Source organism: Citrobacter sp. Cpo069 (assembly GCF_030332785.1).
GTDB lineage: Bacteria > Pseudomonadota > Gammaproteobacteria > Enterobacterales > Enterobacteriaceae > Citrobacter > Citrobacter portucalensis.
The window spans coordinates 1-57,671 of sequence record NZ_JAOWHD010000051.1; the positions used below are offsets into that span (position 1 = coordinate 1).

Genomic DNA, 57,671 nt, shown 5'->3' on the forward strand with positions numbered 1-57,671 from the left:
TCTTCCGGCGCACCACCCCATATCTTCCGCCACCTGCCTCCCTCTTCATCCGCGTATTCCGACCGCGTTTCTCCCCACGTCTCCACATCCTGACGCCAGTGCAGTTTCCCGTCCTCATCCGTCAGCGCCTGCGGCATACCGTTATGGCTGCAGCGGTAGTAGTCCACACGCTGTTTGTCGCCGGTGCCGTAAACCCTCGCCAGCGGCGTGTAACTCCCCGCCCCTTCGTACACGTACACCAGCGACTGTCCGTTGCGGGTCTCCGCCAGTAGCCGGAACCCTTCCCACACAAAGGTCGTCACCTCCTGCGTCCCGGTGACACGCCCGTCATCCGGCGCAGATACCGTCACCTCGCTGCGCTTTTCTGTTCGCCGCCCAAACGGGTCGTGGGTAAAAATCACCCGGTGTCGCGTATTTCCGGCCCCGGTTGCGTCCGGCATGTCCAGCACCGCTTCCGTCATCCGGTGTTCACTGTCATAACCGTAGCGCCACAGGCCACCCGGGCCCGGTTTCTGCACCATCCGGCCGTAAACATCATACCTGCACGCACCATTACCGCACTGCGTCTGCCGGTTATGTGTCAGCGACTGCCCTGCCTGCGGGGCAGTCAGCAGGTTACCTGCCGCATCGTACGTATGATGCGTCACCCCACGAAAACTGGTGTCGTGGCGACAGACGTGGTCACCGTCATCGTAATGGTAGCCCTGATAGCGGTAGTCGCTGATTTGCGTTTCACTCAGCAGGTTGTGGCGGCTGTCGTACTGCCAGTGCCACGCCTCCACCGGCCGCATCCCGTTCTCTTTGCGGTAGATTTCCCGGCGCGCCTGCCGCCCCAGTCGGTCATAACGCGTGCGTGTCGTCAGGCCGCCCTGCGTTCGACTGATTTCCCGGTGCAGGTTGTCACGGGTAAATTCCGTAATCAGCCGCTCATCCAGACTGATACTCAGCGCATGACCGCTGCCGTAATACAGCGTCTTCAGGCTGCGACCATCCGGCAGCTGAACGGATGTCCGGTTACCCAGTTCATCCAGGCTGTAGCTCACCCGGCCAGAGTCGTTCTCCTCCGCCGTCAGCCGGCCGAGCCGGTCATGCTCCAGCAGCACGCGCTGTGCAGGACTCTCTGCTCCCGGCGGATAAAACAGCGCCGCCTGCAGAGTCCCTCCCGTCGTGTACCGGTAGACCGTGTGCCCGTCCGGCGTTTGCTTATCGGTCACTTCCCCGGCTGCGTTATACTGCCAGCGGTGCGTCAGCGCATCCGGCGTGCCGGCCGCCCAGGTTTTACTGACCACCCGGTCACAGACATCGTATTCGTAGCGGGTGATAACACCATCCAGACCCCGCTCTTCCGTCAGATGCCCATTTATGCCGTGGATAAACCGGTACAGCTCACCACTTTCGTTATACAAACGCGTCAGCCGGTTGCGCGCGTCATATTCACGCCGCACGGTATGGCCCAGCGGGTCAGTCACCACGCTCACCCGCCCACAGGCATCATACTGCCAGCGCACCGGATTATTGTGTCCCACCCGGTAGCTTTCCGGCAGCCCCTGTGCCGTCCAGGACAGGCTGGCCGTCCAGTCCTCCGCACCGGAAACCATTTTTAGCCTGCCTGCCGGGCTGTAAACATAGCGGGTACTCTCCCCGGCCGCATCCACCTCCTCGGCCAGCCTGTAAGCCGCATCGTACCGGTACTGCGTTGTTTTCCCGGAACAGTCCTGAACGCTGATAAGCTGCCCACGCTCATTACAGCTAAAGCGTTGTACGCCGCCCTTTTCATCTGTGAATTCGACGACCTGGCCCCATTCATCACGACGGTAATAACAGCACAGCCCGAGTGCATTGATTTCTGCACGCAGACCAAAGTTCGCATCATAAAAATACTGGTGTACGCTTCCCTCCGGCCCGCAGGCCTGAACAGGCAGCGCCCGGTCTTCAAGCCAGCGTGTACAAACGGCCCGGCCCAGCGGGTCGGTCTCCAGAATCATGTTTCCCGCATTATCATAGTGATATGCTCTGCTGGCACCCAACGGGTCGACGGTACGCGAAAGCTGCCCGTCCTCGTTCCACTCATAGCCCCATACCTGCCCGGATTCATCGGTGTACTTCTCCACCAGATAGCGACGATCCCATTCATGCCGGTGCGTTTCGCCACCGCCATGGGTGACGATGGTCACGCCCTGTGTCAGGTCATAACCAATCGTGGCGCTGTCACCTCCGCTGGACTCATAGGCCACCACCCGCCAGCCGTCGCTGAACTTTTTCCACTGATAGCGGTGACGGGCCCCGCCGGGCATCCGGTGCCCTGCCATCAGGGCGTCCGGGGTGTAATCAAATTCACGCAGGCAGACATCATCCGCATCGGTCACACGGTACAGTTCCCCCTGCGGGGTGTAGTCGTAGGACATCAGTAGCCGATGAACCGGCTCGCCACCGGGGGGGGCCGGGGTGAGCATGTGCTCAGTGATCCGGGTCGGACGCTGCGGGGAGTGTAAGTCCTGATAATGCAGCACCACCCGCAGGCTTTCCTGGGTATCGGTAATCGCCTGCAGGCGATCCTGTTCGTCATAATGGAGCCGCAAGCCATTGCCATAATTATCCGACAGCAGGTGCAGGCGCAGTTGCGAGGGCGCTGACGGGTGCGGAAGATAGAGCCGCCAGGTGGCGCCGTCCAGATCACCAATCACCACCATGCCCTGTTCGCTCTGCGCAAATAACAGTCCTTCATCGGGACTGAATCCTGCCTCACCCGGCGGGGGACAGACAAAACGGAGTTCGCGTCCCCCTTCATCATGGAAGCAGGCGTATTCCTCCTCCCTGACCACGCGGGTTTCAAATGCGGTGCGCCAGCCGCGACCAAAGAGCCCTTCATGCGGGTTACGGCTGTTGTAGATGCGCTGCCAGATGAGAGGGAAACGGGCCGGGAGCTCAAAATCACAGTCCTCTTCCCCGCTCAGAACCTTCGCGCCCGTCGCGGCATGTACCGGATTCCACAGTGCCCGCACAGATTCGCCAATCTTACTGGCAAGCATTGCCGCCGCCATCCCCATTATCATGCAGGGAAGCTGTTTCAGTAGCTTAGTGGGGCGGCACGTCAGGACGGAAAGCGCGAGCAGCGCGGTTTCCACGCCGGGTGATTTGCCGCTATGAATAGGGCGAACCACAACCGGTTTACCCCCGATGATGACGTTGGGAGAGACCACCGTGGAAACGGTGCCGCCGCAGGTTGTCCGGTCTCCGGTGCGGACGGCAGGCAGACCATTGATACTGACCTGAGAGGAGCCTTCGGCCATAAACTGTATCGGGTTCGGTGGGTGTTTTTCGCATAGCACCACATCATGCTCAGCTTCCACCACCCCGCCTGACGGCCCGGCCACGACAGGGTTAATCAACTCACCCAGCAGTTCGCTGCCATAGCTGAACAGTGCAGACACCCCGTTCAGCACTTTCATCCCTGTGGACATCCGGGCGTCCTCTTCTTCCCGCCGCGTCTTCTCTTCCGCCTCCATTTTTTCCCGCGTGGCGTTTTCGGCGGCGGTCATCAGACGCCCCGCAGCTCTGGCGGCAGGCAGACCATTGGTCTGCACATTTAAAGAACCTGTCGCAATTTTCCCCTGCGGTGACGGGGGGGAGATAAAGTTTGCCGCGCCCTGAGCAATATCGCCGACAACCTCAGAAGCACCCGATAACGAAACTGTCAGCCCTCCGACAATGCCCGCGGCTGTACAGGTTGTTGCGGCGACTGACGCTGCCGCAACCGTCGCAGCTGACACGCCTGCAGCAGTTGCCGCCGCGGCGGCAAGAGGGGCTGCAGCAGCAACCACGACGACCCCAACAGCAACGCAAATAGCCGCTTCAAAAGCTCCCTCCAGTATATCGGCCAGAATACTGGTATGAATGATGTCGTCGCCCAGACGGGCGGCGTTCGGATTGCTCATGGCAAAACGTCCTCTGTCTGATCTCAGTCCCTGTCCAGCGTATTTTTAACCTGCAGCCAGAACCGTTCGTCCTCTTCGCTAAAGGTATTCAGTGCGGTGCAGGTCAGCATCAGCAGCCGCCGTTCTGGCATCAGTACGGCCAGCTGGCGCTGGCAACAAAAATAAGGTTCACGAAGATATGTAGCCGTCGTTTCCCGGGCGGGACAGTCAGGCAATAAAGGCAACGTTAATGTGACGGGTGGCGTCTGTTGATAGTTATCGATCTGTGCAGCCACCTGTGCCCACTGGAATACCAGTTCGTCATCAAACGACCTGTCCCCGGCAATAACTGCGCGGGTGATCACCAGTGAGGTGTGGGTGCGGGTATTGCGAATAACCTGCATCGTGCAGTCAAGCCAGTCTTCTCCGGTCAGCGCCAGATGGCCTTCATTCATGCGGTAAATGGCGTTCATTTTCCGCCCCCCGTCTCTTCGGGGAATAATCCCTGTATAATGCTGGTTAAGTCTTTTTTATGGTTTTTACCGACAACGCCAATAGCCGGGGCGGGCTCTTCCGGATTCAGGCCCAGCATAGCTGTGCCTGTCGTAATGAGACTGTTACCCTCAGCCACGATGTTAAACGCCTTGCCCTTAAGGTTAATCACGCCCCCGGCATGCAACTCCAGTGCACTCTCCCCACATTCCAGCCGGATCATGGAACCTGAGCCGATGACCACATTTCCCGCGCTTTGCATTATCCTGTCGCCGCCGTTAAAACAGGTCACATCGGTTTTGACATTCACTTCCTGAAACTGCCGAATATTGAGCAGCTGGTGCCCGTCAATTTTGACATCTTCGTTGGCGGTCACGACTTTCAGCCGGTTATTGCCCACTACCAGACTCTGGTTACGAATGATCGCCGTACCCTGATCGTTGAGTACCGTCGTCTTCATGTCCTTCTGCGCATGCATCGACAACAGTTCCTGACCTGTTTTATCCTCGAACATCAGCTCGTTATACCCGCTACCTTTATAGGTTTTCGAGCGGATGGTCATCTGCGTCTTCGTCCCCGGCAGACCGCCCGGCGGCGGGTTATCCGCATGGTACGTCCGCCCCATGATGATTGGCTGGTCAGGGTCCCCGTTCAGGAAGTCCACTATCACCTCCTGTCCCACCCGCGGTATCGCCAGGTTGCCGAACCCCGGTCCCGCCCACGCCTGCACCACCCGTATCCAGCACGAGCTGTCCTGGTTCGCCGGGTTATACCGGTCCCAGTTAAACTTCACCCGCACCCGGCCATGTTCGTCACAGAAGATTTCCTCCCCCTCCGGGCCGGTAACAGTGGCTGACTGCGGGCCGTCCACTGACGGCTTTTCCATTGGCCGGGGCCGCCACGTCCTGTCCGCCGGTATCACCGTAAAATCATTCTCAAGGGTGGTCCCTGAACCGGAACGCCCCGCCACCGCCTGCGGCTGTTTCCCCTGCAAATCGCTGCTCACCACCTGCCATTCACGGTTCAGGCCCGCCTGCGGATGTTCCGTCAGCTGAATACGCCGCCCCGGCCATATTGCCGGAGAACGACTTTTTCCCTGCGCCTCTTCGGCATTATTGCGCCAGCCCTCCACCTGCCAGCGGGCGAAGTTCTGCCCGTGGTCGTCCTTGAAGCGCCCCGGATAATCAAACACTTCATACTGTGTACGCTGATAATCCTGGTTCTGCCCCTGCTGCTCAAAGCGGCCCGCCCAGCCGGGGCGTTTAAAGGTGTAGTCCTTGCCAATGACAGAAGAGGGGCGTATCTGTGCGCTGTGGCGGAACTGGCTGATGCACGGCGTGCTCACTTCGGTCCGGGTATTCGGGTTCCACGGGATGTCAAACACCTCCGGCAGAAAGCGCACCGTGTCACACAGCACCAGACTCTGGTCGTCGCTGTCAGGCGAGTGCTCTTCGTAGAAGAACAGTCCTTCCTCCGCCGCCATCCGCGCCAGAAAGTCATAATCCGTTTCACCGTACTGCACGCAGAATTCCCGCGCCGGATGCGCCTCACTGAACAGCGGACTCCAGTCCGTCACCCCGTTTTCCTGCAATATCGTCCCCAGAATGCTTTTAATGTCCTCATTCTGAAAAATACGGGAGTTCTGCCGCAGGGAGGCACGCCACACCGGTGGCCGGACAATCATGCTGTACAGCATCTGGTGTCCGTCGTTTTCACCCTGCTCAAACCAGGTCACAATACCGTTCACCCGGCGCTGTATCTCCGTGCCCTGCCAGATTTTAAGATGGGCTGTTTTTTCCAGAACCTGAGAGAAATCAATGCTGAGAAACTGCTGGCTGACCAGCGAAATATTGAGGGTGAACAACGAGGAAAGGGACTGCTCCAGGTGAAAGGATGTCACGGCCAGCGCATCCGGTGGCAGGCCGTCCACCTCCAGTGTGAAACGTAATCCTGTTGACATGAATAATCTCCTGAATTAACAGGGAAAAGAAACCACCAGCCGGACTGCGGCGAATGACAGTACAGTGTTACGCTTGCATTATTCAGGCACGCTACCGCCGAAGTTTCCGGCGTCCGCCATCTCCCGTAAAAAACGTAACCCCTTACTGACACTGCTTTTTTGTTTACGATCCCCAACAAAAACAGCACCCTGCCCGTAAGGGTGGGGTGCTGTGGATTCAGCCTTACGCTTCCAGCGGCGCGCGCCAGTCATCAGCACCAGAGGTGCCGGACTTGACGTGCTCCCACTCGATTTTGCGGTAGGCCAGTGAGACTTCGAGCAATTGCGTGAACTCGCGCTTCGCCGGGTCCTGGCAGTGCGGCATATGCAACTTCATATCCACAATCGTCGAGTCCGTCAGGCGGGTGGTGAAATAGTGCTCCTGTTTGCCTTCAACAGAGGTACGCCACCAGTGCAGTTCAGTTTTCGGCAGCATTTCGCCGGAGGCCAGCGCGTTGTACAGCAGTGGTACGGCTTTGTTCAGCGCTACAGTAAAAATGAACGGCTTGTGCGAACGCTGACCACTCGGCTGCCCGGACTGCGGATCGGTGGGTACAGTCACGTTGTGCTGGAATTCCTGTACCAGCATTTCATCCTCGTGCCCCTGCACGTAGATATTGCCGACAGAATCTGCGGTAAATGCACCAGCGGTAATATTCCCCTGGGTTTGCCCCGTAATTGAGATGTAACACGGTGTTGGCATTAATAAACTCCTTGTTAACGATTAACGACACTTACATACATCTGCCAAAAGATATCCGGCAGATAAAAACATGCTTAACACATAAAAAACTCTGTAGTTTAAACTCTCTTCACATGGCAGATTGAACCGTAAACCCAGAGGCTAAAAAGCATATTCCTGATGACTGAATTAAATATTCACACATCCATTATGGTGATACATCAATATTCATTTCTATAAAATAATGACAATATCATATTCATGAATAAATATTATATTCATCATTGCTCCATTACTTCAATCGGTAAAACCCATTCACCAACCAACCCGTAACATAAAGATAATTGCGGTATATGGATTCATGAAAAATATATTAACAACATATAAAACAAAATAAAAACTACATATAAATCATATAATTACATAAAAATAAAAATCACTGAAATTTCTTTTAATTTATTCTTAACGAAACCAATACAACCTGAACAATAACCACAACAGAAGGATACTCCTGTATTTCATTTAGAAAAAGTGCTTCTCAAAAAATTTTCTTCGCGTAATAATGATTGCCAGTTGTTTTTTATTGCACGGTATTTCATGGTCTGTACGGAGATGCAGAAAACATAACATAACCTGATGGATGATCTCTATGAGCAAAGATTATAACGGCAGTGTAGCCCCCAAAGAACGCATTAATATTTCTTACGTTCCAAAAACTGACGGCGAGCCTTCTGAGGTGGAATTACCCCTCAATATGTTGATAGTGGGAGATACGGGCAACGGCTGCAACAGCTTCCCGACACCTCGCCGCTGCAACTGCTGGAAACAGGTATGCAGATGATGCAAACCGCAGACAGTCGCTGGCCGGAGAGTTTGCAACAGCAGCAGGCAACAGCGCAGTGGAATGAAATCCTGAAAACCCGCGCGCAAAGCAGCCCGCAAATGCGTGGCTTGCAGCAGGCGCGGCAAAATCTGCGTGACTTTGCCGACCTGATGATGCAACGGGAGACAGAGAAACAGGGCTTTACCCTCTCCTATATCAAAACCGTCACCTGGCAGGCGGAACGACTGCTGAATCAGGAAACGCCGCTGGAATCCCTGCTGACACAGTACCAGGACGCCAGGGCACAGGGACGGAATACAGAAGCGCTGGAAAAACAAGTTAATGAACAGATGAATGGCGTATTAAGCCGCTGGCTGCTGCTGAAAAGCAATGTAGTGCCAGAGTCGGCAACTAATGCAAAATCAGGAAAATAATAGTTAACGCGAGGAGAACAACATGGCAAATTTAATTTATTTAACACTGAACGGTGAAAAGCAAGGATTGATTTCAGCAGGTTGCTGTTCACTTGATTCTATCGGTAATAAAGCTCAGTTACTGCATCTTGATCATATTATGGTATATGAACTGACGCATGGATTAAGTCGGGATCAAAATGTCAATCATCATTCAGTTACGATAAAAAAACCTGTCGATAAATCATCCCCTTTGCTGGGAAAAGCAATTAACGATAATGAAATATTGACTTGTACTTTTGATTTTTATCGGACAAATCGATTTGGCATTAATGAAAAATATTACAAACTGGAATTAAAAAAAGCCCGAATTAGTGATATTAATTTCTCGATTGCACATGTAATCATTGACAGCGAAGTACAACCTCAGGAAAGTATTTCTTTTATATATGAATCAATCAACTGGGAGCACTGCATTGCCGGGACCAGTGCATACAGTTTATGGGATGAGAGGGTGTTTTAGTAAAGATTTTACAAATGAATGGAGGGTTTCACATGGTAAAGCGCACTGCAGCGGCACACAAAGGCATCCCAAAAACAGAAAATCCGAGGAAAATTCCCCAGGTAAAAACCCGGACAACAGGAAAGGGTTCTGGACAACCCCCCAAAAAACTCAGCTCTCTTGATGAATGGAAGACTGGTCGGGAAAAAGCAATTGGGAATCCTGACTGGTATATTTATGATAATACAATCAGGAAACTTGTATCTGAGATTAATCAGCATTTATCAACATCTAAAAATATCGAAAAATATAAGCCACTGGACTGGAAATTGATTAAGGCAATGATATGGACTGAAACAGGTGCGACGGTAGCGGCGTGGAAAACAAGACCAATACAGATAGGAAACACAGGAGATGAGGGGATCAAAGAAGTGGCCATTCCTGCTCGCCCTAGAAAGTACAATATCATAATCCCGAAAACATGGAGTACTTATTTAATCAATAAGACAGATCTTATAAGGAGCAATCCAGAATATAATATCCGGGCTGGCATTGCTCTTTTAATGATAAAAATGTCAGAAACAGAAAAAGATAAAACTGTATATGATGATGAAAATGAATATACTTATGAAGTCGTTACTGGCGATCGTGGTTATAGCTCCATAGCCAAGAAAATAGGCACAACACAGGGTGTGCTTACTACAATGAATGGAGTTAAAGTCATTCACCCAAGGAATAAACTTAAATATAAAAAAGCGCATCTAGAACAGTATATACCAGGATGGTTTTTATTTACACCTGAAAACATTCAAAAACAATATAATATAGACCCAGCAAAAGCACAACCTGGTCATAGAGGGGATCACACCTATGCGGATAAAATCAGATTCACATACGATCTCATTGTTGCAGATGAGATAAAATAACGCTTCCAAGGAATAACCAATGAACATAAAAAAAAATCTATTTCTTTTTTTTATATGTGGTGCAGCCAATGCGCATAACATCGATCCTGCTAAATGTAATAATGAAATACAACAGGGTGACGTCTACTGGTGCCTTATGGACAAATACCAGCAAAGTGTTATCGCTTTAAAAAAAGAAGAAATTAATGCACAAAAAAGGCTGGAAAAATCCGATAATAATGAAGGAAAGAAAAGAGGCCTTAATGAAGATGGGACCCTTGCATACGATTCTAACATTCACCTTGCAAGAATAACCTTCCCCGAATTTCATCGTTATTTTATCCTTTACAGGGAAAAACAATGCGGCTATTCATCACTTAGTATTGGAGCTCTTTCCGGTTATAGGGTTCCAATATCTTCATTATATTGCAAAACTGCGATGAATATTTCACAAATAAAATGGCTTAACGATTATATATAGAGATCATTATGCGCAAGGGATTCCTTATTATAATTAATTTCATTATGGTGCTTTTTCACTGCAACTATTTATTTGCAGAAAATGTTAACCATATCGTTATTTATGATATGCCGCAAGACTTGCGGGATTTTTTTGAAACCGCTGATTCCTGTGAAGGATGGATAAGAGATTTTGATGTTCGCCAAGAAAAATTGACTTATCAGTTTGTAGAGGATTCGATTAAAAGAGACTGCTCAAACATTGAAAATAAATTACTCTCGATGAAAATAAAATACAAAAATAATAAAGATTATTCCGCAAGACTAACGGTCTATGATGACACCATCATAATATATGACGAAAATAAAAAGTCGCGGATAAAAAATAAAAATAATGAGTGATTTTATGATTAGCACTTTAGCATTTACACAATAATTTAGTGAGAGAAGTAGTAACCAAACTCACATCATCTGGTTGTGTTTAAACCAGCAGGTTAACCCTGCAATTCGATAAGGGTTCGTTTTGTGGTGGTCTGTCCGGTGGTCTTGGCAAACTAAAAAATAGCATTCTTATTGAAAACAGTTCATTAGCCCAAAGAACTACACCGAGTCCGGCACCACTATTTAAAGAACCCGCCCGAAAGGCGGGTTCTTGCTTTCGAGTATTTCGAAAATTATTCCCATCAAATAACCCCGTGATGGCAACATCACCATCACAGGGGTTGCGCGGTTATTCCTTCACCACAATCAGCGGTTCAATATCGCTCTCTTTTTTAATCACCAGCGACTCGTCACCACGCAGGCAGGTACCGCCATAGTTACCACCTACGGTAAAGGTACAAACCTGGATATATTTACCGGCAACTTTTGGCAGACACCAAAGCTGCTGATAAATGTTCTTCTGCTCGGCAAACTTACCGCTGGTTTTATCCAGTAGCTCTTCCTGATGACTCACCAGATCGATGTTGCTGCCACAACGTCCTGCAATAGGTTTCACCGCATAACCGGTTTGCGCCAGCTCTTCATTAACAGTGAAATCCGTATCAAGCAGATAACGGTGGTGCGGGAACAGTTGCCAGAGGATCGGCAGAATCGCTTTGTTGCCAGGGATCACCGTCCACAGAGGTTCGAAGACCAGCACTTCCGGGCGCAGCAACACATCGATTAAGCGCACTTCCTGATTCGTATGCCCGGTACGAATTGGCACCGCGGCGTACTCCGTTTCGCTGACCTCGCGCACCTGCTCAATTGCGGTTTCCCACGCCCAGGTCTTCCAGACGCAGTTCACCAGACGGCCGTCCCCGTCAATCAATTGACCGGCGTCATCCCAGCGCAGTTCATCCAGACCTCGCAGAATTTTGCTGTCAAACCCGGCCTGACGCAGCGCCTGCTGCATAAACTGCGCGTGATAGTTTTCCTCGATATCCTTATCCTGCATGATGTGGACAAACGGACGTGCGCGGCTGTGCTTCCAGGCCCCTGCCAGTTCGTTGATCAACCCTTCAGCCGGGTTGTGTCCCTGCCCTATGTAGCCCCGTTCGGCCCATCTTTCGAGGATCAAACCGGCTTCGGTATGGCACGATGCGGAATCGGCGTTGTACTCATACACCTTCAGTCCACGTTCATCCATACAGAAATCCATACGCCCCGTAATCATATGATGCCGACGACGCTGCCAGGAAAGGCGCAGGCGCGGCCAGAGGATTTTCGGGATATCAAACAGCGCCAGCAGGTTGTCGTCTTTCAGCACCTTATCGGTCGCATGCAGATACATCAGGTGCAGCTCGTTGGTGGCTTTAATCAGCTCCTGCTCGGCGCTCTCGGTAATGGTGAAATATTGATGCGGGTCCTGATTAATCACATGGCCGTTCGCCAGCACGTAGGCTTTTTGCAGCGGGTCCTGCTCATTCAGCCATTTATCATCAAATTGCCCGTTATCTTCCAGTCGCGCGCCGCCAATTTTCAGCGAGTCATTGGCGATCTCCGGCTGCGGTAGGCTGAAACGGGTATCATCGGTCTGGATCATCCAACCAAGAATAGTCGTATCGTCAAAGGTATCACGCAGGGTGTAACAACCGTTCTCAACCACCATCTCCAGTTCGCGAGTCCACTGCTGTCCGGGAGGCAGCGGCGTATGGAGCACGTTCTGTTCGGCAATACGGATTTTGTTTTCCAGCAACTGGGTGACGACCGCCACATGCCCGGTATCTTTAAATTCACCGCCTTTTTGCCAGATAAGCAGAGCCCCTGCTACCGGCGCGCGGGGCGAACCATTCGGAAATGCCTGTAACGGTAGGATGTTGTCATTCACTACTTCGCGCAGGAAGCGTAAGGAGAAGATCTCCCAGGCCATACCCACATCGGTGAAGACCATGCCATAGTTAAGGAAGAGAAAGCGGCGTGCGAACTCTACGCACTGCCATTTGTGGCCCATGTATTCATCGTCGATATAGCTGCGAAATGCTGCATCATCGTCGTAGTCCCGTGGGTCGAGGGAGCTGTAATCTGAAGAGTAGATTGCTACGCCACCTGGGGCATAGCCCAATAATGTCCCGAATGGGGCATCCTGACTGGTCGTTCCTTTGCTCATGCACCTTACCTCAAAACAATACAGCCTGAGCAGGTTGGCGTGAATTTTTCGCTCTGATTGCCTGCTCTGCGACACTAACCGGACAGAGGTCGACATCATCATACACCTCAACGCAGCGGCTGGCGCTCAGAGGCGAAAAATTCACAGCAGGAACTACGCTTTGGTCAGGGTGACCGGTACGCTTTTATACGCCGGAGTCAAACTTTGTGTATCTACTGCATCCAGCGAAAGCAGGACATTCGCTTCAGGCAGATAAGCGCCAATTGAGCCAGCCGCCATGTTGTAAATCACCACCGTTAAGCCGTACATGATGCGATCCGCGCAGGGCTGACCGTTGTCGTCCAGCGCCTGAACGTTGACCACATCACCCTGGCTCAGACCGCGGCTCGTCGCTTCTTCGGCGCTTAAAAACACCACATCCCGACGGCCAGTAATGCCACGATAGCGATCGTTCATCCCATAAATCGTGGTGTTGTACTGATCGTGGCTACGCAGCGTTGCCAGAACCAGTGCATCAGCAGGCTGATGTTCCCGCTCTACCGCCCGCTGATGGCTGACGATAAAGTTGGCTTTGCCATTCTCCGTTCGCCATTCACGGCGCGAAGCAGGTGTATCCATACGAAATCCGCCCGGCTCGGCAATACGTGCGTTGTAATCGTGGAACGCCGGGATCACGGCTTCAATGGCGTCACGGATCAGCGCGTAGTCCCCGGTAAATGCTTCCCAGTTGATCGGAGAATGCGGCAGCGTGGCACGCGCCATGCCCGCCACAATCGCGGGTTCCGATTTTAGCCAGCGGGAAGCCGGCTTCAGCGCGCCACAGGAAGCGTGAACCATCGACATAGAATCTTCGACGGTCACTGACTGGATCCCCGTCGCCTGCATGTCGCGCTCCGTTCGGCCTAATGCAGGTAGCAGGTAGTTATGCTTTGCCATCAGCAGATGCGATCTGTTCAGTTTGGTCGCCACATGGACCTGCAGATCCAGATTTTTCATCGCCGCAAAGGTACGCTGCGGCTGGGGCATCGCTACCGCCAGATTGCCGCCCATGCAGATGAGCGCTTTTGCGTCTCCCCGCTCGATGGCCCGAATGCTTTCCACGCTGGAGCGTCCATGTTTGCGCGGAACATGGATAGAAAAATGCTTCTCAAGTCGTTGCAGGAAGTCTTCGGACGCCGCTTCGTTGATCCCTACAGAACGATCGCCCTGCACATTAGAATGGCCGCGTAACGGGCAGATCCCCGCCCCCGGCTTACCCATATTGCCTTTCAGCAGCAACAGATTTACCAGTTGCTGAACGTTCTCGGTGCCGTTTTTATGCTGAGTTATGCCCAGACCATAACAAACAATCGTGGCGCTGGATTTACTGTAGCTGTGCGCCAGATCTTCCATCTGACTACGCGTCAGACCCGAGTCCTGTTCCAGCTCCGCCCAGTTATGCTGACGTAAGTCGTCATACAGCGCTGCATATCCCGCGGTATGTTGGTCGATAAACGCATGATCGAGCGTCGGCTGCTGATCCAGTAGGATCCGCGCTTCGTCCATTTCGATCAGCGCCTTCATTATGCCTTTGAGCAACGAGGCGTCTCCGCCCATTTTTACCTGGTAGTAGTCGTTGCTCAGCTCCGTAGCCTGACCGGTGAACATCTCTTTCGCGCTTTGCGGGAAGCTAAAGCGCTCAAGCCCCCTTTCGTTCAGCGGGTTGATGGAGATAATTTTGGCTCCACGTTTGGCAACGTCGCGTAAGGTGGTCAGCATGCGTGGATGGTTAGTACCAGGGTTATGCCCGATACAAATCACCAGATCGCAGTGGTCAAAATCATCAAGTTCAACGGTCCCTTTCCCAAGGCCAATGGCCGGCGTTAGCCCTACGCTGGTAGGTCCGTGGCACATGTTTGAGCAATCAGGAAAGTTGCTGCTACCATATTCGCGGGCAAACAGCTGATACAGGAACGCCGCCTCATTTGACGTTCTGCCGGAGGTATAAAACTCAACCTGTTGTGCTGAGTCATAGCTGCGCAGACGCTCGCCGATCTCCCGAAAGGCGATATCCCAATCCACCGCCTGCCAGGTGTCAGACACTGCATCGTATTTCATTGGATGCGTCAAACGACCAATGTTTTCCAGTTCATAATCGCTGTAGTGCCAGAGTGTGGAAACCGGGTGACGGCTGAAAAATTCCGGTGACGCTTTCTTACTGGTTGTCTCCCAGGAGACCGCCTTAACGCCATTTTCGCACAGCTCCATTGGCGCACGATGCCCGGGGTCCGGCCACGCACAGCCCGGACAGTCGAACCCTTTCACCTGGTTCATTTTGAACATCGCGATAATGTCGCGCGCGACAGCCTTTTGCGAAAACACCGAAGCAGTGACGGCTTTTACCGCACCCCACCCACCCGCAGGGCCCTGATAACCGCTTACTCCTGGAACACCATTTTTCATTATTACTGCTTATTCACCGCCAATTTTTGATGGTGAATACGGTAGCAATTTCCGTCCAACATTGATTTCCTCTTCATGGAGTACGGGCCAGGTACAATGAACGGGTTAGATTTATCTTCCCCTTTCAGCACAAAGCGACATAAAGTCCCAATCTGTTAAATTGAGTTCTACCTAACTGCTACACTGCATCAACACAACCACTCAGAAGGCAGGTCAATATGTCAGACAATACCTATCAGCCCGCGAAAGTCTGGACGTGGGAAAAATCGAACGGCGGCGCTTTCGCCAATATCAACCGTCCTGTTTCCGGTGCCACCCACGAAAAAACGCTGCCGGTTGGCAAGCATCCGCTGCAGCTCTATTCGTTGGGTACACCAAACGGGCAGAAAGTGACGATTATGTTGGAGGAGTTACTGGCGCAGGGCGTGAAGGGCGCGGAATACGATGCCTGGATTATTCGCATTGGCGATGGCGATCAGTTTTCCAGCGGCTTTGTTGAGGTGAATCCGAACTCGAAGATCCCGGCACTGCGCGACCACTCGCAAAACCCACCGGTTCGCGTATTCGAATCTGGCGCAATTCTGCTCTATCTGGCGGAAAAATATGGTTATTTCCTGCCGCAGGATTTGGCAAAACGTACTGAAACGCTGAACTGGTTGTTCTGGTTACAGGGTGCGGCGCCGTTCCTCGGCGGTGGTTTTGGTCACTTCTATAACTATGCGCCGGTAAAAATCGAGTACGCTATTAACCGCTTCACGATGGAAGCCAAACGCTTACTCGACGTACTGGACAAGCAGTTAGCACAGAATCAGTTTGTGGCAGGAGATGAATACACCATTGCCGATATGGCGGTTTGGCCGTGGTTTGGCAATGTGGTGCTGGGCAACGTGTACGACGCGGCAGAGTTCCTCGATGCAGGAAGTTACAAGCACGTGCAGCGCTGGGCAAAAGAGGTTGCCGTGCGTCCGGCAGTTAAGCGAGGTCGTATTGTAAACCGCACTAACGGGCCGCTGAACGAGCAGCTTCATGAACGTCATGACGCCAGCGACTTCGACACCAATACCGAAGATAAGCGCCAGGGTTAACGCAAGATGCCGGATGGCGGCATAAATGCCTTATCCGGCCTACATAGAAGGCGTAGGCCTGATAAGCGTAACGCCATCAGGCACTAACCGATTGTCACGCGCTGGTGACGTCGTACTCCATGCGGCGAAGTGCGTCTAACGTGGCTTTAGCTTCATCTTCATCAATGATGCTCATGGCGAACCCTACGTGCACCAGCACCCATTGCCCGACCAGCTCAGCGGTATCACCTTCACAAATCAGGGCAATATTGACATCACGTTTGATGCCGCACACTTCAACCTGCGCAAGCTGGTGAATATCTTCACCAACGGCCAGAACCTGACCAGGGACTCCAATACACATATCTGACTCCGCCCCATAGCAACCTATGGGTTATTCGACTTCAATACTTTTCACTTTCAGTGAATCGCCTGCATCAACCCGCAGACGATCGCCCTGACATAGTGGACACTGCTCATCATGCTGGGTGATTTCCACAACCTGACTGCAATCCCAGCACCATGCCTGGGCTGGTTTGTAATCAATATGCAGCTCACACCCTTGCGCCAGCGTGCCCTGACAGACGATGTCGAAACTGAAACGGACGGCGCTCTCTTCAACGCACGAGAGCGCTCCGATTTCCAGCCAAACGCCGGTTACACGTTTGACACCGTGCTGCTCTGCCTGCTGTTGAACAATCTCAACCGCGCTCTGACAAAGGGACAGCTCATGCATTTTCGCAGTTCCGACGACCCAGCAGCAGCGCGCGGCGATTTAGCTGCGGCGCATTCGGATCGCTCACCGGCAGCGATAACAGCATGCGCGCGCAATCGTCAGTCAGACGCACACCTTCTTGCGCCGACATACTGTGCGAAAGCGGCGACATCAGTGAACAGGAAAGGTATTGCGATACGCCCTCCAGTTCACCAACGGTAAAGGTCATCTCGCCATACGGCAGACGCAGCCCGATTTTTTCGCTGACTTTACGCACCGGCCAGATCTGGTCCGGTCCGGGGAAAATCAGTGCGCTGAGCATCCAGGGTGTGATAACACACCCCGTCCACTGTCCTTCAAACAGCGTAAAATCAGAAACATATACCGGCATGTTCGGATGCAAGAAAGAGAGATCGTGCATCGAACGCCGGGCAACCTCTTCAAACGCTGCCTGAATCTGCGTCTTCGGGGCCGTCTGAAAACCGACAAACTCCTCAGACATGAGCCGCCTCCCGAGGGATCGCTTCAACGCCTGATTCGCGAAGCGCGGCAAGAACCTGCTCCAGCGCAGGTTCAATCATCGCTTCAACCGTTGGCGTTAGCCCGATATGCGGTTCCAACGATTCCGGAATAACGCCGACTAAGGTCAGCTTTTTCGGAAACTCGCCGGTAAAACGCAGGGCCGACAATACGTCGGCCAGGCCAAGCTGGTGCGGTGAGATTTTGTTGGTAAACAGCGCTGGGATCTCTTCATCCCGCAGGACCATCATCGTTCCTGGCGTGTTTTTCTTCGACACAATGGCGTCAGCAATGATCAGATGATCTCTGTTCGCCATATCGCCGAGAAGCTCCATCCCAGCCGTACCACCGTCCAGAACATCAACAAAGTCTGGCAGGATGTACCGTTGCTCTAATGCCTCAACGATACGTACCCCGATGGCTTCGTCGGTCAGCAAAATATTGCCGACCCCTAAGACTAATATCCGCATTACAGAACCTTAACTGAGACCACTTCGTTCCCGTCAACGTCCACCACATGCACCGCACATGACATACAAGGGTCGAAGGAGTGAATGGTACGAACCACTTCCAGCGGTTTGTTTGGATCGGCAATCGGCGTACCTACCAGCGAGCGCTCATACGGTCCCACTTCATCATTAAAGTTACGTGGGCCAGAGTTCCAGGTTGACGGTACAACCGCCTGGTAGTTGCTGATAATGCCGTCTTTAATCACCATCCAGTGAGACAGCATACCGCGTGGCGCTTCGAGGAAACCAACACCTTTGAATTCGCCTGTTGCCGGAATATCCGGTTTCACGAAGGTGGTGTGGTCGCCTTTACCGATGTTCACAATCAGCGCGTTGTACTGATCCTGCAGAACGTTCTGCAGTTCACAGCAGTGAACAGTACGGCCAATAATACGGCCCAGCGTAGAGTGCAACTGCGACACTTCGATAGTTTTACCGGTCAGCTTGGTGTAAATCGCGATGATTTCATTCAGCTTGGCATGGGTAGACTCGCGTTTGGCCGCCAGTTTACACAGCATGTTAGCCAGCGGACCCACTTCAACCGTTTTGCCGTAGAAGGTCGGCGCTTTAACCCAGGAGTATTTGCCGTCGTCTGACCAACCGGTGTAGTCAGGAACCGTTGTGCCTTCCCACGGAGCCTGCGGCGCTTCGTCTTTGTACCACGCGTGTTTCGCACTCTCCTGAATCCCTTTGATCAGGTACTCATCGGAGTGAGAGGTGATCGGACGATAGGTCGACAGATCGGCATCGGTGATGTAACCGCCCGGGAACAGGAAGCTGCCGTTTTTACCGTCTGTCGGGAATTCCGGCGCACTCAGGTAGTTAACCGCACCCTGACCACGTTCCAGCCACTCAGGATAGAACGCAGCAATAACCGCGGTATCAACCTTGTACACCTGCTCAACGAAGTCGCTCAGCTTATCGATGAAGGACTTGATGTACATCAGGCGTTCAAGGTTCAGCACACCGAGGCCGTCAAGGTTAATTGGGTTAGCAACCCCACCTACCGCCAGGTTCTGGATGTGCGGCGTTTTACCGCCCAACAGTGCCACAACGCGGTTGGCATCACGCTGGCATTCCAGCGCCTGCAGGTAGTGTGCGACCGCAATCAGGTTCACTTCCGGCGGCAACTGCATTGCCGGATGACCCCAGCAACCGTTAGCAAAAATGCCTAACTGACCGCTGGCAACAAGGTCTTTGATCTTGTTCTGAACCTTGGTGAACTCTTCTGCGCTGTTCAGGTGCCAGGAGGACACGCCGTTCAGCATGGCAGACGCTTTCGCTGGGTCAGCTTTCAGGGCAGAGGTGATATCCACCCAGTCCAGCGCAGACAGCTGATAGAAGTGAACAATGTGGTCATGCGTGGTGTGCGCGGCCAGAATGATGTTACGGATATACTGTGCGTTCACCGGAACATCAATATTCAGCGCACTTTCTGCTGCACGAACGGAAGAGATAGCGTGAGTGGTCGTACAAACACCACAGATACGCTGCACAATCATCCAGGCATCGCGCGGATCGCGGTTTTTCACGATCTCTTCCATGCCGCGCCACATGGTACCGGAAGCCCATGCTTTAGATACCACGCCATTTTCGATTTCGCAGTCGATGCGTAAATGACCCTCAATACGGGTTACCGGATCAATAGTAATTCTCTGGCTCATGCTTTGCTCGCCTCATGACGATTTTGATCGTTTTGTTTTAAAGGAGGAAGTATCGGCAGTAGACGAATGAGTACGATGTATGCACAAATCTCAATAGCCACAAAACCAATAGAAATCAACAGCTCTTCCCAGGTCGGGAAGTAGTGGTAGCCACCACCAGGATTGAACGCCACCAGCGAATAGGACAGACGCCATGTTGCACAACCCAGCAACGCGCTCAGCGCAGACAGATACAGCATGCGCGAGTCATTACGCAGCTTAGTGACGCGCAGCACCACCAGTGGGATGACCATCAGCACGACTTCAAGCCAGAACATCAGGGAGTAAAGATCGCCTGAGAACGCATAGGACAGCTTGTCGCGATAGATCAGTTCGCCAAAGCGCAGGACGACGAAAATCGCCAGCAGCACGCTGATGGTATTCGTCAGCTTGATGAACAAACTTTTCTCGTCCGGACCGTTACCTTTCAGACCGGCTTGTACCAACGAGCCTTCAAAGATGACGATCGAGAAGCCCATAATAAAGGCGGTTAATACCGAGAAAAGCGGCAGCATTTCATAAGCTTGCCATAGCGGATGCACCTTATAACCCGCAGAAATCATCAATGAACCCATTGAAGACTGGTGCATGGTTGGCAGCAGCGCGCCGAGGGCAATAATAAAGAACATCACTTTATTCAAACGTTTGAGGGAAACTTTCCACCCCAAGCGTTCAAACAGAGCCGGAGCAAATTCCAGCGCCATGATGCCGATATAGATGGTCATACAGACCGCCGTTTCGAACAGTACCGAGTTCACGTTGAAGTGGCCCGGAATGTAGAAATACGGCAGGTTCCAGTAACGACCGACGTCAATGGTGATCGACAGACCACCCAACGAGTAGCCAAACAGACTCGCCAGCAGCGCCGGACGAACCAACGGATGGTATTGCCCTCTGTTGAAAACGTACACCGCCCACGCCAGCGCCCAACCACCGCACGCGAAGCCAGTACCAATCAACAGGTCAAACGCGATCCATACACCCCATGGGAAACCGCCGTTCAGATCGGAGACTGAGCCCAGTCCGAAGACCAGACGTTTCACGATCAGGAGCATACACAGGACGATAAGCGGCCCAAAAATAATGACCGGTTTGCTGATTATTTTTCCGCCCAGCGGTTTAGGATCATGACTCATGATCGTCTCCTCCATCGTGATGGTCGTTTTTCGTGTTACGACGAACCAGCACGGTTAAGCCCGCCAGCGCAGCCAGGGGTAATATCATGCCCTTGTACAGGGAATGTTGAACATGTTCGGAACGCGCACCAGTTGAAAGATCATCCAGCTTCGGCAGATCCAAATCCTCGTAAGGAACACCCGTCAGTACCATAACCTGCGTACCACCGCCTTCTTTCTCACCGTACAGGTGCGGGTAGTACTTCGGTACCGTATGCAGATAGGTATCGCCTGCTTTCACCGTCTGACGCGGATAGTGGTATTCGCTACCTGGCTTCAGCGCGAGACGTTTTTTCGCCTCAGCCATCAGCTCTTCACGCGTACCAAAAATCACCGCACCGGCTGGGCACACTTCAACACAACCCGGTAAACCACCTTTGTCCAGACGCTCAACGCCTTTCTGGTTACACAGTTCACATTTGTGAAGTGCACCAAACGGGTTGTTGTAGTCGTACTTAGGCACGTTGTACGGGCAGGCGACCATGCAGTAACGACAGCCCGTGCAGACATCTTTGTCATAATGGACGATGCCGGTTTTCGGATCTTTCTTCAGCGCGGAGACCGGGCAAACGGAAACGCAGTTCGGATCAACACAGTGCATGCACTGTTTCTTGATGTATGCGTAACCATTTTCTTCCTGGTCTTTGTTAACGCCTGTTCCGCTACGCCACACCTGAATGATGTTATTGGTATACGGCGACAGTTTGTCGTTGTTCGACCAGGTTTGCTCGCCTTCCGGGTTACGCGCCGGGAAGTTGATATCCTGACACTTGGTGACACAGGCCTGGCAGCCTACGCACAGCGTCGAGTCATAGAGCATCCCAAGAGAACCAGGGATCGGCGGACGGTTTTCTGCAGCCGCATGGCTGATGGACGGCGCTGCGCCCAACAGCAATGCCCCGCTGGAGGCTGCTTTAATAAAGTTACGTCTGTTCACGGTTATTCTCCCCGTGAGTCAGCGTTATCTTTCTTCTGCTGACGCCCCAGTTCACGAACCGCCATCACGCTGACACCGGCAACCAGTCCTACTACGCCACCCAGCAGTCCAATCGCTCCGGCAGAAACATTGCCGCCTTCTTTCATGTTGACGTCAGGTTTCTCGGAACGCGGCGTTTGGTTTTCCACATGAGCAAGCTGGTGAATACCTTTATGGAAGCCGACGCCTTCTTCGTTACAGCCGTAGCAAGGGTGACCGATAGCCACCGGCCACACGCCGCCCACATCGCAGAATTGCAGCGTTGAGCAGTTGCCGTAGGTTTCTGGTCCTTTACAGCCCAGATGGTAGAGGCACCAACCTTCACGGTGGCCTTCATCACCAAACTCTTTAGCAAAACGACCAGCATCGAAGTGCGGGCGACGTTCGCAGTGTTCGTGAATCAAACGGCCATAGGCGAATGTCGGACGGTTTTTGGTATCCAGCTTCGGCGGCTTACCATAAGTGATGATATGCGCGACCGTTGCGAGGAAGTTATGCGGGTTCGGCGGACAGCCGGGGATGTTGATGATGGTTTTGCCTGGCAGAACTTCTTGCAGGCCGACGGCACCCGTTGGGTTAACGCCAGCGGCAGCAACACCACCCCACGCGGCGCAAGAGCCGATGGCAATGATAGCGGCTGCGCCTTCTGCGGCCCGGCGGATGTGATCCACGATCGGCTCGCCGGCAACCATGCAGTAAATACCATTATCTTTCAGTGGGATAGAACCATCTACTACCAGAACATATTGCCCTTTGTACTTCTCCAGAGCGTTATGTTTGTTCTCTTCGACCTGATGGCCGAAGGCGGCAGAGAGCACCTCATGGTATTCCAGAGAGATTGTCTCCAGAACGAGGTTTTCCACTGTAGGGTGTGTCGCGCGAAGCAGCGATTCAGTACAACCCGTACACTCCTGAGCACCAATCCAGATAACCGGTGGGCGCTGAGGACGAGAAACTGATTCGGCCATTTCTGCGGCGGCTTTGCTACTGAGCCCCATGGTAGCGGCCAGTGCTGCACAAAGCTTCATGAAATCACGGCGATTAATGCCGCTCGAATTGATGAGAGAGTTATCTCCAGTCATTTTATAGTTATTCCGTTGCGAAGACCTGGCTTTTATTTTGCACCATTCGCATGTTGCATATTGCGATCGGCGCGCCATTACCACACTTTTTATATGGTTATGTGCATTATAATACTTCGGCGGAGCAACAAAACGAAGGCGTAGGTCAATAGTGTAATTAATTAAAGCAAGATAATACCCCTTTCGGATCAAGCTTCGAGTCGATAGCCGGCCATGAAAAACCGAATTGTTGTACTGGACTGGTTCTCTTTAAAGAAATCCATCACCATCTCTTTATCCAGCCCATAACGGCGCGTCAGGATCCCTGCTTCCCACGCGCTGAGCTGTCGATCGCCCGTTTTTTCAAACATTCGATGTGAAAATCCCAGCACAAAACCACGCTTATAATCCGCACAAAAATTCGCCACTGAGCGTGCACTGTCCGCACTTGAGGCGTTTAATCCGGCCATCAGACCTTTACCAAAATGGTTGTCCATGCATAACCTCCAATCGCTATATAATAAATTATATAGCGATTTTTTAAGCAAAAACCAGAGGTATCACGAACTTTTTATAACGGCTTAAAAGGACACCCACTCATCCGTTTTAGCGGCCGCAGACGTTTTGCTGTCTGCTGAAGAGGAAGTGGTTTGGCTGGCTGCGTATTGCACATCATTAGCGGAAAGGCGGAACTGTTGCACCGAGCGTTGCAGCTCCTCTGTTTGTCGTTCCAGCGCCACTGCCGCGGCGGAAACTTGTTCTACCAGCGCAGCATTCTGTTGCGTTACGCTGTCCATCTGCGTGATCGCCACGCTCACCTGCGAGATACCCTTATTCTGTTCTTCCGAGGCAGAGGCAATTTGCTTCATGATGACAGTCACTTCGGTGGCGCCGCGCAGAATCGCCTCCATGGTTAATCCTGTTTCTTTAACCAGACGAGCACCCTGATCAACACGACGCGATGACTCGCCAATCAGCGTCTCAATCTCTTTCGCCGCCCCGGCGCTGCGACTGGCAAGGTTACGTACTTCACCGGCGACGACGGCAAAACCGCGCCCCTGCTCGCCTGCCCTGGCTGCTTCAACCGCCGCGTTCAGCGCCAGAATGTTGGTCTGGAAAGCAATGCTATTAATAACTGACGTGATTTCCGCGATCTGTTTAGAGCTGGCGGCAATGCCGTCCATCGTCTCTACCACTTCTGAAACCAACGTGCTCCCTTTGCCTGCCGTTTCTGTGGCCGTATCGGCAAGTTGGCTGGCTTCACGCGCATTTTCTGCGTTCAGTTTTACCGTTGCGGTCAGTTGCTCCATGCTGGCAGCGGTCTCTTCCAGTGCCGCAGCCTGCTCTTCAGTACGTGAGGAGAGATCGTTATTGCCGGTCGAAATTTCCGTCGCCCCTCGCCAGATGTTGTCACTACCTGAACGGATGGTACTGACGGCTTCACGTAGGCTATCCTGCATCGCGCACAATAACGGCACCAGTTGACCCACACAGTTACGACCAAAATCTTCGATGGGATGGCTGAGATCGCCCTGCGCAATCTGCTGGAACTGTTGGCGAATACGTCCCAGCGGTTTCACCATCATGGAAACAAGGTAGCGGTCGGTAAAGAAAAGGAGGGCAATCCCAAGGATAACGGCGGTGATAATTAGCGTCCGGATGATAGAGGTTTTGCCATCGACCATCACGCGGGTGGTATCGAGTCGCTCACCTGCCGTGGCGTTAAAACGCTCGGCACTGGCGCCAAATTCACGGCTCAACGCAGGTGTAATAGTGCTGGCATGCTCAGCAAAGGCCGTAAGCGTTCCCTGCTGCGCCAGCTGCATTTGCGGGATCACGCCGTTGTCCAGCAGCGCCTGCCACTTCGTCAGTACTGCGTTAGCGACGTCAGGGTCCATAGGGCCCGGAGATAATGTTTTCATCTCCTGGAGTTTTTTGCTCATATTCTCCAGGGACTGTTGCGCTGGCGCAAAATCAGGCGTTCCGCCACTCATTTTGACATCCATGGCGCGACTTAAGCGCGTTACGAAGCGAAAGTACTGATCGTTGCCCTGACTGAGAACCGTCATCTGATGGACAAGATGACGGTCAATATCATTGCCTTCAGATATTTTTGATAACGAATGAAGACTGAATAAACCCACGCCCGACCAGAGCAGGCAAAAAAGTCCCAGTATTGCCAACATGACAATACGAATAGTGAAGTTTTTCAGCAAACGCATAATAATTTCCTTGCCGTTGATGAGGAATTCGCCATCAGGCGATACTTATCCTTGTTATCGGCAGGCAGTAGAGAAGATATAATGCGTTCTTTATTTTTTTACTTTCTTAAGTACATCCACTATCTCTCCACACTATATCAATATGAATGCTAATGAAATTAGGTAGCATTATTATTCAGGTAATTAGTTATAAGCATTAAATAATCTATTGTTTTCTATCGCAAATATTTGTTAAACCACGCAAGAGTACGTTCCCAGGCTAAATCAGCGGCAGCTTTATCATAACGGGGGGTCGAATCGTTGTGAAAGCCATGATTAACACCGGGATAGATATAGGCTTCATAGACTTTCTTATTGGCCTTAAGCGCCGCTTCATAGGCAGGCCATCCCTCATTAATACGTGTGTCTAATTGCGCATAGTGCAGTAATAAAGGCGCGTTTATTTTAGGGACATCTGATGCAGGAACCTGCCGCCCATAAAAAGGCACCGCGCAGGCCAGTTCAGGGAAAGCCACAGCAGCGGCATTCGACACACCACCACCGTAGCAAAATCCGGTAATACCTACCTTTCCCGTCGTCCCTGAATAATGTTGCATAAATTCAATGGCGGCAAAAAAATCATTCATCAACTTTACGGGATCAACCTGCTGCTGCAATTCCCGACCTTTATCATCATTGCCAGGATATCCTCCTACCGAACTTAATCCATCCGGTGCAAGTACCATAAAGCCCGCCTTCGCCACCCGTCTCGCCACATCTTCAATATACGGATTCAGCCCACGATTCTCATGCACTACCACCACCGCCGGAACTTTCCCTGTCACCTTCGCAGGTTTAACTAAATATCCCCGCACATCACCATGCCCTTCAGGCGAAGGATAGGTTATATATTCCGCCAGAATATCGGGATCGGTAAATTCTACCTGCGTTGCGAGGGCATAATTGGGTTTCAATAAATTGAATAAAGCCAACGCCGTCATGCCACCCACTGCATATTTCGCTGCCAGATTGAGAAACTCGCGTTTCGTTATTTTGCCATGCGCGTAATAGTCATAGTAGTCGAGCAGTTCTTGCGGAAAATCTTTGGCAGTCAAACGCGGCATCGTCGCACTCCTGATTGATGTTTTTTTAAGCAAAGCACAGTGACCTGTTTTTGCCCAGTTTTTCATCTCAGTGTGACCTGGTGAACGGGATATTCACCGTGAACCCGCTAGAATAGAAACGTTGTTTCGAAATTCACCTGCACTAAGGAGATCTCATGGCCTGGTTTGCCAATCCTGAACGTTACGAGCAGATGCTCTATCGTTACTGTGGGCGCAGCGGTTTGCGTTTACCCGCGCTATCGCTGGGTTTATGGCACAGTTTTGGGCACGTTCAGGCGCTGGATTCACAGCGCGCCCTGTTGCGTAAAGCATTTGATTTAGGCATCACGCATTTTGATTTAGCCAATAACTATGGGCCGCCACCAGGCAGCGCAGAAGAGAATTTTGGCCGATTACTGCGCGAGGATTTTGCACACTATCGCGATGAACTGATTATCTCCACCAAGGCAGGCTATGACATGTGGCCTGGGCCATACGGTTCTGGCGGTTCGCGCAAATACCTGCTCGCCAGCCTCGACCAGAGTCTGAAACGCATGGGTCTCGACTATGTCGATATCTTCTACTCTCACCGCGTTGACGAAAATACGCCAATGGAAGAGACCGCCTCGGCGCTGGCCCACGCCGTGCAAAGCGGTAAAGCGCTGTATGTCGGCATCTCATCCTATTCTCCGGAACGTACGCAGAAAATGGCCGAGTTGATGCGGGAATGGAAAATTCCATTGCTGATCCATCAGCCGTCTTACAACCTGCTTAACCGCTGGGTAGACAGCAGCGGCCTGCTGGATACTCTGGAATCCAACGGCATGGGCTGCATCGCATTTACGCCGCTGGCTCAGGGACTGCTGACGGGGAAATACCTCAACGGTATTCCGGAAGGTTCACGCATGCAGCGTGAAGGGAAAAAAGTTCGTGGGTTAACGGAAAACATGCTGACGGAAGAAAACCTTACCAGCCTGCGCTTGCTTAATGAGATGGCGCAACAGCGTGGACAGTCGATGGCACAAATGGCCTTAAGCTGGCTGCTAAAAGACAACAGGGTAACGTCGGTATTGATTGGCGCCAGTCGACCGGAGCAACTGGAAGAAAACGTTCAGGCGCTGGCGAATCTGACGTTCAGCGCCGAAGAACTGGCGCAGATCGATAAGCACGTCGCGGACGGTAAGCTGAACCTGTGGCAGGCCTCATCTGACAAATAACCGTAGGTAACACCGTGCCGGGTGGCGGCGTTAGCCTCCCCGGTACGTAATACGGGCCAGCCAGTCCCTCACACCTCTTCTGCTTTGATTTCTGGGCGCTGATATTCCGGCCACACCAGCGCGACAAGTGCAGGATAGGCTTCCAGGCTGAACTCCCTGAAGCACTGACGTAAGTTAAGCACGTCCAAATCGGCATGCGGGACTTTCTCGCCACTCAGACAGCGTTTTTTAATATTGTCGTAATATTTATACACCGCAGAGTTGAGATCGCTGCAACGCCGCTGTGCATCAAATAGCCCTGGCGTCTCATTCAGCTCCACCATTGTCATCCGTTTGATCGTCGAGTGGATAAAATCGATATATTCGTGATTGACACGCCAATACCAAACCGGAGTAATCGAATTCATCAGTACCGAGAAATGATCTTCACCCTCTTCTTTACTCAGTATTTCCGGCTGGTTTTCAGCGTATCCATTTTCTGCATTACGGTTTTTATTTGCACTGCGCATCAACAAAAGTACCCCGCAGGTCAGCAATAGCAGGGTAATAACAGAATAAAATATACTGTTCATATACTGGCTCCATTTTTTTTGATTTTAAAATTACGCCATGCTATTGTCAACGCGGCATGGTTTATTTAAAACAACATATCATTGGCATCAAAGGATATTTCAACATGCTTCCCGAGCATCTTGTTCCCTCGCGTTTTCACTTATCCAGCTCACCTGACAATACCACCTCCACAGATAATAGTGAAAATTTGACTCAGGGGAAGATAACATTAAGCGATTACGAATCCGATATTTTGATTAGCTCTGCTGCTACCGGCCAGTCACGAAATATGCTATTTGAAGAGTGCGACCGCCATTTAAAAGAGCGTCTATTTCGTGCAGCAAAAATTGAGTCATTCTCTCGCCTGCTCAATTCACTACAGGCAGAAGGCGACATTAATGCACAAGAATTAAGTAAAATTTTGACTCAAAAAACAGCCATCATAAATGAACAGGGCAACAAAATTTGGCTTAATTTAATTACCCGTGAGACCAGCGACCCTATTTTTTATTCTCTGGAAGAGAAATAAAATGAAAGATGTTGAGGATAATAATGTTTATTTGGCTTTAGATAACCATAAAAGCGATGAGTTTGTCTTAAAGAAAAATTTAGCCGTGTTGATTGCCAATAAAACCGCGACACTGGAAAGCGTTGCTCAGGAGATAGTCTCTATTCCCGCTGCACTGGTGCGGATGAAATGGCAAAATCGCCGTGAAATTTACTCGCTACAGGCTAAAGAAGAGATCTACGGTGCCGCGATCGAAGCCATTATGGAGCAGCAACCAGAACTGCGGGACAAAATCATGGCCCGACTGGAAAGCACCTACCAGCATATACTCGCGCGGGAAACGGCCACCTTACGCCTGACGCGAAAGCTGTCTGAAGGGAACTACGAACCCACCAGGATAACCACGGTCGCGTTAGATGAGAACAGATAAGAACAAGTGTGCGAGGGAGTTGAATCAGGAGAGACACGCCGGGTAAGGCGGCAACCATTACCCGGCAATGAGGAAGATTACTTCGCTTTCACAGTCTCTTCGCCAACCAGACCAATCTTCAGGAAGCCCGCCTGATGCAGCGTATCCATCACCTTCATCATGGTCTCATAATCAACGGTTTTATCTGCCCGGAAGAAAATCGTGGTGTCTTTCTTCCCGTCAGTTAACGCATTTAGCTCGTTAATCATGGTTTCATCCGTCACCTGATTGTTGCCAATAAACATACTCTTATCGGCTTTAACTGACAGGTAAACCGGTTTTTCCGGACGCGGCTGCGGCGTGCTGGTGGAGGCAGGGAGATTCACCTTCACATCTACGGTTGCCAACGGCGCGGCAACCATAAAGATGATCAATAAAACCAACATAACGTCGATAAACGGCGTCACGTTGATTTCATGCATTTCACCGTTATCGTCCAGGTTTTCATTAAAGCTCATAGCCATGGAACATTATCCTACACGTAATTTCTGCGCTGAACGTACCGGATGCGCGGACGCGCTTGCATTCAGGTCCAGATCGCGACTTTGCAGCAACAGCACCTGTGCCGCGACGTCGCCCAGCATCGCTTTATAGCTGCCAATCTGACGTGCGAAAATGTTGTAGATAACAACCGCTGGAATTGCTGCGACCAGACCGATTGCGGTCGCTAACAGCGCTTCTGCAATACCCGGCGCAACAACGGCGAGGTTGGTCGTTTGAGTTTGTGCAATCCCGATGAAGCTATTCATGATGCCCCATACGGTACCGAACAGACCGACGAATGGAGAGATAGCCCCGATGGTGGCCAGGTATCCGTTACCGCGGCCCATATGACGACCTACCGCCGCCACACGACGCTCCAGACGGAAGCCGGTACGCTCTTTAATGCCTTCGTTATCGTCGCTGCCTTCTGACAGTTCCAGCTCGTTCTGCGCTTCGTTAATCAACTGTGCGCCCAGGCTTTTGCCATCGAATCCTGCGGCAATTTCACTTGCCTGATCTAAAGAGCGGGCTTCCGCCAGCAGTTGCTGTTCACGCTTAAGGCGGCGTTTCTGAGTAAAGAACTCAAGGCTCTTACTAAAGAAGATAGCCCAGGTGACCACTGACGCCAAAATCAGCCCAATCATCACGCACTTAACCACGATATCGGCGTGCTGATACATACCCCAGACGGAAAGATCCGTCTGCATCAAATTATTACCCACTCTGTATCTCCAGGACGCAAATCACAAAATCTGAGCGTAATCATATCAAAACGACGTCGAATTGATAGTCGTTCTCATTACTATTTACATATTGCCGCACCTTTGGTTTCTTTTCCTTGCGCTTACGCAGTAAAAAAGTCACCAGAAGCATTTTGAGATTATTTTCTACTGTATGACCGTTCTGCAGGATGCGTCATCTTTGATTCATGGTAGTTTAGACATCCAGACGTATAAAAACAGGTAAGACAACATGGCAGATAAACAACTTGAAACCAAACTCGTTCACGCAGGACGCAGTAAAAAGTACACGCTGGGCTCGGTAAATAGCGTGATCCAGCGCGCTTCTTCGCTGGTTTTTGACACCGTAGAGGCTAAAAAACAGGCCACGCACAACCGGGCGAACGGTGCGCTTTTCTATGGGCGTCGCGGAACCCTGACGCATTTCTCTCTGCAGGAAGCGATGTGCGAACTGGAAGGTGGTGCGGGTTGCGCGCTGTTCCCCTGCGGTGCGGCGGCCGTTGCCAACACCATCCTTGCCTTTGTGGAGCAAGGGGATCATGTGCTGATGACCAACACAGCCTATGAACCCAGTCAGGATTTCTGTACCAAAATTCTCGGCAAGCTCGGCGTGTCCACCGGCTGGTTCGATCCGCTGGTTGGCGCCGATATCGTTAAGCACATACAGCCGAACACGAAAGTCGTATTTCTGGAATCTCCCGGCTCTGTCACTATGGAAGTGCATGATGTTCCAGCTATTGTTGCCGCCGTCAGAAGCGTCGCGCCGGATGCAATCATCATGATTGATAACACCTGGGCTGCCGGGGTGCTGTTCAAAGCGTTGGATTTTGGCATTGATATCTCTATTCAGGCAGGCACCAAATATCTGATTGGTCATTCTGACGGCATGGTCGGCACGGCAGTATCTAATGCCCGCTGCTGGGATCAACTGCGCGAAAATGCCTATCTGATGGGGCAAATGCTGGACGCCGATACCGCCTATATGACCAGCCGTGGACTGCGTACGCTGAGCGTTCGCCTGCGTCAGCACCATGAAAGCAGCTTAAAGGTCGCCGAGTGGCTGGCCAGCCATCCGCAGGTCGCCCGCGTGAACCACCCGGCACTGCCCGGCAGTAAAGGGCATAAATTCTGGAAGCGTGATTTTACCGGCAGCAGCGGCCTGTTCTCCTTTGTATTGAATAAGAAGCTCAATAATGAGGAGCTTGCTGCGTATCTGGATCACTTCAGCCTGTTCAGTATGGCCTACTCCTGGGGCGGTTTTGAGTCGCTGATTCTCGCCAACCAGCCGGAACACATTGCGGCAATCCGTCCGCAAGGCGAGGTGGATTTCAGCGGAACGCTCATCCGTTTACATATCGGTTTAGAGAATGTTGACGATCTGATTGCCGATTTGGCCGCAGGATTTGCCCGAATCGAGTAAAATTGCCACAGATGGACATATATGCAGACACTTCTGGTGGAAAAGTCTGCAATTGTTGCGTCCGGGATCAAGGCATCCCGGGCAATTCAGGAGTACAATCCACACATAAATGCTGTTCCACAGGAAAGTCCATGGTAGTCATTCAAGATATTGTCTCCGCGCTCTGGCAACACGATTTTGCCGCACTGGCGGATCCGCACGTTGTGAGCGTGGTGTACTTCGTCATGTTCGCCACGCTGTTTTTAGAAAATGGCCTGCTGCCCGCCTCCTTTTTACCCGGAGACAGCCTGTTATTACTGGCAGGAGCGCTGATCGCTCAGGACGTGATGAGTTTTTTACCTACCATAGCTATTCTGACGGCCGCAGCCAGTCTGGGCTGCTGGCTGAGTTATATTCAGGGACGCTGGCTAGGCAACACGCGCACGGTGAAAGGCTGGTTGGCGCAATTACCGGAAAAATACCATCAGCGCGCGACCTGCATGTTTGACCAACACGGTCTGATGGCGCTGCTGGCAGGGCGTTTCCTGGCGTTTGTTCGCACCTTGCTGCCAACGATGGCGGGCATTTCAGGGCTTCCTAACCGTCGGTTCCAGTTTTTTAACTGGCTGAGTGGCCTGCTGTGGGTCACCGTCGTCACCAGTTTCGGCTATGCGCTGAGCATGATCCCGTTCGTTAAACGCCATGAAGATCAGGTGATGACCTTTCTAATGATCCTGCCGATTGCCCTGTTAACCGCAGGTCTGTTGGGAACATTGTTCGTGGTGATTAAAAAAAAATACTGTAGCGCCTGAGTATTATCCGTGGCCGGGGTAATTCCCGGCATTATGCCTGATGGCGCGCGGTTTTAAGGCCTACAAGAAATCAACTCCCCTGCATCATACGAATTCTTGCCGCATCTTCCCCCGGCGTTACGCCAAAGAAACGTTTGAACTCCCGACTGAATTGCGATGCGCTCTCATAGCCGACGCGCATGGCAGCCGCACTGGCCTTCATCCCATCGTGAACCATCATCATCCGTGCTTTATGCAGGCGATAGCTCTTAAGATATTGCAGCGGCGACGTGCTGGTCACCGCTTTAAAATTATGATGAAACGCCGACACGCTCATGTTCGCCTCTGCCGCCAGCTGTTCTACATTGAGGTTTTCGGTGTACTTGGTTTCAATCCGCTTCAGCACCCGGCTTATCAAACTGAAATGCGTCTGGCGACTGACCAGAGCAAGTAACGCGCCGCCGCGCGGTCCGGTCAGCACATGGTAGAGGATCTCGCGAATAATCTGTTTCCCCAGGATGCGCGCATCCAGCGGTCGCTCCATCACATCCAGCAGGCGCTCAGCAGCGCAGAGAATTTCGTCAGAGAGCGTTGCAGAGTTAATCCCGCTGGCCGCCATGGCGGGCTGGAACAGCTCGTCTTCCCCAATGTCCATCAGCAGCTCCTGCAATTGCAGGATATCGACATTCAGATAAATACCGGCCAGAGGAACCTCCGGCGTCGCATAGGTTTCACATTCAAAGGGTAAAGGTACGGTTAGCAGCAGGTATTCGTTGGCGTCATAGCGAAATACGCGCTCATTGATGTAACCAATTTTATGTCCCGAAAAGAGAAATATGATGCCTGGCTGATACATGACCGGTGTACGCGCCGCCGGCTCCGTACCGTGTAGCAGGCGGACATCTGGCAGCAGTTCGTTAAGTCTATTTTCATTGCTTTTCAGCTGCTTAATTTTATCTGTCAGCAGAAGACAGATCTCATCACGGTTCATGGGGCACCATTTCATCATCGGTTTTCGACCCTGACATAATGCGCAGATTTATCCGTTTTCTCCAGCAGTCTGTAGAAATGGGCAAGACATCGGCAGAAATGAGCATTGAGAGCAACGCGGCGGGCGACCACAATGTTCATCATCCGGCAGACACTCACCTGCCCTCTTTTATTACCCACTAAAGGGAATGAGCAATGAACAACTTTAATCTCCATACCCCAACACGTATTTTGTTTGGTAAAGGCGCGATTGCTGAACTGCGCGATCAAATTCCTCAGGACGCTCGCGTACTGGTTACCTATGGCGGCGGCAGCGTGAAAAAAACTGGCGTCCTGGCACAGGTTCAGGACGCGCTGAAAGGCCTGGATGTGCTGGAGTTTGGCGGTATCGAGCCAAACCCGTCTTACGAAACGCTGATGAACGCAGTAAAAATCGTGCGTGATGAGAAAGTGACGTTTCTGCTGGCGGTAGGTGGCGGTTCAGTGCTGGACGGCACCAAATTCATCGCGGCAGCGGCACAGTACGCTGATGGCATCGATCCATGGCGCATTCTGGAAACCCACGGCCACGACGTAACAAGCGCCATCCCGATGGGCTCCGTATTAACCCTGCCTGCAACCGGCTCTGAATCTAACTCCGGCGCGGTAATTTCGCGTAAAACCACCGGCGATAAACTGGCCTTTATGACCCCGTTCGTGCAGCCAGTGTTTGCCGTACTGGATCCGGTTTACACCTACACCCTGCCGCCGCGTCAGGTTGCAAACGGCGTTGTGGATGCTTTTGTTCATACCGTGGAACAGTATGTGACTTATCCGGTAGACGGGAAAATTCAGGATCGCTTTGCCGAAGGCATTCTGCTCACGCTGGTAGAAGAAGGTCCGAAAGCCTTGCAGGAGCCGGAAAACTACAACGTGCGTGCGAACGTTATGTGGGCGGCAACCCAGGCGCTGAACGGCCTGATTGGCGCAGGCGTACCGCAGGACTGGGCAACGCATATGCTGGGCCATGAACTGACCGCAATGCACGGTCTGGATCATGCTCAAACGCTGGCCATCGTTCTGCCAGCGCTGTGGAATGAAAAACGTGATACCAAGCGTGCCAAACTGCTGCAATACGCAGAGCGTATCTGGAATATCACCGAAGGTTCCGACGACCAGCGCATCGACGCCGCCATTGCCGCTACCCGCGCTTTCTTCGAACAAATGGGCGTACCCACTCGCCTGTCTGACTATGGCCTGGACGGTAGCTCCATCCCGGCATTGCTGGAAAAACTGGAAGCACACGGTGGTACGCAACTGGGCGAACATCAGGACATTACGCTTGAAGTCAGCCGTCGGATTTACGAAGCTGCCCGCTAAGGTTTTTTAACCTCCGCCTTTCGTTTTTGGGTATTTATACCAGGCTTAAGTCACACCTAACTCACCGGGGGCTGCCCCGGTGAACTCAATTTACACCCAATCATTCATGAGGCATCGAGGCGGCAATTAAGTGAATCCCCGGGAGCGTACATAAGTACGTGACCGGGGTAAACGCAAGCAGCCAACAAAGAGGCAGCCTGAAGGATTAAGTGTGGGGGGGAATTATGACCAGTCCAACCATTATCAAGCTACAGGATGGTAACGTCATGCCACAACTGGGCCTGGGGGTCTGGAAGGCAAGCAACGAAGAAGTCATCACCGCCATTCATAAAGCGCTGGAAGTGGGGTATCGCTCAATTGATACCGCTGCGGCGTACAAAAACGAAGAAGGTGTCGGCAAAGCAATACGCGATGCTGGCGTACCACGGGACGAGTTATTCATCACCACCAAGCTGTGGAATGATGACCAAAAACGCCCCCGGGAAGCCTTGCTCGAAAGCATGGAAAAACTCCAGCTTGATTACCTCGATCTATACCTGATGCACTGGCCGGTTCCGGCGATTGACCACTACGTTGAAGCGTGGGAAAACATGATCGACCTGCAAAAAGAAGGGCTGATTAAGAGCATCGGCGTGTGCAACTTTCAGATCAATCATCTCCAGCGGTTGATGGATGAAACCGGCGTACCTCCGGTGATTAACCAGATCGAACTTCATCCGCTTATGCAACAGCGCCAACTGCATGCCTGGAACGCAACGCATAAAATCCAGACCGAATCCTGGAGCCCGCTGGCGCAGGGCGGCAAAGACGTCTTTGATCAAAAGATCATCCGTGACCTCGCTGAGAAATATGGCAAATCACCGGCGCAGATTGTCATCCGCTGGCATCTGGATAGCGGGCTGGTGGTGATTCCAAAATCGGTCACCCCTGCGCGTATCGCAGAAAACTTTAACGTCTGGGACTTCCGCCTGGATAAAGACGAATTAGGCGAAATCGCGAAACTCGATCAGGGCAAACGTCTGGGGCCAGACCCGGATCAGTTCGGCGGTTAACCCCTTCCTCCAGCCCGACACTCTCGTCGGGCCTTTACTGATTTGAAATATCAGGAAACAATTCACACATATATATTGATGTATTTCTTGCAGTCGCTGGAGCAGCATTACGCAACATAACCTGTTAATTATTAAATAAATATATTTATTTGATGAATATATTCACCATATCTATAGGTGCGTAAACGTGACTGAGAAAAAAAGTAGCGGAGTCAAATGGCTCCCATTAATTCTTATAATATTCATTTCTGCCGGACTGTGGCAGCTTACTCCACCTTCCGGGCTAAGTGCGCCAGCCTGGCATTCGGCAATCATTTTCGTCGCGACTATTGCCTCTATCGTGGCAAAAGTTTTACCCATCGGCGCGGTCGGCATTATTGGGATTACGGTTTTTGCACTCGCCTATGCTGCCGGGGATAAAACCGCCAGCGGCGCTATCACCACGGCACTGAGTGAGCTGAACAGTTCACTTATCTGGCTTATCGTCGTGGCTTTTATGATTGCCCGCGGGTTTATCAAAACCGGCCTCGGACGACGCATTGCGCTGCAGATGATCCGTCTGCTCGGCAAGCGCACGCTGGGACTCGCCTATGGTCTGGCCTTTGCCGATCTGATCCTCTCCCCGGCAATGCCGAGTAATACAGCACGCTGCGGCGGCGTCATCTATCCGATTGCTGACTCTCTGGCACGCAGTTTCCATTCGAACCCGGAAGATGAGTCCCGCAGTAAAATCGGTACCTTTCTTATCACCTGTATTGGCAACGTCAACGACGTCACCGCCGCGCTCTTTATGACCGGCTATACCGGCAACCTGTTGGCGGTGAAGCTGGCGGCCAATGCGGGCGTCACGCTGACCTGGGGCGGCTGGTTTATGGCGGCGCTGCTGCCATGCCTTGTGTCATTACTGCTGGTTCCACTGCTGGTCTACTGGATCGTGCGCCCGGAAATTAAACACACGCCGGATGCCCCTAACCTGGCGCGCAAAGAGCTGGCGGAAATGGGCAGTATGTCTCGCGGCGAATGGCTGATGCTGGCTACCGTCGGCGTGCTGCTGGTGCTGTGGATTTTTGGCGATACGTTAGGTGTCGACGCCACCACTGCCTCGTTCGTGGGACTGTCCATTTTATTGCTAAGCGGCGTTCTGAGCTGGGAAGATGTGAAGAGCGAGAAAGGCGCATGGGACACACTGATTTGGTTTGCCGCGCTGTTGATGATGGCGAACCAGCTGAAAAAACTGGGCTTCACCACCTGGTTTGGCAATCTGATCGGCGATAGCCTGAGCAGTACTATGCACGGTACCAGTTGGGTGATCGTCCTGCTGCTGCTGAACGCCGCCTACTTCTATACCCACTACTTTTTTGCCAGCGGTAATGCACAGATTGCCGCGCTGTACGCCGTTTTCCTTGGTGTCGGTCTGCATCTGAATATTCCCGCAGCCCCCACGGCATTAATGCTGGCCTTCACCAGCAGTTTGTACTGCTCGCTCACCCAGTACACCCATGCTCGCGGTCCAATCCTGTTTGGTGCCGGGTACGTTCCAACGGGCGTCTGGTGGCGTACAGGATTTATCATCAGCTTGTTTAACCAGGCGGTGTTTATCACCGTGGGTCTGATGTGGTGGAAGGTGTTGGGTCTGTACTAAACTGACTGCGTCCTGACGAATCACCTTACCTGCGGAGAAAAGGAATGACCTGTATTTTCTGTCAAATAGTTGAAGGTAAAGCACCCTGCCATAAGGTCTGGGAAGACGAGCATCATCTGGCTTTTCTGTCGATTTTCCCGAACACCGACGGTTTTACCGTGGTGATCCCGAAAAAGCATTATCCCAGCTATGCCTTCGATATGCCGCCGCAGGCACTGGCTGATCTGATGCTGGCGACCCAAAAAGTGGCTAAGAAACTGGATAAGGCTTTCCCGGATGTCAGTCGTACGGGTATGTTCTTCGAAGGTTTCGGCGTAGACCATGTGCACAGCAAATTAAGCCCCATGCATGGCACTGGCGATCTAACCCACTGGAAACCGATTGAAGCGCGGCAGAACAAATTTTTCGAGCAGTATGAAGGATATCTTTCGTCACACGATCATGAACGGGCGGATGATGCAAAACTGGCCGCATTAGCGGCCAGAATTCGTGAAGCATAAATACTGTGTCTCTTTGCCGGATGGCGGTTCAAGCACCTTATCCGGCCTACAAAACTGTTCTATTCGTAGGCCTGATAAGCATTTCACCACCGGGCAAGGCAGATTAGCGCCCTGCCACTTTCCCGCGTTTTTTGTTCGCGGCAGGCGTCTGGCGCTGATGCGCCACCGGTGTGTGCTTGGTCAACGCCGGACGGGTATGACGGTTCTGGCGACGCGCTTCGCGCATCTCTTCCAGCGTAGGCGCCGGGACCAGACATTCGCGACGACCGCCGATCAGATGCTTTTTACCCATATCTTCCAGCGCCTGGCGGATTAACGGCCAGTTGGCTGGATCGTGGTAACGCAGCAGGGCTTTATGTAAACGACGCTGCTTATCACCTTTCGGCACCACCACATCTTCACTCTTATAACCAATTTTACCCAGTGGGTTTTTCCCGGTGTAATACATGGTTGTGGAGTTCGCCAACGGCGATGGATAGAAGTTCTGCACCTGATCCAGACGGAAACGACGTTGCTTCAACCACAACGCCAGATTCACCATATCTTCATCACGCGTACCCGGGTGCGCGGAAATAAAGTACGGGATCAGGTACTGCTCTTTACCCGCTTGCTTAGAGTAGGTATCGAACAATTCCTTAAAGCGATCGTAGCTGCCCATCCCCGGCTTCATCATCTTCGACAACGGGCCTTCTTCGGTATGCTCTGGCGCAATCTTCAGATAGCCGCCAACGTGGTGGGTCGCCAGTTCTTTGATATAGCGCGGATCTTCAACCGCGATGTCATAACGCACGCCCGAAGCGATGAGGATCTTTTTAATGCCTTTCAAATCACGCGCACGACGATAAAGGTTAATCGTCGGTTCGTGGTTGGTGTCCATATGCGGACAGATATCCGGGTAGACGCATGACAGACGACGGCAGGTCTGCTCCGCGCGCGGTGACTTACAGCGCAGCATATACATGTTCGCCGTTGGGCCGCCGAGGTCGGAAATCACGCCGGTAAAGCCTGGAACGGTGTCGCGAATGGCTTCGATTTCATTGATGATCGAGTCTTCAGAGCGGCTCTGGATGATGCGACCTTCGTGCTCGGTGATCGAACAGAACGAACAGCCGCCAAAGCAGCCACGCATAATGTTGATCGAGAAACGGATCATCTCATAGGCCGGAATGCGGCTGTCGCCATACGCCGGATGCGGCACGCGTTTGTACGGCAGCGCAAAGACGCTATCCATCTCTTCGGTAGAGAGCGGAATGGCTGGCGGGTTGATCCAGATGTAGCGATCGCCGTGCTTTTGCATCAGCGCACGCGCGCAGCCTGGGTTGGTTTCGTGGTGCAGGATACGCGACGCATGCGCATACAGCACTTTATCGCCCTTCACTTTTTCGAAGGACGGCAGCAGCACGTAGGTTTTTTCCCACGGTTTCGGGCGCGGCGGCTGTACGGTTACCGCTTTCGCTTCCTGCTTTTTCGGTGCGACCGGCTTGTTGTCAGCACACGGCAGATCTTCACCATACGGATGCGGGATCGGGTCAATCTTACCCGGCGTGTCGAGGCGCGTGGAATCCACCCCACTCCAGCCCGGCAGCGCTTCTTTAACCATAATCGCAGTGTTACGCACGTCGCGGATCTGATCGATGGTTTCGCCCATCGCCAGACGATGCGCCACTTCCACCAGCGGACGTTCGCCGTTGCCGAACATCAGCATGTCGGCTTTGGAATCCACCAGAACAGAGCGACGAACGGTATCGGACCAGTAGTCATAGTGCGCGGTACGGCGCAGGCTGGCCTCAATACCGCCGAGAATAACCGGCACATCTTTCCATGCTTCTTTACAGCGCTGGGTATAGACCAGCGTGGCGCGGTCCGGACGTTTGCCCGCAACGTTGTCCGGTGTGTAGGCATCGTCATGGCGCAGTCGGCGATCGGCGGTGTAACGGTTGATCATCGAGTCCATGTTGCCTGCGGTCACACCAAAGAACAGGTTCGGTTTACCCAAACGCATAAAATCGTCTTTGTTGTTCCACTCCGGCTGGGCGATAATCCCTACGCGAAAGCCTTGTGCTTCCAGCATACGTCCGCAAATTGCCATGCCAAAGCTGGGATGATCGACGTATGCATCGCCGGTAACCAGAATGATGTCGCAGCTATCCCAGCCAAGTTGGTCCATTTCGTCGCGTGACATCGGCAAAAACGGTGCCGGGCCAAAACAGGCAGCCCAGTACTGCGGCCAGGAGAAAAGGTCTCTGTCCGGCTGGATCAGGGATATTGCGCTCATAATGCTTCCAAAAATGGTAAAAAAATAATCAAAGGCCGAGGATTATACGCTGTATGTCGGCAAGAAATGAAGTGGAGTCTGAACCAGACCAGTAGAAAGTTATATAAATTGTTAAATTTTACGACGATCATTTTTATCAATCATAATTAACACCATGCCAGCCAGCTGAGATAACTCTTTTTCGGCGGGGGATTTTTCATTGCGACTCAACGATTCACTGCATATTTCCCAGTTACGGGTTGTTGTTCACCTGTGCGGATTTCTGGTTCTTCTCTACAGCTTTTCTATGCTGCCGCCGATGCTCATCGCTTTGTTAAACAAAGAGCGGAGCTTGTTCGCTTTTTTCAGCACGTTTATGACTTTCTTCACCCTCGGCGGCGGGGCGTGGTTGGCAACCAAACATGCGGGGATTCAACTGCGCACCCGGGATGGTTTCGTCATTATCGTCCTGTTCTGGCTGTTGTTTTCGTTTATCAGCGCGATGCCGATGTGGATGGACGATGGCTTAAACCTCTCTTTTGCGGATGCCCTGTTTGAAGGAGTTTCTGGGATTACCACTACAGGCGCAACGGTGATTGATGACGTCAGCGCCTTGCCGAAGTCGTATCTGTACTATCGGGCTCAGCTCAATTTTATTGGCGGTCTGGGTGTTATCGTCCTCGCCGTGGCGGTATTGCCGCTGCTGGGTATTGGTGGCATGAAGCTGTATCAGTCTGAAATGCCGGGCCCTTTTAAAGAAGAACGCCTCACGCCAAGACTTGCTGATACTGCACGTACGCTGTGGATGACCTATGTCATTCTGGGTCTTATTTGTACTCTGGCCTACTGGGCTGCCGGGATGTCGTTTTTCGACGCCTTATGCCACGGGCTGTCGACGGTCTCTCTCGGCGGATTTTCCACTCGCAGCGAGAGCATCGGCTTTTATAACAGCCATGCCATTGAGCTTGTCGCCGGGATATTTTCACTGCTGTCTGCGTTTAACTTCACCCTCTGGTACGTTGCTATCGTGAAACGTACCTTCAAACCCTTTCGTCGTAATGCCGAATTGCGTTTCTTTTTGCTTATTGCGTTGGTGGTCACTCTGATCGCCACCTGGCAAGTTTGGCGGGCAAGCATGTACGGATTAACGGACAGCCTGGTGCATGCTTTTTTTCTGGCCAGTTCGATGCTGACAGATAATGGCCTGTCGACGGCGGATTACGCGCAGTGGCCTTCGCACACGATCTTCATGCTGCTCAGCGCCAGTTTCTTCGGCGGTTGTGTGGGATCGACCTGCGGGGGGATTAAGGTGCTACGCTTTTTGATTATGTTCAAGCAGTGCCGTCAAGAGTTACACCAGCTCGCGCACCCTCGCGCCCTGCTGAATATCAAAGTGGGCAATAGCGTGGTAAGCGACCGGGTGGTGCGTTCGGTATGGAGCTTTTTCTTTCTCTACGTTTTGTTCACCAGCTTTTTTATCTGGGCGCTCAATCTGATGGGCTACGATCTCTTCTCCTCTTTCGCCACCGTCGCCGCCTGCATCAACAATATGGGGCTGGGATTTGGCGTCACCGCCACGACATTTGGCACCTTAAACGAGGAAGCAAAGCTACTGATGTGCGCGGCCATGATCATGGGGCGTCTGGAGATTTACCCCATTCTGATCCTGTTCTCGCGCATGTTCTGGCGGGCGTAACGAATACCCCGGCGCATTAAGGCGCCGGGTTCACCAACATCTGTCCGATTGAGCCACGATCCGCCATTTCCAGCGTCTGGCTATTAAAGTAGAACGGGAAATGGGCCCAGGAAGGCTGTCCGTAATAAACCAGTAATTCAACCTGGCCATCAACCCAGACAGTATCTTTCCAGCCTCTGTCTTCCGGGAACGGCATCGCGCCATTCACATTACGGATCAGGAACGAAACACCTTCAATATGGAAGGACTGGGGCATATCCGCCCGCACCGTCCAGCGCTCCCAGGAGCCCTGCTGGGCAGTAATATCCATACGATTGACGTCCCACAGCTGACCGTTGATGCCAGGATCGTCGTCCAGGCTGATATCACGGCTGCGAATCGGCGAACCGCTGAGGATTTCCGTTGGCAGCAGGCGCATTGGCAGGCTGTCAGTCACCAGCGGCAGAAGACCTGTCGGGCGCAACGTCAATACCAGCGTGGAGATGAGAATACTGGAGGGCTCAAAGAACCCGCGGATCCTGTCGACAATACTGGCCGCCTCACCACAGGTGATAGAGACCTCATTACCGTTAGTCATATCCACCAGGATCTCACGACGCTCGCCCGGTGCCAGCGAGAGCTGCTTCACCGAAACAGGCGCAGGTAAAAAACCCTGATCGCCGGAAATCACATGCAGCGCACGGCCATCGCTCATTTGCAGCTGGTAACGACGCGAGTTTGAAGCATTCAGCAAACGCAAGCGCACCCAGCCGCGGGAGACTTCGACATACGGGCTTTGCGCCCCGTTGACCAGTAACGTATCGCCAACAAAACCACCGCTACCGGGCTCGCTGTATTCCGGCGTGCCAAAGTTGTCCAGGCGCTTGTCCTGGATAATGATCGGAAAATCATCCACGCCATAGTGGTTTGGAATAGACAGTGACTTACTCACTTCATCTTCAACCAGCCACATCCCGGCAAGACCGTTGTAAACCTGCTGGGCGGTACGATTTGGCGTATTGGCGTGATACCACAACGTGGCGGCATTCTGGCGAATCGGTAGCACCGGCGCCCAGTCAGCATTCGGGGACATCATGCGCGCCGGGCCGCCCATCAGCGGGCCTGGTACCTGCAACCCGGCGACGGTCATCGAGACATTTTCAGTCAGACGGTTGCTGTAGATAAGCTTGACGTCATCCCCTTTCCAGACACGGATTGTCGGTCCCAGATAGCGGCCGTTAATTCCCCATACAGGTGCGCGCGTGCCTTGTGTAAAGGACCAGTGCGCACGTTGCAGCGTCATAAATAGCGGCTGCCCCCGGCGGGATTCCAGCAGCGGAGGCACGGGTAAGGGTTGTTGCTGACCGGCAGCATTAGCCTTCAGCGGAACAGCACCTGCACACAGTGCGATCCCCGATGCCTGAATGAACTGACGCCGACTGAATGACATATAAACTCCATAAAAAACTGGCTATTAACACGCAGGAAGTCATTTCCTGTAAAAAACCCGAATTGCGCGGATTAAACCTTACCGGCGGCTTCCCGCTCAGCAACTTCTTTATCGAGTTCTGCGATTTTTTGTTCCATCAGCGTGCGGCAATGCGCTGCCAGTTCACGAACCTGATCTTTCCCAAAGTGGCTAATATCCACCGGTGGCAACATCTCGACAATTGCCAGACCATTATTGAGTCGATTGAGTTTTATCTTGTTCGAGGTTGTGGAAACGCACACCGGAATGACCGGGACACCAGCAGCAATCGCTGCATGGAACGCGCCGGTTTTAAACGGCAGCAGACCGCGACCGCGGCTACGCGTCCCTTCAGGGAACATCCAGATAGAAATGCGACGTTTTTTGAAATGATTCACCACGGCAGCAATGGTGCTGTGCGCTTTAGCGCGGTTGTTTCTGTCAATCAACAGGTTACCGGTTAACCAGTACAGCTGCCCGAAGAAAGGGATCCACAGCAGGCTTTTTTTACCTACCGTCACCGTCGGCGGCTGAACGATATTCGCAGCGGTAACCATGTCATAGTTGTTCTGATGGTTACAAATATAGATAGCATTACCATAGTTCTGCGCGTCTGCCGGCATGCGGCACTCGACCTTCAGGCCATAAAGGGGAGCCAGGCGGCCAAACATATGGCCGAACGTTGCAACGTGTTTTGGATTTCGTGGGCTGAACAGACAGTATATGCAACCGAAAATACAGACCAGAACGCAGTAAATAACAGTAATAATTAAACGAAAAATATATAGCATAACAACCTCTAAGGCCTAAGAGCCTGGCATTTTACGTCACCTGATTCATCACGCGGTATCAGGTTAGGGCTTTGTTAAGGGCGGCTCTCTGGAAAAGCGTATTGTTAATCGCAACGCACGAATAAACAACGGTTTCACGGGAATTTTTAACGTTGGCTCTCCCTGGGCTTTAACAGGGAGAGCCGGACGGTAGCGTTATTCTTCGCTGTCGCCGTGACTGGCGCGTCGAGGCGAGTCAATCTCAATGCTGTCGATACGCTGCAGACCACGCATTAGCGTGCCGCGACGGCCGCGCTCTCCGGTCACTTTCTGCAACTCTTCAGGACGCAGTTTGATTTTGCGCTTACCGACGTGGATGGTCAGCGTGCTCTGCGGCGGCAGCACGTAAAGTTGCGCCAGGCCATCCTCGCCTTTCGCCGCTTCCGCTGAAGGGATATTAATGATCTTGTTCCCTTTGCCTTTCGACAACTGCGGTAAATCGCTCACCGGGAACATCAACATGCGGCCAGCCTGAGTAATAGCCAGTAGCATGTCGGTTTCATCTTCAATCACCACCGGCTGCATCACGCGCGCATTTTCTGGCAGCGTAATCAATGCCTTACCCGCACGGTTACGTGCGACCAGGTCATTGAAGGTACAGACAAAACCGTAGCCCGCATCGGAGGCCATCAGCAGTTTTTGATCGTCGCCTTCCATCAGCATGTGCTCAACCGTCGCGCCTGGCGGCAGCGTGAGCTTCCCGGTCAGCGGTTCACCCTGACCGCGCGCCGACGGCAGCGTAATCGGGTCGATGGCATAGCTGCGTCCGGTCGAGTCCACGAACACCACCGGCTGGTTGCTCTTACCCTTCACTGCCGACTTAAAGCTGTCGCCCGCTTTATAGCTTAATCCTGGCGCATCGATGTCATGGCCTTTGGCGCTACGCACCCAGCCACTCTGGGACAACACAATCGTCACCGGCTCAGATGGCAGCATGTCGTGCTCGCTCATCGCCTTCGCTTCTTCGCGCTCCTGCAACGGAGAACGACGATCGTCGCCATAGGCGTCTGCATCGGCCTGCAGCTCTTTCTTCAGCAGGTTACTCATTTTACGTTCTGAAGCCAGTATGGCCTGCAACTGATCGCGCTCTTTCGCCAGCTCATCCTGCTCACCGCGGATTTTCATTTCTTCGAGTTTGGCAAGGTGGCGCAATTTCAGCTCAAGGATGGCTTCAGCCTGGGTTTCAGAAATGCCAAACCGCGACATCAGCTCAGGTTTAGGTTCATCTTCATGACGAATAATTTCGATGACTTCGTCAATGTTGAGGAACGCCACCAGCAAACCTTCAAGGATGTGCAGGCGCTTGAGCACTTTTTCCAGACGATAATTCAGGCGGCGACGCACGGTATCGCGGCGGAACGCCAGCCATTCGGTGAGGATCTCCAGCAGGTTTTTCACCGCTGGACGACCATCAAGACCGATCATGTTCAGGTTGATACGGTAGCTTTTTTCGAGATCGGTAGTGGCAAACAGGTGGTTCATCACCTGCTCCATATCCACACGATTAGAGCGCGGGACAATCACCAGACGGGTCGGGTTTTCGTGATCCGATTCGTCGCGCAGGTCGTCTACCATCGGCAGCTTTTTATTGCGCATTTGAGCAGCGATCTGCTCCAGCACTTTTGCCCCGGAAACCTGATGCGGCAGCGCGGAAATCACCACCGCGCCGTCTTCTTTCGTCCATACCGCACGCATACGCACGGAGCCGCGTCCATTCTCGTAAATCTTACGAATTTCCGCGCGCGAAGTAATAATTTCCGCTTCGGTCGGGTAATCCGGCCCTTGCACGATATCCAGCAACTGATCCAGCGTCGTTTTCGGCTGCTCAATCAGGGTAATCGCTGCTTTTGCCACTTCACGCAGGTTATGTGGCGGAATGTCCGTTGCCATACCAACGGCAATACCGGTCGTGCCGTTCAGCAGAATATTTGGTAGACGAGCAGGCAGCATCTTCGGCTCCTGCATGGTGCCGTCGAAGTTTGGCACCCAGTCCGACGTTCCCTGACCGAGTTCGCCCAGCAGGACTTCCGCATATTTAGACAGGCGTGATTCGGTATAACGCATCGCCGCGAAGGATTTCGGATCGTCCGGTGCCCCCCAGTTCCCCTGCCCGTCAACCAGCGGGTAACGGTAAGAGAACGGCTGCGCCATCAGCACCATCGCTTCATAGCAGGCGCTGTCGCCGTGCGGATGGTATTTACCCAGCACGTCACCGACGGTACGGGCGGATTTTTTAAATTTGGCGCTGGCATTCAGCCCCAGTTCGGACATCGCGTATACGATGCGACGCTGAACGGGTTTCAAACCATCGCCAATAAACGGCAACGCCCTGTCCATGATGACGTACATGGAATAGTTCAGATAGGCGTTTTCCGTGAATTCATGCAGCGCCAGGCGCTCTGCCATATCGCTCATTAATCGTGGTTCCTCAACTTTGTACCCCTCTATTGAAGGGCAATATTGCCGCAGATACTACCCTATCTGGCGTGTTGAGTCACAAAGAAAAGGGCCGCGAATGCGGCCCTGATGGGGATTACTTAGCAACTTTGGTAATCTGTTTTACGTCGATTTCAACGGAGTTCCAGTCTTTATCCACTTCACCCTGGATTTCAACCACATCCTGCGGTGTGACGGTTACGCCGTTCCAGCGCTTGTGGTCGATATCCACATTCACCGTGCCGGTCGCATCTTTAAACACGTACAGGTCGTCGGAAATACGCTCAACGATGTTCCCGCGCAGGGTAACCCAGGTGTCATCACGCAGTGATTTGGCGCTTTCTACCGTCGTGCTGCTACCGTTAGGGCCGACAAATCCGCCGTTTTGGCTCTGCGTGGTGGTTGTCGTTGGCCCAGAGAAGCCGCCCTGCTGAGCTGCCAGAACAGGTGCGGAACACAGTGCCATTACGGCAACCATTGCAGCTAATTTTTTCATCGTCATGTCTCCCTTTCATGTTGGTTTACGACTATTAAATAAGTTAATCCTTAACAAGTTCTTAAGGCAAAAAAAGATACTTTTTTTGCTGTACAGAGGCTGTAGCCACAGGTTTACTAACTGCAAATGAGTTCGCAGGGATGAACATATGCGTATTTTACTGATCGAAGATGACACGTTGATTGGCGATGGCCTGAAAACAGGTCTGAGTAAAATGGGTTTCAGCATCGACTGGTTTACCGAAGGTCGCCAAGGGAAAGAAGCACTCTACAGCGCACCTTATGATGCGGTAATCCTCGACCTGACGCTGCCAGGCATAGACGGACGGGACATTTTGCGCGAATGGCGAGCCAACGGAAAGCAGGAGCCTGTGCTGATTCTGACCGCTCGCGACGCGCTGGCAGAACGCGTTGAAGGCCTGCGCCTGGGCGCAGATGACTATCTGTGCAAACCCTTTGCGCTGATCGAAGTTGCCGCCAGACTGGAGGCACTGGTACGTCGTGCCAGCGGCCAGGCCAGCAACACATTGTGTCATGGCCAGGTAACGCTCGATCCCGGCGCGCTGGTCGCCACGGCGGCGGGTGAACCTTTGTCACTCAAACCTAAAGAGTTCGCGCTGCTGGAACTGCTAATGCGCAACAAAGGTCGCGTCCTGCCCCGCAAACTGATTGAAGAAAAACTGTATACCTGGGACGAAAATGTCTCCAGCAATGCGGTTGAGGTCCACGTCCATCACTTACGCCGTAAGCTCGGCAGCGACTTTATCCGTACCGTGCATGGCATTGGCTATACCCTGGGTGGCGCATGAAACTCACACAACGCCTCAGTCTGCGAGTCAGGCTAACGCTTATTTTTCTGATTCTGGCATCAGCAACCTGGGCCGTATCCAGTTTTGTGGCCTGGAGGCAGACTACCGATAATGTCGATGAGCTGTTTGATACGCAGCTGATGCTGTTCGCCAAGCGGCTTAGCACGCTGGATATCAGCGATGTCACCACCTCAAGCAATATGGCCCGCACGCCAAAAAAACTGAAACATGGCCATATTGATGACGACGCACTGGCGTTCGCCATCTACTCCACCGACGGCAAAATGGTGCTACACGATGGCGACAATGGCCAGGATATTCCCTACAGCTACAGCCGGGAGGGGTTTAGCGACGGCCAACTCAGGGGCGACAACGATTCCTGGCGCTTCCTGTGGCTGAATTCCGCTGATGGAAAATATCGCATTGTGGTGGGCCAGGAGTGGGAATACCGGGAGGATATGGCGCTGTCGATCCTTACCGCACAGTTAACCCCGTGGCTGGTTGCGCTGCCGCTGATGTTGCTGATCCTGGTGGTCATGCTGAGTCGCGAACTCAGGCCGCTAAAAAAACTGGCGCAAGCTCTGCGCTGGCGCGCCCCGGAATCAGAAGAACCGCTCGACCCGAAAGGTGTGCCAAGCGAAGTGCGCCCGCTGGTTGAATCGCTTAATCAGCTGTTTACCCGTATCCACTCTATGATGGTCCGCGAACGGCGCTTTACCTCTGACGCCGCTCACGAGCTGCGCAGTCCGTTGACGGCGCTGAAGGTGCAAACCGAAGTGGTGCAACTGTCAGACGACGACCCGCAAACGCGGGAAAAAGCGCTGGTGCAGCTGCATGCGGGAATTGAACGCGCCACCCGACTGGTCGATCAGCTCCTGACGCTTTCGCGCCTCGACTCCCTCGATAATCTTCAGGATGTGGCAGAAATCTCGCTGGAGGAGCTACTGCAATCCGCGGTGATGGATATCTACCACCCGGCCCAGCAGGCGCATATTGACGTACGTTTGCAGATTAACGCACACAATATCACGCGCACAGGACAGCCGCTGTTGCTGAGCCTGATGGTACGAAATCTGCTGGATAATGCCATTCGCTACAGTCCGCAGGGGAGCATTGTGGAAGTGACGCTCAACGCCCGTAACTTCAGCGTCAAAGATAACGGTCCTGGCGTTGCGCCGGAGGTACTTACACACATCGGTGAACGCTTTTATCGTCCACCGGGACAAAGCGTGACCGGCAGCGGTCTCGGCCTGTCGATTGTCCGTCGTATCGCGATATTGCATGGGATGTCAGCCTCGTTCGGCAACGCTCCGGAAGGTGGCTTTGAAGCAAAAGTCAGTTGGTAATTGCGTTATTGTTGCTCATATAGCAAAAGACTTTGCACATTTTGCTAATTTCACCGTACCGCTGGTGGGAGTAAAATCGTCCTCAAACGTATTTCCTTGAGGACACAAAATGAGCAACATTCTGATTATCAACGGGGCGAAAAAATTCGGCCATTCTAATGGTCAACTGAATGACACCCTGACCGAGGTCGCGGACGGTATCCTGCGCGACCTCGGGCATGATGTTAAAGTCGTACGCGCAGACAGCGATTATGACGTAAAAGCAGAAGTGCAGAATTTCGTCTGGGCCGATGCGGTTATCTGGCAGATGCCTGGCTGGTGGATGGGCGCACCGTGGACCGTGAAAAAATACATCGATGACGTGTTTACCGAAGGTCACGGTACGCTGTACGCCAGCGACGGCCGCACACGTTCAGATGCTTCTAAAAAATACGGCTCCGGCGGGCTGATTCAGGGCAAAAAATACATGCTGTCCCTGACCTGGAACGCACCGATGGAAGCCTTCACTGAAAAAGACCAGTTCTTCCATGGCGTTGGCGTTGATGGCGTCTATCTCCCTTTCCATAAAGCAAACCAGTTCCTGGGAATGGAAGCGCTGCCGACCTTTATCACCAATGACGTGATTAAAATGCCGGACGTCCCGCGTTATATCGCAGAATATCGCAAGCATCTGACCGAAATTTTTGGTTAACTGGTAACCTGGAATTAGAAGGAGTTAACCATGCTTACCGTTATTGCAGAAATCCGTACACGTCCAGGTCAACATCACCGCCAGGCGGTACTGGATCAGTTTGCCAAAATCGTTCCGACCGTACTGAAAGAAGAAGGCTGCCACGGCTATGCGCCGATGGTGGATCACGCCGCAGGTGTGAGTTTTCAGACTACAGCACCAGATTCAATCGTGATGGTTGAGCAGTGGGAAAGCATCGCGCATCTTGAAGCGCATTTGCAGACCCCGCATATGAAAGCCTACAGCGAAGCCGTGAAAGGTGACGTGCTGGACATGAATATTCGTATTCTGGAGTCGGGCATTTAAGATTGTCGATTTGCCGGGTGACGCTTAGCTATCCGGCATAAATCGCTTCGTCAGATGAGAGCCGGATAAGGCATTTTACGCCCGTCTCCGGCTTTTCTACATGCAATTACCCTTCGAGATCCGCCAGATCGCCTTTCTCCTGCAACCAGTTACGACGATCTTCAGAACGTTTCTTGGCCAGCAGCATATCCATCATTGCATTGGTACGCTGATCGTCTTCATCATCGATAATGAGCTGCACCAGGCGACGGGTGTTCGGATCCAGCGTAGTTTCACGAAGCTGCATCGGGTTCATTTCACCCAGACCTTTAAAGCGCTGCACGTTCGGCTTGCCTTTCTTGCGCTTTAACTGCTCCAGTACGCCCGCTTTCTCTTCTTCCGTCAGCGCGTAATAAACCTCTTTGCCGAGGTCGATACGGTATAACGGCGGCAGCGCCACGTAGACGTGACCGTGTTTCACCAGCGTGCGGAAGTGCTTCACAAACAGCGCGCACAGCAGCGTGGCGATGTGCAGGCCATCGGAGTCCGCATCCGCCAGGATACAGATCTTGCCATAGCGCAATTGGCTCAGATCGTCGCTGTCCGGATCGATACCGATCGCCACGGAAATATCGTGAACCTCCTGCGAAGCCAGCACTTCATCGGAAGAGACTTCCCAGGTATTGAGGATCTTACCTTTCAGCGGCATGATCGCCTGATATTCACGATCGCGCGCCTGCTTGGCCGATCCGCCCGCCGAGTCACCTTCGACAAGGAACAGTTCGGTGCGATTAAGATCCTGTGCGGTACAGTCCGCCAGTTTACCCGGCAGCGCCGGACCGCTGGTCAGCTTTTTACGCACTACTTTTTTCGCCGCACGCAGACGACGCTGCGCGCTGGAAATCGCCATCTCAGCCAGCAGTTCGGCTGACTGCACGTTCTGGTTCAACCACAAACTGAATGCATCTTTCACCACGCCAGAGACGAATGCCGCACACTGACGCGAAGAGAGGCGCTCTTTGGTTTGTCCGGCAAACTGCGGATCCTGCATTTTTACCGACAACACATAAGCACAGCGATCCCAGATATCTTCCGCCGACAGCTTCACGCCACGCGGCAGGATGTTACGGTACTCGCAGAACTCGCGCATCGCATCCAGCAGTCCCTGACGCAGACCGTTAACGTGCGTACCGCCCTGCATGGTTGGGATCAGGTTCACATAGCTTTCGGTCAGCAGCTCGCCGCCTTCCGGCAGCCAGAGCAGCGCCCAGTCCACCGTCTCCGTCTCACCGCTGAAATTACCGATAAACGGTTTTTCCGGCAGCGTCGGTAGGCCATTCACCGCTTCGCTCAGATAGTCATTCAGACCATCCTGGTAGCACCAGCGCTGCTCGCTGTTGTTGACCTCATCCTTAAAAGTGATCTCAACGCCTGGGCACAGTACCGCTTTTGCTTTCAGTACGTGCGTTAAGCGCGAAACAGAAAAACGCGGGCTGTCAAAGAAGCTTTCATCGGGCCAGAAGTGCACGCTGGTCCCGGTATTGCGTTTGCCGCAGGTACCGACAACCTGTAAATCCTGCACTTTATCGCCATTCTCAAACGCGATGTTGTATACCTGCCCGTCGCGGCGCACGTTCACTTCCACACGTTTGGACAGGGCGTTAACAACGGAGATACCCACACCGTGCAGACCACCGGAGAACTGGTAGTTCTTGTTAGAGAACTTGCCGCCCGCGTGCAGACGACAGAGGATCAGCTCAACCGCCGGAACGCCTTCTTCAGGGTGAATATCTACCGGCATGCCGCGTCCGTCATCAATGACTTCCAGAGACTGGTCGGCATGTAAGATCACGTCCACGCGTTTCGCGTGGCCCGCCAGTGCTTCATCCACACTGTTATCAATCACTTCCTGCCCAAGATGGTTCGGACGGGTCGTATCGGTGTACATCCCAGGGCGACGGCGTACCGGCTCAAGCCCAGTGAGTACCTCAATGGCATCAGCGTTATAAGTTTGCGTCATGGTTTAAATAAGCAATTCGAATTGATCGTCAGAAACTGTGCAGTCCAAGGAAATCGACAATCGGGTTGAAATAATCTTCGAAGCCCGTGAATGCGTGGTTTCCGCCCTCAATAACTGTCTGACGGCAGGAGGCGTAATACGCCACCGCCTGGCGGTAGTCCAACACTTCATCGCCCGTTTGTTGGAGCAGCCAGATCAAATCCGGCGCTTCCAGCGGGTCAATCTGCATGACTTTAAGATCGTAAATATGGCGTGACTCTAGCACATATTGCTGCCCCGTGTAGGGGTTCTCGTTTTGACCGAGATAGTCGACCAGCAGTTCATAAGGCCGTACGGCAGGGTTCACCACCACTGCCGGCAGCATAAAACATTGCGACAGCCAGGTGGCGTAATAGCCGCCTAAAGAGGAACCGACAATCCCCAGCGACTCTCCGCCGTGTTCAAGAATGATCGATTCCAGCATCTCTGCGGCTTGCGCAGGATACGGAGGTAGCTGCGGCACGATCATCTCAACGTGCGGGTGGTGTTCCGCCAGCCAGTTTTTCAGTAAACACGCCTTCGCCGAACGAGGAGAGCTATTAAATCCGTGAAGATAGAGAAGCGTAGACATCAGTAGCCTTCTGAAGCGGTATCAGGGTGGAACCGATTACCCTGCAGACGACGTACCTGAGTCTGCAACGTCCCGTCGGCAAAAAGCTCCAGCGTCCGCCAGCCTGGGCTGATGGTATCCAATGTGAAGTTGGAACAGTGCGGTTTAAATTGCACGCAGGTCGACGGCGTCGCCAGCAGACGGCGACCGTTCCAGTCCAGATCCAGTTCCTGATGAATATGCCCGCACAATAGATACCTGGCGCGAGGATAATTCACCAGCACGTTATCCAGCTCAGCGGCATTACGCAGACTGTGCTGATCGAGCCAGCTGCAGCCCGCAGGCAGAGGATGATGATGCAGAAGCAGCAAGGTATTACGCTCTGGCGCATCAGCAAGTTTACGCTCCAGCCATTCGAGCTGGAATTCACTTAACTCACCGTGGGGAACGCCGAACACCTGGCTGTCGAGCAGCAAGATTTGCCACTGTTCGCCAATGAAAACGCGTTTGGCCGGGGAAATGCCCGCATCCTGCAGCGCGCTGTACATTGCCGGCTGAAAATCGTGATTGCCCGGTAGCCAAACGCAGGGCGCACGAAAACTTGCGATGCCCTCAGCAAAATGCTGATAAGCCGCAGCGGATTGATCCTGCGCCAAATCACCCGTCGCGACGATCAGATCGTACTCAGGCGACTCTGCATGTATTGCATCCAGTACGGATTGATAGCTGTCCCAGGTGTTCACACCCAGCAGCGTTTCATGCTTTTCGGCAAACAGGTGAGTGTCTGTAATTTGTAAGATCCTGACTCTGGCCTCACCAGCCAAAGGAAGGGTTAACAGGCTTTCCAAATGGTGTCCTTAGGTTTCACGACGCTAATAAACCGGAATCGCCATCGCTCCATGTGCTAAACAGTACCGTAACCAGTCGGCCAAAAACTGATTAATTTGATGCTTTTCGTCGCGTTGATGCAACTTTTTATTTGGATAATCATACCGCGCTTTGAAGCGAAAGATCTGCTGACTTGAACACACTTCAGCCACCCTTGCGTCATGATACAGGCGCACGGTCAATGAAGGCAGGCTCCAGTATGTGACGGCCGGTGCCGTTTGTTCGATCGCAACAAGCGTAGTGTATCGGGTCGATTCCACGATCGTTAACCGATATTGTGCGTTTGCTACCTGATAGCTCACTGTTTCACCGGCTGCATCATTACGTGGCAGCAGGCGGCGCAATTGCGAATAGTTGGTTTCGCACAGACGCATCATTTCAGGGAAGTCAGGTGTGTAACGCTTCATTTTTTCCACTCAGTTTTTAACTCTTGATAGTGCAGCTGTAACCATTGCAAGGCGATGACAGACGCTGCGTTGTCGATTTTCCCCTCTTCTACCCATTGGTAAGCCTGTTCCCGGCTTACCACATGAACACGAATATCTTCGTTTTCATCAGCCAGACCATGGATCCCGCTCGCGGTCGTGGCGTCCACTTCGCCGACTAAAATAGACAGGCGCTCACTGGTGCCACCCGGGCTTGCCAGATAGCTCAGAACGGGCTTCGTCCGCTTAACTTCCAGCCCGGCCTCTTCCATTGCTTCACGACGGGCTACATCTTCAACGGTTTCGCCCTCTTCGATCATCCCGGCCACCATTTCCAGTAACCACGGGCTTTCGCTGGTATCAAATGCCGCGATACGGATCTGCTCGACCAGCACAACTTCATCTCGCTCAGGGTCAAAGGGTAGCAAGACTGCCGCGTGTCCGCGCTCAAAAATTTCGCGCGTTACCTCGCCGCTCATCCCCCCGTTAAACAGGCGATGGCGAAACCGATAAAGATCCAGTGAAAAAAAACCGCGGTATAGCTTTTCTCGTGCAATAATTTCTACATCATTTTTAGTGAAAGTCATTGGCAAGTTGTCTGGTTTACGCATTGTGCTGTCCTGAAACCAATAGTGATTAAAATGTGAATTTCAAGGTCGTTTGACTGATGTTTGAACGCCCTTGTGTTAAATTGATGCAAATTAACGCCGTATGGCACGTAACGCCAACTTTTTGAAGTGGCGGATTCTGCTAGAATCAGCAAATATTTTTACAATTTGATCAGCGCTAAATACTGCTTCACAACAAGGAATGCAAATGAAGAAATTGCTCCCCATCCTTATCGGCCTGAGCCTGTCGGGGTTCAGTACTTTGAGCCAGGCAGAAAACCTGATGCAGGTTTATCAGCAAGCACGCCTGAGCAACCCGGAATTGCGTAAATCCGCCGCCGATCGCGATGCTGCATTCGAAAAAATTAACGAAGCGCGTAGCCCATTACTGCCGCAACTGGGTTTAGGTGCCGATTACACCTACAGCAATGGCTACCGTGATGCAAATGGCGTCAACTCCAACGCCACCAGCGCATCTTTGCAGTTAACTCAGTCTATTTTTGACATGTCTAAATGGCGTGCCCTGACGCTGCAAGAAAAATCAGCGGGCATCCAGGACGTGACCTATCAGACCGATCAGCAAACGCTGATCCTGAATACCGCCACGGCCTATTTTAACGTACTAAACGCAATTGACGTGCTTTCTTACACTCAGGCACAGAAAGATGCGGTCTATCGTCAGTTAGATCAGACCACTCAGCGTTTTAACGTTGGCCTGGTTGCCATCACTGACGTACAAAACGCCCGTTCACAATACGATACTGTACTGGCGAATGAAGTTACCGCGCGTAACAATCTGGATAACGCGGTAGAACAGCTGCGCCAGGTAACCGGTAACTACTACCCGGAACTGGCTTCACTGAACGTTGATGGTTTTAAAACCAACAAACCGCAGGCGGTGAACGCGCTGCTGAAAGAAGCAGAAAACCGCAACCTGTCGTTATTGCAGGCCCGTTTGAGCCAGGATCTGGCTCGTGAGCAGATTCGTCTGGCGCAGGATGGTCATTTACCGACCCTGGATTTGACCGCCTCTACCGGGGTATCTGACACCTCGTACAGCGGGTCTAAAACCAACACCTCCCAGTATGACGACAGCAACATGGGCCAGAATAAAATCGGTCTGAGCTTCTCACTGCCGCTGTACCAGGGCGGAATGGTTAACTCGCAGGTGAAACAAGCGCAGTACAACTTTGTTGGCGCGAGTGAACAACTGGAAAGCGCACACCGCAGCGTGGTGCAGACCGTTCGTTCTTCGTTCAACAACATTAATGCGTCTATCAGTAGCATTAACGCGTACAAACAAGCGGTTGTCTCTGCACAAAGTTCTTTGGATGCGATGGAAGCTGGCTATTCCGTAGGTACACGTACCATTGTGGATGTGTTGGATGCCACCACCACGCTGTACAACGCCAAGCAGCAACTGGCGAATGCGCGTTATACCTATCTCATCAACCAGTTAAACGTCAAATCTGCGCTCGGTACGCTGAACGAGCAGGATCTGGTGGCACTGAACAATACGCTGGGTAAACCAGTATCCACGACTCCGGATACGATCGCGCCGGAAAACGCGCAGCAAGATGCCGCGGCGGACGGTTATACGTCCAACAGCGCGACGCCTGCGGCGCAGTCGACAGCAGCACGTTCAACCAGCAGCACCGGCAACAACCCGTTCCGTAACTGATGCTGATGACGGGGCTTCGGCCCCGTCTGAACGTAAGACAACGTAAAGATCCGCCCCTTCTTCCGCATTCTCGCCTCTTACCGCTTCAATTTCGACCAGTCATCCTCTATTCTGAGCAGAGTTACCACTGGGTCCTGGAAGACATAAATGAAACGGACAAAATCTATACATCACGCCTCGTTCCGCAAAAGCTGGAGCGCGCGCCATCTGACTCCTGTCGCCCTTGCAGTTACCGCTGTGTTTATGCTCGCGGGCTGTGAAAAGAGCGACGAAACGGTTTCGCTTTATCAGAACGCTGACGACTGCTCTGCGGCGAATCCGGGTAAAAGCGCCGAATGTACTACCGCGTTTAACAATGCGCTGAAAGAAGCTGAACGTACCGCGCCAAAATACGCCACTCGTGAAGACTGTATCGCTGAATTCGGCGAAGGCCAGTGCCAGCAGGCTCCTGCGCAAGCGGGTATGGCACCGACCGGTGAAGGCCAGGCTCAGGCGCAGAATCAAAGCAGCGGCAGCTTCTGGATGCCGCTGATGGCGGGCTACATGATGGGTCGACTGATGGGCGGCGGAATGGGCGCTCAGCAACCGCTGTTCAGCTCGAAAAACCCAGCCAGCCCGGCTTACGGCAAATACACGGATGCCAGCGGTAAAAACTACGGCGCAGCAACGCCGGGTCGCACCATGACCGTACCGAAAACCGCTATGGCACCGAAACCTGCCACCACCTCTACCGTAACCCGCGGCGGATTTGGTGAGTCTGTGGCCAAACAGAGCACCATGCAGCGTAGCGCAAGCGGTACCACCACACGTTCAATGGGTGGCTGATCGTCATGGAAAGAGTCAGTATTGTTGAGCGCCCGGACTGGCGCGACAAAGCCACCGAATACGGTTTCAATTTTCACACTATGTACGGCGAGCCGTACTGGTGTGAAGACGCGTACTATAAGCTCACTCTTGCTCAGGTTGAAAAGCTGGAAGAGGTCACCGCAGAGCTGCATCAAATGTGCCTCAAGGTGGTGGAAAAGGTCATCGCCAGCGATGAGTTGATGACCAAATTTCGCATTCCGAAGCATACCTGGGGCTTTGTCCGCCAGTCCTGGCAGACACAGCAACCGTCGCTCTATTCACGTCTCGATCTGGCGTGGGACGGCACGGGTGAACCCAAGCTTTTAGAAAACAACGC

At 52.6% G+C, this 57,671-nt stretch carries 54 protein-coding genes and 2 pseudogenes (1 of these 56 running past the window's edge); 25 read left to right on the plus strand and 31 right to left on the minus strand.

Annotated elements, in window-relative coordinates; all coding sequences use genetic code 11:
- The 4 genes from OGY08_RS12800 to OGY08_RS12815 form a co-directional block, all read right to left on the minus strand.
- Window positions 1-3,935, minus strand: a 3,935-nt coding sequence (locus OGY08_RS12800) for a DUF6531 domain-containing protein (protein WP_286565670.1), incomplete at its 3' end; no start/stop codon positions are given.
- Window positions 3,936-3,958: 23 nt separating this feature from the next.
- Complete coding sequence (locus OGY08_RS12805) at window positions 3,959-4,387, minus strand: DcrB-related protein (RefSeq protein WP_008784877.1); 429 nt, start codon at window positions 4,385-4,387, stop codon at window positions 3,959-3,961.
- Window positions 4,384-6,366 (minus strand): type VI secretion system Vgr family protein, encoded by a 1,983-nt coding sequence (locus tag OGY08_RS12810; protein ID WP_286565895.1) that lies wholly within the window; start codon window positions 6,364-6,366, stop codon window positions 4,384-4,386. The genes OGY08_RS12805 and OGY08_RS12810 overlap by 4 nt, the downstream gene beginning before the upstream one ends.
- A gap of 223 nt (window positions 6,367-6,589) precedes the next feature.
- On the minus strand, window positions 6,590-7,108 hold the full coding sequence (locus tag OGY08_RS12815; RefSeq protein WP_032944948.1) for an Hcp family type VI secretion system effector: 519 nt from the start codon (window positions 7,106-7,108) through the stop codon (window positions 6,590-6,592).
- 628 nt (window positions 7,109-7,736) lie between these two features.
- On the opposite strand from OGY08_RS12815, the pseudogene OGY08_RS12820 reads away from it, so the two are divergent.
- The 6 genes and pseudogenes from OGY08_RS12820 to OGY08_RS12845 all read left to right on the plus strand — a co-directional run.
- Window positions 7,737-7,868: pseudogene (locus OGY08_RS12820) on the plus strand (type VI secretion system contractile sheath small subunit); the annotation flags it as partial.
- A pseudogene (locus OGY08_RS12825) lies at window positions 7,859-8,379 on the plus strand (VasL domain-containing protein); the annotation flags it as partial. The pseudogenes OGY08_RS12820 and OGY08_RS12825, both read left to right, overlap by 10 nt.
- Complete coding sequence (locus OGY08_RS12830) at window positions 8,367-8,846, plus strand: Hcp family type VI secretion system effector (RefSeq protein WP_125362904.1); 480 nt, start codon at window positions 8,367-8,369, stop codon at window positions 8,844-8,846. The pseudogene OGY08_RS12825 and the gene OGY08_RS12830, both read left to right, overlap by 13 nt.
- Before the next feature lie 32 nt (window positions 8,847-8,878).
- Window positions 8,879-9,751, plus strand: coding sequence for a LysM peptidoglycan-binding domain-containing protein (locus tag OGY08_RS12835; protein WP_125362903.1), 873 nt, complete (start codon window positions 8,879-8,881; stop codon window positions 9,749-9,751).
- A gap of 19 nt (window positions 9,752-9,770) precedes the next feature.
- Window positions 9,771-10,211 carry a hypothetical protein gene (locus OGY08_RS12840; protein WP_125362902.1) on the plus strand — a complete coding sequence of 147 codons (441 nt, stop codon included), beginning with the start codon at window positions 9,771-9,773 and terminating at the stop codon, window positions 10,209-10,211.
- Between the two features lie 8 nt (window positions 10,212-10,219).
- Window positions 10,220-10,591, plus strand: coding sequence for a hypothetical protein (locus OGY08_RS12845; RefSeq protein ID WP_286565896.1), 372 nt, complete (start codon window positions 10,220-10,222; stop codon window positions 10,589-10,591).
- Window positions 10,592-10,919: 328 nt separating this feature from the next.
- On the opposite strand, the gene gss is transcribed toward OGY08_RS12845, so the two are convergent.
- Window positions 10,920-12,779 carry a bifunctional glutathionylspermidine amidase/synthase gene (gss, locus tag OGY08_RS12850; protein ID WP_125362900.1) on the minus strand — a complete coding sequence of 620 codons (1,860 nt, stop codon included), beginning with the start codon at window positions 12,777-12,779 and terminating at the stop codon, window positions 10,920-10,922.
- Window positions 12,780-12,932: 153 nt separating this feature from the next.
- Window positions 12,933-15,221 (minus strand): FdhF/YdeP family oxidoreductase, encoded by a 2,289-nt coding sequence (locus OGY08_RS12855; protein ID WP_125362899.1) that lies wholly within the window; start codon window positions 15,219-15,221, stop codon window positions 12,933-12,935.
- 218 nt (window positions 15,222-15,439) lie between these two features.
- On the opposite strand from OGY08_RS12855, the gene yghU reads away from it, so the two are divergent.
- Window positions 15,440-16,306 carry a glutathione-dependent disulfide-bond oxidoreductase gene (gene yghU, locus OGY08_RS12860; RefSeq protein ID WP_125362898.1) on the plus strand — a complete coding sequence of 289 codons (867 nt, stop codon included), beginning with the start codon at window positions 15,440-15,442 and terminating at the stop codon, window positions 16,304-16,306.
- Window positions 16,307-16,400: 94 nt separating this feature from the next.
- On the opposite strand, the gene hybG is transcribed toward yghU, so the two are convergent.
- From hybG to yghX, 11 genes are all read right to left on the minus strand, one after another.
- Entirely contained in the window at window positions 16,401-16,649 is a 249-nt protein-coding gene (gene hybG, locus OGY08_RS12865; protein WP_003024459.1) for a hydrogenase maturation factor HybG, read from the minus strand.
- A gap of 30 nt (window positions 16,650-16,679) precedes the next feature.
- The gene (gene hypA / locus OGY08_RS12870; RefSeq protein ID WP_057068492.1) at window positions 16,680-17,021 is read right to left on the minus strand and encodes a hydrogenase maturation nickel metallochaperone HypA; all 342 of its coding nucleotides are present in this window, start codon (window positions 17,019-17,021) and stop codon (window positions 16,680-16,682) included.
- Entirely contained in the window at window positions 17,014-17,502 is a 489-nt protein-coding gene (hybE, locus tag OGY08_RS12875; protein ID WP_008785804.1) for a hydrogenase-2 assembly chaperone, read from the minus strand. Before hybE ends, hypA begins: the two co-directional genes overlap by 8 nt.
- On the minus strand, window positions 17,495-17,989 hold the full coding sequence (locus tag OGY08_RS12880) for a HyaD/HybD family hydrogenase maturation endopeptidase (protein WP_032944999.1): 495 nt from the start codon (window positions 17,987-17,989) through the stop codon (window positions 17,495-17,497). Before OGY08_RS12880 ends, hybE begins: the two co-directional genes overlap by 8 nt.
- Window positions 17,989-19,692 (minus strand): hydrogenase 2 large subunit, encoded by a 1,704-nt coding sequence (gene hybC, locus OGY08_RS12885; RefSeq protein WP_003828353.1) that lies wholly within the window; start codon window positions 19,690-19,692, stop codon window positions 17,989-17,991. The genes OGY08_RS12880 and hybC overlap by 1 nt, the downstream gene beginning before the upstream one ends.
- A complete protein-coding gene (gene hybB / locus OGY08_RS12890; RefSeq protein ID WP_286565897.1) occupies window positions 19,689-20,867 on the minus strand; it encodes a Ni/Fe-hydrogenase cytochrome b subunit in 1,179 nt (392 codons plus the stop codon). Before hybB ends, hybC begins: the two co-directional genes overlap by 4 nt.
- Window positions 20,857-21,843 carry a hydrogenase 2 operon protein HybA gene (gene hybA, locus OGY08_RS12895; protein WP_003828357.1) on the minus strand — a complete coding sequence of 329 codons (987 nt, stop codon included), beginning with the start codon at window positions 21,841-21,843 and terminating at the stop codon, window positions 20,857-20,859. Before hybA ends, hybB begins: the two co-directional genes overlap by 11 nt.
- Window positions 21,844-21,845: 2 nt before the next feature.
- Window positions 21,846-22,964 (minus strand): hydrogenase 2 small subunit, encoded by a 1,119-nt coding sequence (gene hybO, locus OGY08_RS12900; RefSeq protein ID WP_003024486.1) that lies wholly within the window; start codon window positions 22,962-22,964, stop codon window positions 21,846-21,848.
- Window positions 22,965-23,152: 188 nt separating this feature from the next.
- On the minus strand, window positions 23,153-23,440 hold the full coding sequence (locus tag OGY08_RS12905) for a DUF2623 family protein (protein WP_003024490.1): 288 nt from the start codon (window positions 23,438-23,440) through the stop codon (window positions 23,153-23,155).
- An 84-nt stretch (window positions 23,441-23,524) separates the two neighbouring features.
- Complete coding sequence (locus tag OGY08_RS12910; protein ID WP_008785806.1) at window positions 23,525-25,165, minus strand: methyl-accepting chemotaxis protein; 1,641 nt, start codon at window positions 25,163-25,165, stop codon at window positions 23,525-23,527.
- Between the two features lie 215 nt (window positions 25,166-25,380).
- Entirely contained in the window at window positions 25,381-26,268 is an 888-nt protein-coding gene (gene yghX, locus OGY08_RS12915; protein ID WP_125362914.1) for a YghX family hydrolase, read from the minus strand.
- A 155-nt stretch (window positions 26,269-26,423) separates the two neighbouring features.
- On the opposite strand from yghX, the gene OGY08_RS12920 reads away from it, so the two are divergent.
- A complete protein-coding gene (locus OGY08_RS12920) occupies window positions 26,424-27,464 on the plus strand; it encodes an aldo/keto reductase (RefSeq protein WP_032945003.1) in 1,041 nt (346 codons plus the stop codon).
- Between the two features lie 68 nt (window positions 27,465-27,532).
- Here the strand turns inward: OGY08_RS12920 and OGY08_RS12925 are convergent, their stop codons facing one another.
- Complete coding sequence (locus OGY08_RS12925) at window positions 27,533-28,036, minus strand: ESA_00282 family adhesion-associated protein (RefSeq protein WP_008785809.1); 504 nt, start codon at window positions 28,034-28,036, stop codon at window positions 27,533-27,535.
- A 104-nt stretch (window positions 28,037-28,140) separates the two neighbouring features.
- Here OGY08_RS12925 and OGY08_RS12930 point away from each other — a divergent pair, with 104 nt between their 5' ends.
- Entirely contained in the window at window positions 28,141-28,545 is a 405-nt protein-coding gene (locus OGY08_RS12930) for a hypothetical protein (RefSeq protein WP_008785810.1), read from the plus strand.
- 1 nt (window position 28,546) lies between these two features.
- Entirely contained in the window at window positions 28,547-28,954 is a 408-nt protein-coding gene (locus OGY08_RS12935; protein WP_125362897.1) for a cytoplasmic protein, read from the plus strand.
- Window positions 28,955-29,031: 77 nt separating this feature from the next.
- Here OGY08_RS12935 and exbD read toward each other — a convergent pair whose 3' ends face one another.
- On the minus strand, window positions 29,032-29,457 hold the full coding sequence (gene exbD / locus OGY08_RS12940) for a TonB system transport protein ExbD (protein ID WP_008785812.1): 426 nt from the start codon (window positions 29,455-29,457) through the stop codon (window positions 29,032-29,034).
- A gap of 6 nt (window positions 29,458-29,463) precedes the next feature.
- The gene (gene exbB, locus OGY08_RS12945; protein ID WP_032945006.1) at window positions 29,464-30,198 is read right to left on the minus strand and encodes a tol-pal system-associated acyl-CoA thioesterase; all 735 of its coding nucleotides are present in this window, start codon (window positions 30,196-30,198) and stop codon (window positions 29,464-29,466) included.
- Window positions 30,199-30,448: 250 nt separating this feature from the next.
- On the opposite strand from exbB, the gene metC reads away from it, so the two are divergent.
- Window positions 30,449-31,636: a cystathionine beta-lyase gene (gene metC, locus OGY08_RS12950; protein WP_125362896.1), complete on the plus strand. Its 1,188-nt coding sequence runs from the start codon at window positions 30,449-30,451 to the stop codon at window positions 31,634-31,636.
- 131 nt (window positions 31,637-31,767) lie between these two features.
- On the plus strand, window positions 31,768-32,427 hold the full coding sequence (yghB, locus tag OGY08_RS12955) for a DedA family general envelope maintenance protein YghB (RefSeq protein ID WP_003024510.1): 660 nt from the start codon (window positions 31,768-31,770) through the stop codon (window positions 32,425-32,427).
- A 70-nt stretch (window positions 32,428-32,497) separates the two neighbouring features.
- Here the strand turns inward: yghB and OGY08_RS12960 are convergent, their stop codons facing one another.
- Window positions 32,498-33,397, minus strand: a complete 900-nt coding sequence (locus tag OGY08_RS12960) for an AraC family transcriptional regulator (RefSeq protein ID WP_125362895.1) — start codon at window positions 33,395-33,397, stop codon at window positions 32,498-32,500.
- A gap of 38 nt (window positions 33,398-33,435) precedes the next feature.
- On the opposite strand from OGY08_RS12960, the gene OGY08_RS12965 reads away from it, so the two are divergent.
- The 5 genes from OGY08_RS12965 (at window position 33,436) to OGY08_RS12985 (ending at window position 37,949) form a co-directional block, all read left to right on the plus strand.
- Window positions 33,436-33,579: a hypothetical protein gene (locus OGY08_RS12965; protein ID WP_286565898.1), complete on the plus strand. Its 144-nt coding sequence runs from the start codon at window positions 33,436-33,438 to the stop codon at window positions 33,577-33,579.
- 12 nt (window positions 33,580-33,591) lie between these two features.
- Window positions 33,592-34,755 carry an alcohol dehydrogenase gene (yqhD, locus tag OGY08_RS12970; protein ID WP_125362894.1) on the plus strand — a complete coding sequence of 388 codons (1,164 nt, stop codon included), beginning with the start codon at window positions 33,592-33,594 and terminating at the stop codon, window positions 34,753-34,755.
- A gap of 224 nt (window positions 34,756-34,979) precedes the next feature.
- A complete protein-coding gene (gene dkgA, locus OGY08_RS12975) occupies window positions 34,980-35,807 on the plus strand; it encodes a 2,5-didehydrogluconate reductase DkgA (RefSeq protein ID WP_032945014.1) in 828 nt (275 codons plus the stop codon).
- Between the two features lie 187 nt (window positions 35,808-35,994).
- Window positions 35,995-37,449 carry a DASS family sodium-coupled anion symporter gene (locus OGY08_RS12980; protein WP_003828381.1) on the plus strand — a complete coding sequence of 485 codons (1,455 nt, stop codon included), beginning with the start codon at window positions 35,995-35,997 and terminating at the stop codon, window positions 37,447-37,449.
- Between the two features lie 44 nt (window positions 37,450-37,493).
- The gene (locus OGY08_RS12985) at window positions 37,494-37,949 is read left to right on the plus strand and encodes an HIT family protein (RefSeq protein ID WP_008785817.1); all 456 of its coding nucleotides are present in this window, start codon (window positions 37,494-37,496) and stop codon (window positions 37,947-37,949) included.
- A gap of 103 nt (window positions 37,950-38,052) precedes the next feature.
- On the opposite strand, the gene OGY08_RS12990 is transcribed toward OGY08_RS12985, so the two are convergent.
- Entirely contained in the window at window positions 38,053-40,224 is a 2,172-nt protein-coding gene (locus OGY08_RS12990; protein WP_003024532.1) for a YgiQ family radical SAM protein, read from the minus strand.
- Window positions 40,225-40,423: 199 nt separating this feature from the next.
- On the opposite strand from OGY08_RS12990, the gene OGY08_RS12995 reads away from it, so the two are divergent.
- Complete coding sequence (locus tag OGY08_RS12995; protein WP_125362893.1) at window positions 40,424-41,899, plus strand: TrkH family potassium uptake protein; 1,476 nt, start codon at window positions 40,424-40,426, stop codon at window positions 41,897-41,899.
- A gap of 16 nt (window positions 41,900-41,915) precedes the next feature.
- Here OGY08_RS12995 and ftsP read toward each other — a convergent pair whose 3' ends face one another.
- The 4 genes from ftsP to OGY08_RS13015 form a co-directional block, all read right to left on the minus strand.
- Complete coding sequence (gene ftsP, locus OGY08_RS13000; protein ID WP_060683227.1) at window positions 41,916-43,328, minus strand: cell division protein FtsP; 1,413 nt, start codon at window positions 43,326-43,328, stop codon at window positions 41,916-41,918.
- 71 nt (window positions 43,329-43,399) lie between these two features.
- Window positions 43,400-44,137 carry a 1-acylglycerol-3-phosphate O-acyltransferase gene (gene plsC, locus OGY08_RS13005; protein ID WP_003024540.1) on the minus strand — a complete coding sequence of 246 codons (738 nt, stop codon included), beginning with the start codon at window positions 44,135-44,137 and terminating at the stop codon, window positions 43,400-43,402.
- A gap of 195 nt (window positions 44,138-44,332) precedes the next feature.
- Window positions 44,333-46,591: a DNA topoisomerase IV subunit A gene (parC, locus tag OGY08_RS13010; protein WP_003828391.1), complete on the minus strand. Its 2,259-nt coding sequence runs from the start codon at window positions 46,589-46,591 to the stop codon at window positions 44,333-44,335.
- A 118-nt stretch (window positions 46,592-46,709) separates the two neighbouring features.
- A complete protein-coding gene (locus tag OGY08_RS13015) occupies window positions 46,710-47,108 on the minus strand; it encodes a YgiW/YdeI family stress tolerance OB fold protein (protein WP_003024544.1) in 399 nt (132 codons plus the stop codon).
- Between the two features lie 148 nt (window positions 47,109-47,256).
- Here OGY08_RS13015 and qseB point away from each other — a divergent pair, with 148 nt between their 5' ends.
- The 4 genes from qseB to OGY08_RS13035 all read left to right on the plus strand — a co-directional run bounded on the left by qseB (window position 47,257) and on the right by OGY08_RS13035 (window position 50,298).
- Window positions 47,257-47,916 (plus strand): quorum sensing response regulator transcription factor QseB, encoded by a 660-nt coding sequence (qseB, locus tag OGY08_RS13020; protein WP_048225546.1) that lies wholly within the window; start codon window positions 47,257-47,259, stop codon window positions 47,914-47,916.
- Window positions 47,913-49,262, plus strand: coding sequence for a quorum sensing histidine kinase QseC (gene qseC, locus OGY08_RS13025; protein ID WP_125362892.1), 1,350 nt, complete (start codon window positions 47,913-47,915; stop codon window positions 49,260-49,262). The genes qseB and qseC overlap by 4 nt, the downstream gene beginning before the upstream one ends.
- Before the next feature lie 109 nt (window positions 49,263-49,371).
- A complete protein-coding gene (locus OGY08_RS13030) occupies window positions 49,372-49,953 on the plus strand; it encodes an NAD(P)H-dependent oxidoreductase (RefSeq protein ID WP_003828397.1) in 582 nt (193 codons plus the stop codon).
- A gap of 30 nt (window positions 49,954-49,983) precedes the next feature.
- On the plus strand, window positions 49,984-50,298 hold the full coding sequence (locus OGY08_RS13035) for a putative quinol monooxygenase (protein WP_003024557.1): 315 nt from the start codon (window positions 49,984-49,986) through the stop codon (window positions 50,296-50,298).
- A gap of 106 nt (window positions 50,299-50,404) precedes the next feature.
- Here OGY08_RS13035 and parE read toward each other — a convergent pair whose 3' ends face one another.
- Genes parE through nudF form a run of 5 tightly spaced genes read right to left on the minus strand, consistent with a single transcriptional unit; the run spans window position 50,405 to window position 54,810 of the window.
- Window positions 50,405-52,297, minus strand: coding sequence for a DNA topoisomerase IV subunit B (gene parE / locus OGY08_RS13040; RefSeq protein WP_003024571.1), 1,893 nt, complete (start codon window positions 52,295-52,297; stop codon window positions 50,405-50,407).
- Window positions 52,298-52,325: 28 nt separating this feature from the next.
- On the minus strand, window positions 52,326-52,907 hold the full coding sequence (yqiA, locus tag OGY08_RS13045) for an esterase YqiA (protein WP_003024575.1): 582 nt from the start codon (window positions 52,905-52,907) through the stop codon (window positions 52,326-52,328).
- The gene (gene cpdA / locus OGY08_RS13050) at window positions 52,907-53,734 is read right to left on the minus strand and encodes a 3',5'-cyclic-AMP phosphodiesterase (protein WP_008785825.1); all 828 of its coding nucleotides are present in this window, start codon (window positions 53,732-53,734) and stop codon (window positions 52,907-52,909) included. The genes yqiA and cpdA overlap by 1 nt, the downstream gene beginning before the upstream one ends.
- Before the next feature lie 24 nt (window positions 53,735-53,758).
- Window positions 53,759-54,181 (minus strand): DUF1249 family protein, encoded by a 423-nt coding sequence (locus OGY08_RS13055; protein ID WP_003024582.1) that lies wholly within the window; start codon window positions 54,179-54,181, stop codon window positions 53,759-53,761.
- Window positions 54,178-54,810 (minus strand): ADP-ribose diphosphatase, encoded by a 633-nt coding sequence (gene nudF / locus OGY08_RS13060; protein WP_032945031.1) that lies wholly within the window; start codon window positions 54,808-54,810, stop codon window positions 54,178-54,180. The genes OGY08_RS13055 and nudF overlap by 4 nt, the downstream gene beginning before the upstream one ends.
- 199 nt (window positions 54,811-55,009) lie before the next feature.
- On the opposite strand from nudF, the gene tolC reads away from it, so the two are divergent.
- The 3 genes from tolC to OGY08_RS13075 all read left to right on the plus strand — a co-directional run.
- Entirely contained in the window at window positions 55,010-56,488 is a 1,479-nt protein-coding gene (gene tolC, locus OGY08_RS13065) for an outer membrane channel protein TolC (RefSeq protein ID WP_125362891.1), read from the plus strand.
- Window positions 56,489-56,635: 147 nt separating this feature from the next.
- Window positions 56,636-57,313: a DUF1190 family protein gene (locus tag OGY08_RS13070; RefSeq protein ID WP_003024591.1), complete on the plus strand. Its 678-nt coding sequence runs from the start codon at window positions 56,636-56,638 to the stop codon at window positions 57,311-57,313.
- A gap of 5 nt (window positions 57,314-57,318) precedes the next feature.
- Window positions 57,319-57,671, plus strand: partial view of a glutathionylspermidine synthase family protein gene (locus tag OGY08_RS13075; RefSeq protein ID WP_008785828.1) — the 5' portion only. It continues 808 nt past the right edge of the window; the window shows 353 of its 1,161 coding nt (coding positions 1-353); the start codon lies at window positions 57,319-57,321; its stop codon lies off the right edge, out of view.

What these genes read in the sequence shown, in the direction of transcription:
- OGY08_RS12805 (WP_008784877.1), bottom strand. Translation starts at nt 4,387, where the DNA reads ATGAACGCCATTTACCGCATGAATGAAGGCCATCTGGCGCTGACCGGA.
- OGY08_RS12810 (WP_286565895.1), bottom strand. Translation starts at nt 6,366, where the DNA reads ATGTCAACAGGATTACGTTTCACACTGGAGGTGGACGGCCTGCCACCG.
- OGY08_RS12815 (WP_032944948.1), bottom strand. Translation starts at nt 7,108, where the DNA reads ATGCCAACACCGTGTTACATCTCAATTACGGGGCAAACCCAGGGGAAT.
- OGY08_RS12830 (WP_125362904.1), top strand. Translation starts at nt 8,367, where the DNA reads ATGGCAAATTTAATTTATTTAACACTGAACGGTGAAAAGCAAGGATTG.
- OGY08_RS12835 (WP_125362903.1), top strand. Translation starts at nt 8,879, where the DNA reads ATGGTAAAGCGCACTGCAGCGGCACACAAAGGCATCCCAAAAACAGAA.
- OGY08_RS12840 (WP_125362902.1), top strand. Translation starts at nt 9,771, where the DNA reads ATGAACATAAAAAAAAATCTATTTCTTTTTTTTATATGTGGTGCAGCC.
- OGY08_RS12845 (WP_286565896.1), top strand. Translation starts at nt 10,220, where the DNA reads ATGCGCAAGGGATTCCTTATTATAATTAATTTCATTATGGTGCTTTTT.
- gss (WP_125362900.1), bottom strand. Translation starts at nt 12,779, where the DNA reads ATGAGCAAAGGAACGACCAGTCAGGATGCCCCATTCGGGACATTATTG.
- OGY08_RS12855 (WP_125362899.1), bottom strand. Translation starts at nt 15,221, where the DNA reads ATGAAAAATGGTGTTCCAGGAGTAAGCGGTTATCAGGGCCCTGCGGGT.
- yghU (WP_125362898.1), top strand. Translation starts at nt 15,440, where the DNA reads ATGTCAGACAATACCTATCAGCCCGCGAAAGTCTGGACGTGGGAAAAA.
- hybG (WP_003024459.1), bottom strand. Translation starts at nt 16,649, where the DNA reads ATGTGTATTGGAGTCCCTGGTCAGGTTCTGGCCGTTGGTGAAGATATT.
- hypA (WP_057068492.1), bottom strand. Translation starts at nt 17,021, where the DNA reads ATGCATGAGCTGTCCCTTTGTCAGAGCGCGGTTGAGATTGTTCAACAG.
- hybE (WP_008785804.1), bottom strand. Translation starts at nt 17,502, where the DNA reads ATGTCTGAGGAGTTTGTCGGTTTTCAGACGGCCCCGAAGACGCAGATT.
- OGY08_RS12880 (WP_032944999.1), bottom strand. Translation starts at nt 17,989, where the DNA reads ATGCGGATATTAGTCTTAGGGGTCGGCAATATTTTGCTGACCGACGAA.
- hybC (WP_003828353.1), bottom strand. Translation starts at nt 19,692, where the DNA reads ATGAGCCAGAGAATTACTATTGATCCGGTAACCCGTATTGAGGGTCAT.
- hybB (WP_286565897.1), bottom strand. Translation starts at nt 20,867, where the DNA reads ATGAGTCATGATCCTAAACCGCTGGGCGGAAAAATAATCAGCAAACCG.
- hybO (WP_003024486.1), bottom strand. Translation starts at nt 22,964, where the DNA reads ATGACTGGAGATAACTCTCTCATCAATTCGAGCGGCATTAATCGCCGT.
- OGY08_RS12905 (WP_003024490.1), bottom strand. Translation starts at nt 23,440, where the DNA reads ATGGACAACCATTTTGGTAAAGGTCTGATGGCCGGATTAAACGCCTCA.
- OGY08_RS12910 (WP_008785806.1), bottom strand. Translation starts at nt 25,165, where the DNA reads ATGCGTTTGCTGAAAAACTTCACTATTCGTATTGTCATGTTGGCAATA.
- yghX (WP_125362914.1), bottom strand. Translation starts at nt 26,268, where the DNA reads ATGCCGCGTTTGACTGCCAAAGATTTTCCGCAAGAACTGCTCGACTAC.
- OGY08_RS12920 (WP_032945003.1), top strand. Translation starts at nt 26,424, where the DNA reads ATGGCCTGGTTTGCCAATCCTGAACGTTACGAGCAGATGCTCTATCGT.
- OGY08_RS12925 (WP_008785809.1), bottom strand. Translation starts at nt 28,036, where the DNA reads ATGAACAGTATATTTTATTCTGTTATTACCCTGCTATTGCTGACCTGC.
- OGY08_RS12930 (WP_008785810.1), top strand. Translation starts at nt 28,141, where the DNA reads ATGCTTCCCGAGCATCTTGTTCCCTCGCGTTTTCACTTATCCAGCTCA.
- OGY08_RS12935 (WP_125362897.1), top strand. Translation starts at nt 28,547, where the DNA reads ATGAAAGATGTTGAGGATAATAATGTTTATTTGGCTTTAGATAACCAT.
- exbD (WP_008785812.1), bottom strand. Translation starts at nt 29,457, where the DNA reads ATGGCTATGAGCTTTAATGAAAACCTGGACGATAACGGTGAAATGCAT.
- metC (WP_125362896.1), top strand. Translation starts at nt 30,449, where the DNA reads ATGGCAGATAAACAACTTGAAACCAAACTCGTTCACGCAGGACGCAGT.
- yghB (WP_003024510.1), top strand. Translation starts at nt 31,768, where the DNA reads ATGGTAGTCATTCAAGATATTGTCTCCGCGCTCTGGCAACACGATTTT.
- OGY08_RS12960 (WP_125362895.1), bottom strand. Translation starts at nt 33,397, where the DNA reads ATGAACCGTGATGAGATCTGTCTTCTGCTGACAGATAAAATTAAGCAG.
- OGY08_RS12965 (WP_286565898.1), top strand. Translation starts at nt 33,436, where the DNA reads ATGCGCAGATTTATCCGTTTTCTCCAGCAGTCTGTAGAAATGGGCAAG.
- yqhD (WP_125362894.1), top strand. Translation starts at nt 33,592, where the DNA reads ATGAACAACTTTAATCTCCATACCCCAACACGTATTTTGTTTGGTAAA.
- dkgA (WP_032945014.1), top strand. Translation starts at nt 34,980, where the DNA reads ATGACCAGTCCAACCATTATCAAGCTACAGGATGGTAACGTCATGCCA.
- OGY08_RS12985 (WP_008785817.1), top strand. Translation starts at nt 37,494, where the DNA reads ATGACCTGTATTTTCTGTCAAATAGTTGAAGGTAAAGCACCCTGCCAT.
- OGY08_RS12990 (WP_003024532.1), bottom strand. Translation starts at nt 40,224, where the DNA reads ATGAGCGCAATATCCCTGATCCAGCCGGACAGAGACCTTTTCTCCTGG.
- ftsP (WP_060683227.1), bottom strand. Translation starts at nt 43,328, where the DNA reads ATGTCATTCAGTCGGCGTCAGTTCATTCAGGCATCGGGGATCGCACTG.
- plsC (WP_003024540.1), bottom strand. Translation starts at nt 44,137, where the DNA reads ATGCTATATATTTTTCGTTTAATTATTACTGTTATTTACTGCGTTCTG.
- parC (WP_003828391.1), bottom strand. Translation starts at nt 46,591, where the DNA reads ATGAGCGATATGGCAGAGCGCCTGGCGCTGCATGAATTCACGGAAAAC.
- OGY08_RS13015 (WP_003024544.1), bottom strand. Translation starts at nt 47,108, where the DNA reads ATGAAAAAATTAGCTGCAATGGTTGCCGTAATGGCACTGTGTTCCGCA.
- qseB (WP_048225546.1), top strand. Translation starts at nt 47,257, where the DNA reads ATGCGTATTTTACTGATCGAAGATGACACGTTGATTGGCGATGGCCTG.
- qseC (WP_125362892.1), top strand. Translation starts at nt 47,913, where the DNA reads ATGAAACTCACACAACGCCTCAGTCTGCGAGTCAGGCTAACGCTTATT.
- OGY08_RS13030 (WP_003828397.1), top strand. Translation starts at nt 49,372, where the DNA reads ATGAGCAACATTCTGATTATCAACGGGGCGAAAAAATTCGGCCATTCT.
- OGY08_RS13035 (WP_003024557.1), top strand. Translation starts at nt 49,984, where the DNA reads ATGCTTACCGTTATTGCAGAAATCCGTACACGTCCAGGTCAACATCAC.
- parE (WP_003024571.1), bottom strand. Translation starts at nt 52,297, where the DNA reads ATGACGCAAACTTATAACGCTGATGCCATTGAGGTACTCACTGGGCTT.
- yqiA (WP_003024575.1), bottom strand. Translation starts at nt 52,907, where the DNA reads ATGTCTACGCTTCTCTATCTTCACGGATTTAATAGCTCTCCTCGTTCG.
- OGY08_RS13055 (WP_003024582.1), bottom strand. Translation starts at nt 54,181, where the DNA reads ATGAAGCGTTACACACCTGACTTCCCTGAAATGATGCGTCTGTGCGAA.
- nudF (WP_032945031.1), bottom strand. Translation starts at nt 54,810, where the DNA reads ATGCGTAAACCAGACAACTTGCCAATGACTTTCACTAAAAATGATGTA.
- tolC (WP_125362891.1), top strand. Translation starts at nt 55,010, where the DNA reads ATGCAAATGAAGAAATTGCTCCCCATCCTTATCGGCCTGAGCCTGTCG.
- OGY08_RS13070 (WP_003024591.1), top strand. Translation starts at nt 56,636, where the DNA reads ATGAAACGGACAAAATCTATACATCACGCCTCGTTCCGCAAAAGCTGG.